This window comes from Haloechinothrix alba (genome assembly GCF_900188115.1).
Classification (GTDB): Bacteria; Actinomycetota; Actinomycetes; order Mycobacteriales; family Pseudonocardiaceae; genus Haloechinothrix; species Haloechinothrix alba.
Map to the genome: position 1 here is coordinate 1 of NZ_FZNW01000015.1, position 57,671 is coordinate 57,671.

The 57,671-nt window shown below is 69.2% G+C and carries 45 protein-coding genes and 4 pseudogenes (1 of these 49 running past the window's edge); 35 read left to right on the forward strand and 14 right to left on the reverse strand.

Going from position 1 to position 57,671, the window contains the following annotated elements; genetic code table 11:
* A pseudogene (locus CHB84_RS15015) lies at nucleotides 1–656 on the reverse strand (transposase); the annotation flags it as partial.
* 161 nt (nucleotides 657–817) lie between these two features.
* On the opposite strand from CHB84_RS15015, the pseudogene CHB84_RS15020 reads away from it, so the two are divergent.
* Nucleotides 818–1,257: pseudogene (locus CHB84_RS15020) on the forward strand (transposase); the annotation flags it as partial.
* A 40-nt stretch (nucleotides 1,258–1,297) separates the two neighbouring features.
* On the opposite strand, the pseudogene CHB84_RS15025 reads toward CHB84_RS15020, so the two are convergent.
* Nucleotides 1,298–2,050 (reverse strand): annotated as a pseudogene (locus tag CHB84_RS15025) (IS256 family transposase); the annotation flags it as partial.
* Nucleotides 2,051–2,119: 69 nt separating this feature from the next.
* Here CHB84_RS15025 and CHB84_RS15030 point away from each other — a divergent pair.
* A complete protein-coding gene (locus CHB84_RS15030) occupies nucleotides 2,120–3,283 on the forward strand; it encodes an IS30 family transposase (RefSeq protein WP_217898571.1) in 1,164 nt (387 codons plus the stop codon).
* A 12-nt stretch (nucleotides 3,284–3,295) separates the two neighbouring features.
* Here CHB84_RS15030 and CHB84_RS15035 read toward each other — a convergent pair.
* A pseudogene (locus tag CHB84_RS15035) lies at nucleotides 3,296–3,826 on the reverse strand (transposase); the annotation flags it as partial.
* 186 nt (nucleotides 3,827–4,012) lie between these two features.
* Here CHB84_RS15035 and hemL point away from each other — a divergent pair.
* The 7 genes from hemL (at nucleotide 4,013) to CHB84_RS15070 (ending at nucleotide 11,678) form a co-directional block, all read left to right on the forward strand.
* Nucleotides 4,013–5,308 carry a glutamate-1-semialdehyde 2,1-aminomutase gene (hemL, locus tag CHB84_RS15040; protein ID WP_425432308.1) on the forward strand — a complete coding sequence of 432 codons (1,296 nt, stop codon included), beginning with the start codon at nucleotides 4,013–4,015 and terminating at the stop codon, nucleotides 5,306–5,308.
* Nucleotides 5,305–5,955, forward strand: coding sequence for a histidine phosphatase family protein (locus CHB84_RS15045; RefSeq protein ID WP_089302252.1), 651 nt, complete (start codon nucleotides 5,305–5,307; stop codon nucleotides 5,953–5,955). Before hemL ends, CHB84_RS15045 begins: the two co-directional genes overlap by 4 nt.
* A complete protein-coding gene (locus CHB84_RS15050; RefSeq protein WP_089302253.1) occupies nucleotides 5,952–6,536 on the forward strand; it encodes a TlpA family protein disulfide reductase in 585 nt (194 codons plus the stop codon). Before CHB84_RS15045 ends, CHB84_RS15050 begins: the two co-directional genes overlap by 4 nt.
* A gap of 46 nt (nucleotides 6,537–6,582) precedes the next feature.
* Nucleotides 6,583–7,356, forward strand: a complete 774-nt coding sequence (locus CHB84_RS15055; RefSeq protein ID WP_089302254.1) for a cytochrome c biogenesis CcdA family protein — start codon at nucleotides 6,583–6,585, stop codon at nucleotides 7,354–7,356.
* A complete protein-coding gene (gene resB, locus CHB84_RS15060) occupies nucleotides 7,353–8,999 on the forward strand; it encodes a cytochrome c biogenesis protein ResB (protein ID WP_089302255.1) in 1,647 nt (548 codons plus the stop codon). The genes CHB84_RS15055 and resB overlap by 4 nt, the downstream gene beginning before the upstream one ends.
* Nucleotides 8,999–9,997 (forward strand): c-type cytochrome biogenesis protein CcsB, encoded by a 999-nt coding sequence (ccsB, locus tag CHB84_RS15065; protein ID WP_089302256.1) that lies wholly within the window; start codon nucleotides 8,999–9,001, stop codon nucleotides 9,995–9,997. Before resB ends, ccsB begins: the two co-directional genes overlap by 1 nt.
* 301 nt (nucleotides 9,998–10,298) lie before the next feature.
* Entirely contained in the window at nucleotides 10,299–11,678 is a 1,380-nt protein-coding gene (locus CHB84_RS15070; RefSeq protein ID WP_089302257.1) for a MinD/ParA family ATP-binding protein, read from the forward strand.
* Nucleotides 11,679–11,814: 136 nt separating this feature from the next.
* On the opposite strand, the gene CHB84_RS15075 is transcribed toward CHB84_RS15070, so the two are convergent.
* Entirely contained in the window at nucleotides 11,815–12,006 is a 192-nt protein-coding gene (locus CHB84_RS15075; RefSeq protein WP_089302258.1) for a hypothetical protein, read from the reverse strand.
* A 98-nt stretch (nucleotides 12,007–12,104) separates the two neighbouring features.
* Entirely contained in the window at nucleotides 12,105–12,311 is a 207-nt protein-coding gene (locus CHB84_RS15080; protein ID WP_089302259.1) for a BldC family transcriptional regulator, read from the reverse strand.
* Between the two features lie 406 nt (nucleotides 12,312–12,717).
* On the opposite strand from CHB84_RS15080, the gene CHB84_RS15085 reads away from it, so the two are divergent.
* From CHB84_RS15085 to cds1, 3 genes are read left to right on the forward strand one after another with little or no spacing between them, the layout of a single operon-like run.
* The gene (locus CHB84_RS15085) at nucleotides 12,718–13,191 is read left to right on the forward strand and encodes an Lrp/AsnC family transcriptional regulator (protein WP_089302260.1); all 474 of its coding nucleotides are present in this window, start codon (nucleotides 12,718–12,720) and stop codon (nucleotides 13,189–13,191) included.
* Between the two features lie 14 nt (nucleotides 13,192–13,205).
* Nucleotides 13,206–13,640, forward strand: coding sequence for a DUF4229 domain-containing protein (locus CHB84_RS15090; protein WP_245818767.1), 435 nt, complete (start codon nucleotides 13,206–13,208; stop codon nucleotides 13,638–13,640).
* Nucleotides 13,641–13,649: 9 nt separating this feature from the next.
* On the forward strand, nucleotides 13,650–14,744 hold the full coding sequence (gene cds1 / locus CHB84_RS15095) for an L-cysteine desulfhydrase Cds1 (protein WP_089302261.1): 1,095 nt from the start codon (nucleotides 13,650–13,652) through the stop codon (nucleotides 14,742–14,744).
* Between the two features lie 40 nt (nucleotides 14,745–14,784).
* Here cds1 and CHB84_RS15100 read toward each other — a convergent pair whose 3' ends face one another.
* The 3 genes from CHB84_RS15100 to CHB84_RS15110 all read right to left on the reverse strand — a co-directional run bounded on the left by CHB84_RS15100 (nucleotide 14,785) and on the right by CHB84_RS15110 (nucleotide 22,760).
* Nucleotides 14,785–15,657, reverse strand: a complete 873-nt coding sequence (locus CHB84_RS15100) for a 1,4-dihydroxy-2-naphthoate polyprenyltransferase (protein ID WP_089302262.1) — start codon at nucleotides 15,655–15,657, stop codon at nucleotides 14,785–14,787.
* Nucleotides 15,658–15,736: 79 nt separating this feature from the next.
* Nucleotides 15,737–21,274: an ATP-binding protein gene (locus CHB84_RS15105; RefSeq protein ID WP_089302263.1), complete on the reverse strand. Its 5,538-nt coding sequence runs from the start codon at nucleotides 21,272–21,274 to the stop codon at nucleotides 15,737–15,739.
* 229 nt (nucleotides 21,275–21,503) lie between these two features.
* A complete protein-coding gene (locus tag CHB84_RS15110; protein WP_089302264.1) occupies nucleotides 21,504–22,760 on the reverse strand; it encodes an AMP-binding protein in 1,257 nt (418 codons plus the stop codon).
* A gap of 185 nt (nucleotides 22,761–22,945) precedes the next feature.
* On the opposite strand from CHB84_RS15110, the gene glmS reads away from it, so the two are divergent.
* Complete coding sequence (glmS, locus tag CHB84_RS15115) at nucleotides 22,946–24,772, forward strand: glutamine--fructose-6-phosphate transaminase (isomerizing) (RefSeq protein ID WP_089302265.1); 1,827 nt, start codon at nucleotides 22,946–22,948, stop codon at nucleotides 24,770–24,772.
* Nucleotides 24,773–24,786: 14 nt separating this feature from the next.
* Here the strand turns inward: glmS and CHB84_RS15120 are convergent, their stop codons facing one another.
* Complete coding sequence (locus CHB84_RS15120; protein WP_089302266.1) at nucleotides 24,787–25,740, reverse strand: 1,4-dihydroxy-2-naphthoyl-CoA synthase; 954 nt, start codon at nucleotides 25,738–25,740, stop codon at nucleotides 24,787–24,789.
* A gap of 108 nt (nucleotides 25,741–25,848) precedes the next feature.
* On the opposite strand from CHB84_RS15120, the gene menD reads away from it, so the two are divergent.
* From menD to CHB84_RS23580, 20 genes are all read left to right on the forward strand, one after another.
* The gene (menD, locus tag CHB84_RS15125) at nucleotides 25,849–27,540 is read left to right on the forward strand and encodes a 2-succinyl-5-enolpyruvyl-6-hydroxy-3-cyclohexene-1-carboxylic-acid synthase (protein ID WP_089302267.1); all 1,692 of its coding nucleotides are present in this window, start codon (nucleotides 25,849–25,851) and stop codon (nucleotides 27,538–27,540) included.
* A 181-nt stretch (nucleotides 27,541–27,721) separates the two neighbouring features.
* The gene (locus CHB84_RS15130; RefSeq protein ID WP_089302268.1) at nucleotides 27,722–28,882 is read left to right on the forward strand and encodes a glycosyltransferase family 4 protein; all 1,161 of its coding nucleotides are present in this window, start codon (nucleotides 27,722–27,724) and stop codon (nucleotides 28,880–28,882) included.
* An 89-nt stretch (nucleotides 28,883–28,971) separates the two neighbouring features.
* A complete protein-coding gene (locus CHB84_RS15135) occupies nucleotides 28,972–29,667 on the forward strand; it encodes a demethylmenaquinone methyltransferase (RefSeq protein WP_089302269.1) in 696 nt (231 codons plus the stop codon).
* Between the two features lie 58 nt (nucleotides 29,668–29,725).
* On the forward strand, nucleotides 29,726–31,021 hold the full coding sequence (locus CHB84_RS15140; protein ID WP_089302270.1) for a geranylgeranyl reductase family protein: 1,296 nt from the start codon (nucleotides 29,726–29,728) through the stop codon (nucleotides 31,019–31,021).
* A gap of 532 nt (nucleotides 31,022–31,553) precedes the next feature.
* Nucleotides 31,554–31,991 (forward strand): NADH-quinone oxidoreductase subunit A, encoded by a 438-nt coding sequence (locus CHB84_RS15145; protein ID WP_089302271.1) that lies wholly within the window; start codon nucleotides 31,554–31,556, stop codon nucleotides 31,989–31,991.
* An 87-nt stretch (nucleotides 31,992–32,078) separates the two neighbouring features.
* On the forward strand, nucleotides 32,079–32,720 hold the full coding sequence (locus CHB84_RS15150) for a NuoB/complex I 20 kDa subunit family protein (RefSeq protein ID WP_217898575.1): 642 nt from the start codon (nucleotides 32,079–32,081) through the stop codon (nucleotides 32,718–32,720).
* 114 nt (nucleotides 32,721–32,834) lie between these two features.
* Entirely contained in the window at nucleotides 32,835–33,599 is a 765-nt protein-coding gene (locus CHB84_RS15155; protein ID WP_089302374.1) for an NADH-quinone oxidoreductase subunit C, read from the forward strand.
* A complete protein-coding gene (locus CHB84_RS15160; protein ID WP_089302272.1) occupies nucleotides 33,596–35,023 on the forward strand; it encodes an NADH-quinone oxidoreductase subunit D in 1,428 nt (475 codons plus the stop codon). Before CHB84_RS15155 ends, CHB84_RS15160 begins: the two co-directional genes overlap by 4 nt.
* 44 nt (nucleotides 35,024–35,067) lie before the next feature.
* Nucleotides 35,068–35,820 carry an NADH-quinone oxidoreductase subunit NuoE gene (nuoE, locus tag CHB84_RS15165; RefSeq protein ID WP_245818773.1) on the forward strand — a complete coding sequence of 251 codons (753 nt, stop codon included), beginning with the start codon at nucleotides 35,068–35,070 and terminating at the stop codon, nucleotides 35,818–35,820.
* On the forward strand, nucleotides 35,817–37,133 hold the full coding sequence (nuoF, locus tag CHB84_RS15170) for an NADH-quinone oxidoreductase subunit NuoF (RefSeq protein WP_089302274.1): 1,317 nt from the start codon (nucleotides 35,817–35,819) through the stop codon (nucleotides 37,131–37,133). Before nuoE ends, nuoF begins: the two co-directional genes overlap by 4 nt.
* The gene (locus CHB84_RS15175) at nucleotides 37,130–39,631 is read left to right on the forward strand and encodes an NADH-quinone oxidoreductase subunit G (RefSeq protein ID WP_089302275.1); all 2,502 of its coding nucleotides are present in this window, start codon (nucleotides 37,130–37,132) and stop codon (nucleotides 39,629–39,631) included. The genes nuoF and CHB84_RS15175 overlap by 4 nt, the downstream gene beginning before the upstream one ends.
* Complete coding sequence (gene nuoH, locus CHB84_RS15180; protein WP_089302276.1) at nucleotides 39,628–40,974, forward strand: NADH-quinone oxidoreductase subunit NuoH; 1,347 nt, start codon at nucleotides 39,628–39,630, stop codon at nucleotides 40,972–40,974. The genes CHB84_RS15175 and nuoH overlap by 4 nt, the downstream gene beginning before the upstream one ends.
* A complete protein-coding gene (gene nuoI, locus CHB84_RS15185; protein WP_089302277.1) occupies nucleotides 40,961–41,503 on the forward strand; it encodes an NADH-quinone oxidoreductase subunit NuoI in 543 nt (180 codons plus the stop codon). The genes nuoH and nuoI overlap by 14 nt, the downstream gene beginning before the upstream one ends.
* A complete protein-coding gene (locus tag CHB84_RS15190) occupies nucleotides 41,500–42,393 on the forward strand; it encodes an NADH-quinone oxidoreductase subunit J (protein ID WP_089302278.1) in 894 nt (297 codons plus the stop codon). Before nuoI ends, CHB84_RS15190 begins: the two co-directional genes overlap by 4 nt.
* A complete protein-coding gene (gene nuoK, locus CHB84_RS15195; RefSeq protein WP_089302279.1) occupies nucleotides 42,390–42,689 on the forward strand; it encodes an NADH-quinone oxidoreductase subunit NuoK in 300 nt (99 codons plus the stop codon). The genes CHB84_RS15190 and nuoK overlap by 4 nt, the downstream gene beginning before the upstream one ends.
* A gap of 56 nt (nucleotides 42,690–42,745) precedes the next feature.
* On the forward strand, nucleotides 42,746–44,656 hold the full coding sequence (gene nuoL, locus CHB84_RS15200) for an NADH-quinone oxidoreductase subunit L (protein WP_089302280.1): 1,911 nt from the start codon (nucleotides 42,746–42,748) through the stop codon (nucleotides 44,654–44,656).
* Nucleotides 44,653–46,209 carry an NADH-quinone oxidoreductase subunit M gene (locus CHB84_RS15205; RefSeq protein ID WP_089302281.1) on the forward strand — a complete coding sequence of 519 codons (1,557 nt, stop codon included), beginning with the start codon at nucleotides 44,653–44,655 and terminating at the stop codon, nucleotides 46,207–46,209. The genes nuoL and CHB84_RS15205 overlap by 4 nt, the downstream gene beginning before the upstream one ends.
* An 8-nt stretch (nucleotides 46,210–46,217) precedes the next feature.
* Nucleotides 46,218–47,825, forward strand: a complete 1,608-nt coding sequence (gene nuoN / locus CHB84_RS15210) for an NADH-quinone oxidoreductase subunit NuoN (RefSeq protein ID WP_089302375.1) — start codon at nucleotides 46,218–46,220, stop codon at nucleotides 47,823–47,825.
* A gap of 130 nt (nucleotides 47,826–47,955) precedes the next feature.
* Nucleotides 47,956–48,984 carry a polyprenyl synthetase family protein gene (locus tag CHB84_RS15215; protein WP_176439986.1) on the forward strand — a complete coding sequence of 343 codons (1,029 nt, stop codon included), beginning with the start codon at nucleotides 47,956–47,958 and terminating at the stop codon, nucleotides 48,982–48,984.
* Between the two features lie 188 nt (nucleotides 48,985–49,172).
* Nucleotides 49,173–50,891, forward strand: coding sequence for a sunset domain-containing protein (locus tag CHB84_RS23580; protein ID WP_245818769.1), 1,719 nt, complete (start codon nucleotides 49,173–49,175; stop codon nucleotides 50,889–50,891).
* A 132-nt stretch (nucleotides 50,892–51,023) separates the two neighbouring features.
* On the opposite strand, the gene CHB84_RS15225 is transcribed toward CHB84_RS23580, so the two are convergent.
* From CHB84_RS15225 to CHB84_RS15240, 4 genes are all read right to left on the reverse strand, one after another.
* A complete protein-coding gene (locus tag CHB84_RS15225) occupies nucleotides 51,024–52,088 on the reverse strand; it encodes a 2-oxoacid:ferredoxin oxidoreductase subunit beta (protein ID WP_089302282.1) in 1,065 nt (354 codons plus the stop codon).
* Nucleotides 52,085–53,992: a 2-oxoacid:acceptor oxidoreductase subunit alpha gene (locus CHB84_RS15230; RefSeq protein ID WP_089302283.1), complete on the reverse strand. Its 1,908-nt coding sequence runs from the start codon at nucleotides 53,990–53,992 to the stop codon at nucleotides 52,085–52,087. Before CHB84_RS15230 ends, CHB84_RS15225 begins: the two co-directional genes overlap by 4 nt.
* A gap of 368 nt (nucleotides 53,993–54,360) precedes the next feature.
* A complete protein-coding gene (locus CHB84_RS15235) occupies nucleotides 54,361–55,122 on the reverse strand; it encodes an enoyl-CoA hydratase (protein ID WP_089302284.1) in 762 nt (253 codons plus the stop codon).
* The gene (locus CHB84_RS15240) at nucleotides 55,119–55,598 is read right to left on the reverse strand and encodes an Lrp/AsnC family transcriptional regulator (RefSeq protein WP_089302285.1); all 480 of its coding nucleotides are present in this window, start codon (nucleotides 55,596–55,598) and stop codon (nucleotides 55,119–55,121) included. Before CHB84_RS15240 ends, CHB84_RS15235 begins: the two co-directional genes overlap by 4 nt.
* A gap of 74 nt (nucleotides 55,599–55,672) precedes the next feature.
* On the opposite strand from CHB84_RS15240, the gene ddaH reads away from it, so the two are divergent.
* Together ddaH and htpX are read left to right on the forward strand one after the other, a co-directional pair.
* Entirely contained in the window at nucleotides 55,673–56,536 is an 864-nt protein-coding gene (gene ddaH, locus CHB84_RS15245; protein ID WP_245818770.1) for a dimethylargininase, read from the forward strand.
* A gap of 140 nt (nucleotides 56,537–56,676) precedes the next feature.
* Nucleotides 56,677–57,531: a zinc metalloprotease HtpX gene (htpX, locus tag CHB84_RS15250; protein ID WP_089302286.1), complete on the forward strand. Its 855-nt coding sequence runs from the start codon at nucleotides 56,677–56,679 to the stop codon at nucleotides 57,529–57,531.
* A gap of 41 nt (nucleotides 57,532–57,572) precedes the next feature.
* On the opposite strand, the gene rfbA is transcribed toward htpX, so the two are convergent.
* Nucleotides 57,573–57,671, reverse strand: the final stretch of a protein-coding gene (gene rfbA / locus CHB84_RS15255) for a glucose-1-phosphate thymidylyltransferase RfbA (RefSeq protein ID WP_089302287.1). The gene runs 783 nt beyond the window's last position; only the last 99 of its 882 coding nucleotides appear in the window; the start codon falls outside the window, past its right edge — the gene reads right to left on this strand; the stop codon is at nucleotides 57,573–57,575.

Genomic DNA, 57,671 nt, shown 5'->3' on the forward strand with positions numbered 1-57,671 from the left:
CGATCAGCGACCTGCACCGCGGTGGGCAGCGCAGGTCGGATGGCTTCGGCATATGCGCCGGAGCCATCCCGGCAGACCACCTGCACGCCGGGATGCTTGCGCAGCCAGGCCTCGAGCGTGTCAGCCGTGCGGTCGGCAAGGACATCGACGCGCTCGCCGGTCTCCGCGTTGATGGTCACGGTCACGTAGCGCTGTCACTTACACAGGGCGACATCGTCCACCCCGATCACGGCGGGCACCGGCCGGACCGGAACCGGTAGCCGCAGCAGCGCCCGCAGTGCGGTGTGCCGTGACATCCCGACACTGAACCCGGCCAGCTCGGCCACGACACGGCCCACCTGCGCAGCCAGCCGGGCGGTGCGGCGCTGATACCGCTCAACTACACAGGCCAGCTGCTCACGGAAAGTCTGTCGTCGACAACCAAGTCGTGGACAACGCATCCGTCGCGCTCGCACCCGCAGCATGACCCACCGCCCGTCCACCGGCACGTCGGCGACCTGCCGCACGATATAGCCGTGCACCCGCCCCGTCGGGACGGCACATCCCGGGCAGGCCACCGGCCCACACGGCGTCGAGGGCCGCACCACGATAGCCCCGGCACTATCGTCGACACCCTCAATGACCACCGAAGACAGCCCCGATAACACTATGTTCAGAAGTTGATCAACGTCACACCGGACTCACCCTGGCACCACCCAGAACCGACACACACCGTCACCACCGAATGTGAGCCAGAGCCAGCTAATGGTGTAAGTGGTCCTGACACGCCGAGCTTGCTTGGCGGGAAGGATCGCTCATGACCGAGATGATCGAGTCGATGGACTCGTTGACGACTGAGCAGCAGGAACTGGCCGCGGAGCTGGTGGCCAAGGCGCGTGCCGAGGGTGTGGAGCTGACCCGGCCGAATGGGCTGCTGACCGGGCTGACGAAGCAGGTGCTGGAGACCGCGTTGGAGACGGAGCTGGCCGAGCATGTCGGCTATGACAAGCACGACCCGGCCGGGCGCAACGGCGCCAACTCGCGCAACGGCACCCGCACCAAGACGGTGACCACCGATATCGGCCCGGTCGCCATCGAGGTACCCCGCGACCGGGACGGCTCGGTCGACCCGCAGATCGTGCGTAAGCGCCAGCGCCGGCTGCAGGGGGTCAACGAGATGGTGCTGTCGCTGACTGCCCGCGGGTTGACCACCGGGGAGGTCTCGGCGCATTTCGCCGAGACCTCCCCGGTGCCCGGATCAGCAAGGACACCATCTCGAGCGGGTCTGTAACAAGTTCGGTGTTTTCGGCGTTTGCGGTTAGTACTTCTGTGCGCTCGGCCAGCGGTCACCGAACGTGGTCGCGAACGCGTTCAATGCCGGTTTCCACCGCATCGTCCATCGTGCTTGTCCCTTGCCGGTCGGGTCGAGTGACCGGGTGGCCAGGTACAGGCACTTTAGCGCAGCCTGCTCGGTCGGGAAATGTCCTCATGCCCGCACGGCCTTACGATACCGCGCATTCAACGATTCGATGGCGTTTGTGGAACACAGCACGCGCCTAATTTCCGGATCGTAATCCAAGAACGGTGTGAATTCCTCCCATGCGGTACGCCACAGTCTGATCATCGCCGAATACTGGCCACCCCACTTGTCTTCCAGCTCGTCCAACGCCACCTCCGCGGCACCCACGGTAGGGGCCGCATAGATCGGCTTCAGGTCCTTCTTCAACGCGTCCCAATCACGCTTGGACGCGATCCGGAACGAGTTCCGGATCAGATGGATCACACACGTCTGCACCCGCGCCTGCGGCCACACGTCAGCGACCACCTCCGGCAGGCCCGTCAACCCGTCGCAGACCACGAAGAACACATCCCGCATCCCACGATTGCGCATGTCCTGCAACATCTGCAGCCAGAACTTCGCGCCCTCACCACCGGTGCCGGCCCACAAGCCGAGCACGTCCTTACGCCCCTCGAGTGTCACCTCGATCGCCGCGTAAAACGCGCGATTCGACACCTGCCCATCCCGCACCTTCACGACAATCGCGTCGATAAACACCGCCGCGTACACCTGGCGGTTTCCATCGGTCGTTGCGAATCCTGATGGGAAGGGGTTCGTATGCCGCGTGGTGGGCAGAACAGGATGCCGGTGGCGGTCAAGCGCCGCTACTTCGAGCTGATTCGGGCTGGATGGTCAGGCTCGGCAGCTGCCCAGGCAGTGGGTGTGTCGTTGAGCTGCGGGTCGGTGTGGTTCGTTGATGCTGGCCGGGTGGACGCCATCGACAAACCGATTAGCTCGCGGTATCTGAACCAGGACGATCGGATTGAGATCGCCGATGGGCTCGCCCGCGGAGAGCGGGTTACAGACATCGCCGCTCGGATCGGCAAGAGCTACCAAACCGTGTATCGGGAGATCGCCCGCAACCGCAAGCCGGACGGGCGCTATCAACCGTGGTATGCGCACAACCAGGCGTACCTGCGCCGCCAACGCCCCAAGCCTCGCCGCTTCGCGATCGATGCCGCGTTGCGCGCGGTGGTGGCGGGCACGTTGGCCACGAGGTGGTCGCCGGCGCAGATCAGCCGGTGGTTGCGACGGCGCTGGCCGCGTCGGACCTCGTGGCATGTCTGCGCTGAGACGATCTATGAAGCCGTCTATCGCGGTGTGATCGTCCCAGCGGATCCGGCAGTTCTGCGCACGGGTCGCACCTATCGGCACCGCCGTGGCCGGGGCCGTTCCCGCGACGGCGCGCTGAAACAGTCCACGACGATGCGGTCGATCCATACCAGGCCGGCCAGCGTCGAAACCCGCCGACAGGTCGGCCACTGGGAAGGTGACCTGATCGTCGGCGCTGCCCAGCGCTCCGCGATCGCCACGCTGGTGGAACGCAAAACGCGGCTGACACTGCTGGTCAAGCTCGACCGCGACCACTCCGCCCCGTCGGTCGGTGACGCGCTCATCGGTGCGTTCACCCAGCTTCCAACCGGCCTGCGCCGCAGTTTGACCTGGGATCAGGGCAACGAGATGTTCCACCACGAACGGATCGAACACGCCACCGGCGTCACGATCTACTTCGCCGACCCGCACTCACCCTGGCAGCGCGGCAGCAACGAGAACGTCAACGGCCTGCTGCGCCAGTACCTACCGAAGGGAACCGACCTACGTGCGTGGACGGCCCAACAACTCGACGAGATCGCCACCGAGCTCAACCACCGACCACGCCAATGCCTAGGCGACCGGAGCCCGCACCAACTGATGCAACAATGGCACCGTCGACACACCACAACAACGATTCGCAACGTTCACTAGAAACCGCCCCTCATCGAGCGGACGCGACTGCCATTCAGCCATCTCCGACACCACAGTATCGGTAATCCGCGACACAGTCTCCTTCGACACCGACGCACCATAAATCTCGTCGAAATGCGCAGAAATCTCGCCCGTCGTCAAACCCTTCGCATGCAACGACAACACGATCTCATCCACACTGCCCAACCGCCGCTGCCGCTTCTTCACGATCACCGGCTCGACACTGCCCTCACGATCCCGCGGCACAGCCACCGCGACCTCGCCGACAGCGTCGGAGACCACGGTCTTCGTGCGGGCACCGTTACGCACGTTCGAGCCCTCCCTGCCGGGCTGATCAGCGTGTTTGGCATGCCCGAGGTGCTCGGTCATCTCCGCGTCCAGCGCGGTCTCCAGCACCGTCTTCGTCAGCCGCCCCAGCAGCCCGTCCGGCCCGGTCAGGGCCAGACCCTGCTCCTGCGCCTGCTTGATCATCTCGGCGGCCAGCCGCTCCTGCGCGTCCGCCTCGGCCTCACCAGCCGGCCTCTTCGAAGTCCCAGTCGTCATGGCATCTACAGTCATCACACTCCGTGCCCATCCCGCCGAACCTCAGCCCGGCGTGTCGGGCCGAACCCACCGATCTTGAAACAGTCCCTCGCGCAGGCCCCGCGCAACAGGTAGGTGGGACGGACAGGCACGACCTGACCCCTGCTCGTTCCCGACAGGCCACGTGCCAGACTGGCTGCTGTGAGTGTGCGGATCCAGCAGTCGCAGGAATTGTTCGAGCGAGCGACCTCGGTCATCCCCGGAGGGGTCAACTCGCCGGTGCGGGCGTTCAGCTCGGTCGGTGGGACACCACGCTTCATGGTCTCCGGCGAGGGCGCGTACCTGTCCGACGAGGACGGCAACCGCTACGTCGATCTGGTCTCGTCCTGGGGGCCGATGATCCTGGGGCACTCCCATCCGGCCGTCGTCGAGGCCGTCCGGTCCGCCGCCGCCTCGGGGCTGTCCTTCGGCACGCCCGTGCGGGGCGAGGTGGACCTGGCCGCTGAGATCATCAGGCGGGTCGATCCGGTCGAGCAGGTACGGCTGGTCAACTCCGGAACCGAGGCGACGATGACCGCGATCCGTCTGGCGCGCGCCTTCACCGGCCGCGACAAGATCGTCAAGTTCGCGGGCTGTTACCACGGTCACGTGGACGCGCTGCTCGTGCAGGCGGGCTCCGGGGTGGCGACGCTCGGCCTGCCGACCTCGCCAGGGGTCAGCGACGCGCAGGCCGCAGACACCATCGTGCTGCCGTACAACGACATCGAGGCCGTGCGTGCCTGCTTCGCCGAGCATGCGGGCCGGATCGCCGCGGTGATCACCGAGGCCGCCGCCGGCAACATGGGTGCGGTCGCTCCCGTGCCCGGGTTCAACGCAGAGCTGCGTCGGCTGACGGCGGAGGACGGCGCCCTACTGATCATGGACGAGGTCATGACCGGGTTCCGGGTGTCGGCGGCAGGCTGGTACGGCCTCGACTGGGTGGCCGGCGACCTGTACACCTTCGGCAAGGTCATGTCGGGAGGCCTGCCTGCCGCTGCGTTCGGCGGCCGGGCCGACGTGCTCGCCATGCTCGCGCCGAGCGGCTCGGTGTACCAGGCGGGCACGCTTGCCGGTAACCCGGTGGCCGCCGCGGCCGGGCTGGCGACGCTGCGGGCCGCGGATGAGGCGACGTACCACGTGTTGGACGCCAACGCGCAGCGGCTGAGCACGATGCTGACGGAGGCGCTGTCGGCGGCAGGGGTGGCCCACACCATCGGACAGGCCGGCAACCTGGTGTCGGTGTTCTTCAGCGAGGAGCCGGTGCACGACTACGACGGAGCTCGCAAGGCCGAGTCGTTCCGCTACAGGCCGTTCTTCCACGCCCTGCTCGAGCAGGGCGTGTTCGCGCCACCGAGCGCGTTCGAGGCATGGTTCGTCAACACCGCGATGGACGACAACGCGTTCGAGGCCATCGAGGCGGCATTGCCTGCGGCGGCGCGGGCCGCGGCGGAAGCGACGGCATGAGCCGCCCCGGTTCGGACAGCGCGCGTTCCGTCGTGCACCTCGTGCGGCACGGCGAGGTGCACAACCCCGAGGGCATCCTCTACGGCAGGATGCCCGGCTACCGGCTGTCCGAGCGTGGCGTGAAGCAGGCGGTCACGGTAGCCGAGACGCTCGCGCGGCACGACATCGTGCACGTGGTCTCGTCGCCGTTGGAACGCGCGCAGCAGACCGCGGAGCCGATCGCCGACGCGCACCGCCTGGAGACCGGCACCGATGAGCGGCTGATCGAGTCGGACAACCAGTTCGAGGGATACCGCGTGTCGGTCGGCAACGGCGTGCTGCGGGAGCCACGGCACTGGTGGAAGCTGCGTGACCCGTTCACACCGTCCTGGGGTGAGCCCTACACCGAGATCGCACGGCGCATGCTGGCCGCGGTGTACTCCGCCAGGGAGGCGGCCGAGGGAAGTGAGGCGGTGTGCGTGTCGCACCAGCTGCCGATCTGGACCCTGCGACGGTTCCTGGAGATGCGCAGGCTGTGGCACGACCCGCGGAACCGGCAGTGCTCGCTCGCGTCGGTGACGAGCCTGGTTTTCCGTGGTGAGATGCTGGGCGAGGTCGTGTACAGCGAACCGGTGGGACGTACCGACCCGAAGGTGACCGGCGCATGACCCGGTGGACGGCGTACGCGGCGCTGGCAGCGGTGGCGCTGCTGGCCGTGACCGGTTGCGAGGCAGGCGCCGATGGCGCCCCCGCGGGTGGCGACTTCAGCTTCGTCGCACCGGGAGGCGATACGGACATCCGGTACCCGGTCGAGGAACGGCAGGACATGCCTCCCGTGGCCGGGGAGGACCTGTTCGACGAGGACGAGGAGATCTCCACGGAGGAGTTCGCAGGCGAGGTCATCGTGATCAATATCTGGGGCCAGTGGTGTGGTCCGTGCCGCAGGGAGGCCCCCGTGATGCAGCGGATCCACGAGGAGTACTCCGACGAGGGAGTTCAGGTCCTGGGTATCGATGTGCGCGACCCGTCGCGCAAGGCCCCGCAGGACTTCATGGCCGACCGCGGGCTGGACTACCCGTCGATCTACGACCCGCCTGGCAAGTCGCTGCTCGCGCTGTCCGGCTACCCGCGCAACATCGTGCCGTCCACCATCATCGTGGACCGCCAGCAGCGTGTGGCGGCCGTGTTCCTGCGGGAGCTGCTGTACGAGGACCTGCGCCCCGAGGTCGAGCGTCTGGCTGCCGAGTAGTGCCCCGGAAGGGCTGAGACGCACGCCACTGCCTACGCTGGGTTGCGTGGACGGCGTGACTGAGCTGGCGGTATCGGGGCCCCTGCTGTTCGCGGCCGCCGTCGCGCTGCTCGCAGGGCTCGTGTCGTTCGCGTCGCCGTGCATCGTTCCCCTGGTGCCGGGTTACCTCGCGTACATGTCCGCCATGGTCGGCGCGGACGCTCCCGCCGTCTCGGAACACGAGGAGCGGGGTGCGGGCCGGTACCGGGTCGTACTCGCCGCCGTCCTGTTCGTGCTCGGATTCACCGCGGTGTTCGCCGCCGGGATCGGCGGAGTGGTGTGGCTCGCCGATGCGCTGCTGATCAATCAGGGGTTGCTCGAACGCGTCGGCGGGGTACTCACGATCGCGATGGCGCTGGTGTTCCTCGGCCTGGTCCCGTTCATGCAACGGGAGGTGCGGGTACACGCCGTCCCGCGCGCCGGCATGGTCTCAGCTCCCATGCTGGGCGGGGTCTTCGCGCTCGGCTGGACTCCGTGTGTCGGTCCCACCCTGGCGGGGGTGCTGGCCATCGCCAGCTCGACGGGGGAGACGGCGGCCAGGGGGTTCCTGCTCGTCGTGGTGTACTGCCTCGGACTCGGCCTGCCGTTCGTGCTGATCGCGTTCGGGACCCGCTGGGCTATGCGGGCGACCGGCTGGCTGCGCAGGAACAGCCGCCGCGTGCAGATCTTCGGCGGCGTGCTGATGCTCGGGGTGGGGATCATGCTCGTCTCCGGCTTCTGGGGCTGGCTCATGGCGTGGATGCGGGACGCGTTCATCACCGACGTGGTGCTGCCCATATGACCACTGGAGGAGACGGCGATCCCGCAGGGCGGGAGCGGACCTACCGCGACACCCCGGCGCGGCGGGCGCTGGCGTTCGCGCGCAACACCTGGCGTGGCCTGACGTCGATGCGGGTCGCGCTGATCCTGCTCTTCCTGCTCGCGCTCGCCGCCTTCCCCGGCGCCGTGCTGCCGCAGCGGATGGTCGACGCCTCGGCCGTGTCCCGCTACATCGAGGACTACGGCTGGTGGGGCAGGTTGCTCGACCGGCTGCAGTTCTTCGACGTCTACGGCAGCGTGTGGTTCTCCGCGATCTACCTGCTGCTGCTGGTGTCCCTTGTGGGGTGCCTGGTGCCGCGCAGCGTCGAGTACGTCAGGTCGATGCGCGCCCGACCCGTCCTGACGCCACGCAACCTCGCGCGGATGCCGCATCACCGCGAGGGGCAGCTGCGCGCGGATCCGGACACGGTGGTCGCCAGGGCGCACGACCGGCTGTCGAGGTGGCGCCGCGTCGAACGCACCGAGCAGGACGGCGCACGCACCATCAGCGCCGAGCGCGGTTACCTGAGGGAGACCGGCAACCTCGTGTTCCATTTCGCGTTGCTCGGATTGATCATCGCTTTCGCCGTCGGGCACATGTACAAGTACGAGGGTCAGGTGATCGTGCACGCCGACGGCTCGGAGTTCTGCAACTCCGGGATCTATGCCTACGACACGTTCAACGCGGGGTTGAACGTCGACGGGACCGGGTTGACGCCGTTCTGCGTGCGGGTGAACGACTTCGAGGCCGACTACCTGCCGAACGGCCAGCCGGAGAACTACCGCGCCGACATCGAGTACCAGTCCGGCGACGACCTGCGCGACGACACGTGGCGGCCGTACGACCTGCAGGTCAATCACCCGCTGCGCACCGAAGGGGACCGGGTATACCTCCTCGGTCACGGGTTCGCGCCGGAGTTCACGGTGACCTTCCCGGACGGGCAGCAGCGTACGAAGGCCACCCAGTGGCGCCCGAACGACCAGATCACCCTGCTGTCCGACGGGGCGACCAAGTTCGACCCGCCAGGGGTCACCGACGAGGCCCGGCGGCGCTCCAACCAGATCGCGATCACTGGCCTGTTCGCGCCGACGGCGCATTTCAACGGCAAGATCCTCACCTCGTCCGCTCCCGGCCTCGACGACCCGGCCGTCGCCGTCGACGTGATGCGTGGCGACCTCGGCATCGACTCCGGCTACGGGCAGTCCATCTTCGAGATCGACGAGAAGATGGTCGAGCAGGACAGGCTGGAGCGGGTCGCAAGGGAGAACCTCCGGCCCGGTGAGGAGATCCAGCTCGACGACGGCACCCGCATCTCCTTCGACGGGGTCCACCGATGGGCGTCGCTGCAGGTCTCGCACGATCCCACGCAGGGCTGGGTGCTCGCGTTCGCGATCGTGATGCTGGTCGGGCTGGCGGCCTCGCTGATCGTCAAACGCCGCAGGTTGTGGATCCGGGTGAGCCCGTCCGGCGACGGGGGCGCGGGTAGCCTCGTGCACGTCGGTGGTCTGGCGAGAACCGACCAGGCCGGGTACGGCGAGGAGTTCACCCGGCTGGCCGCGGACCTGCTCGACGATACGGGCGGCGAGTGGGACGCCCGGAACGGTTCGGAAAGGAATCGCAGCTGATGCCGGTCAACGCAACTCTGTCGCAGCTGTCCGACTGGTCGTACAGCTCGGCGGCGGCCATCTACCTGCTGGCCATGATCCTGTTCCTCGTCGAGCAGGCGTTCGGCAGGAAAGGGCAGGAGGCGGCCGAGCGCGCAGGGACGCGCGCCGTGGCAGGCCAGGACGAGTCCGCCGTGGCGACGGCCGGCGGCGGGGAGCCTCCGGAGAGCCCGGCCGTGGGCCCCGCCGAACGCCGCCACAGGGGGCGGGCCGAGCGGTTCGGCAGCATGGGTGTGGCCGTCATGGTGCTCGGCATGCTGCTGCACCTGGCCGCGCTGGTGTTCCGTGGCTGGTCCACGGGCCGCGCACCGTGGGGGAACATGTACGAGTTCCTCATGGTGCTGTGCTTCGCGGCCGTCGTGACCTGGCTTGTCGTGATCAGCAGGCACGCTGTGCGGCACCTGTCGGCGTTCGTGCTGCTGCCCGTCGTCCTCCTGCTGTTCCTCGGCGGCACGCTGCTGTACAGCACGGCGGTCCCTGTCCAGCCCGCGCTGCAGTCCTACTGGCTGGTCATCCACGTATCCGCCGCTGCGGCGTCCTCCGGGATCTTCCTGGTGCCCGGCGTCGCCAGCGTGCTGTACCTGTTCCACTCGGCGCACCAGCGCGACCCGGCCCGGTTCTCCTCCCTGGTGCGGCGGTTGCCGTCGAAGGAGCTGCTCGACCGGGTTGCCTACCGCGTCACGGTCTTCGCGTTCCCGCTGTTCACCTTCGGGGTGATCGCGGGGGCGATCTGGGCGGAGTCGGCCTGGGGCCGCTTCTGGGGATGGGACCCCAAGGAGACGGTCGCGTTCATCACCTGGGTGATCTACGCCGCGTACCTGCATGCGCGCGCGACAGCCGGCTGGCGCGGGGACCGTGCCGCGATGATCAACATAGCGGGCTTCGCGGTCGTGGTGTTCAACCTGTTCTTCATCAACCTCGTCGTGGCGGGCCTGCACTCGTACGCTCAGGTGGACTAGCGGCCTGCCCGCGTGAGAGCGGGCCGAGGGGCCTCCCGGTGCATATGTGGTGCCCGAGGAGCCCTTCGGCTCGAGCCCGCCGTCGGGTGGGCGGGGACGGCCACTCTGCGCGGGGTGGCCTGGTGCGACTACCGTCGGGGTGGGTGCGGCGACCACGTGTCGTCGGCACCGCAGACGTTGCGCACGTGGCGGGCCCCAGCAGGAAGTACCAGCAGGAAGTACCAGCAGGGGAGTACCGGCGGCAGGACCCAGCGCGCACGGCGAATGGCCCGACCGGGGCCGGACAGGGAGGACCACACGAGTGAGCGAGCCGGACAACGAGGCAACGACTCGACAGCCCTCGCACGTCGACGGCCTGGAGTCAGCGGAGGAGCGCACGGACTCGCATCCGCACCCGCCCGTGGATGAGCAGCAACAGGCGCAGGCGGGGTGGGCACCGGCGGATTCGGCGACTCGGCAGGAGCTGCCGCCGGTCGTGCCTCCGGGGGACCCCGCGCACGCTGCGGGACCCGGCACCGCGCAGGGTGACCCGCGCGGCGGGTTGCCGTACGACCAGAACCAGCAACCGTTCCCCCCGCTCGGCCCGCCGCAGCCGCCCTGGCAGCAAGCCCAGCAACAAGCCCAGCAGCAGGCCCAGCAACAGGCCCAGCAACAGGCCCAGCAGCAGTACGCCCCCGGGCAGCCGCATCCCGGAGCGCAGCCGCAGGCGGCGCACCCGGTGGACGATATGCGACGCCCGCGCCGGGGCCGGCATTCCGTTGCCGGTCCGGATGAGCTGGCCTCGGCCCAGCTGATCAAACCGGTGAAGCGTCGCCCGCAGAGTGGCTGGCGCAAGGCCGTCTACGTGGCGAGCGGGCATCTCATCAACCCGGGTGAGAGCCCCGCCGACCGCCGGCGCAGGGAGCTCATCGCGCGGGTGAACCAACCCCTGCGCGGCTGTTTCAAGATCGCGATGCTCAGCCTCAAGGGTGGTGTCGGCAAGACGACGACCACGACCACCCTCGGGTCGACCTTCGCGTCGCTGCGCGGGGACAGGGTCGTCGCCATCGACGCCAACCCGGACCGGGGCACGTTGTCACAGAAGATACCCATGGAGACGACGGCGACGGTGCGGCACCTGCTCCGGGACGCCGACCGGATCCACCGCTACAGCGATATACGTGCCTACACGTCCCAGGGGTCGAGCAGGTTGGAGATCCTGGCGAGCGAGCAGGACCCTGCGGTGTCCGAGGCGTTCTCGGAGCAGGACTACCGCCGTGCGGTCGACCTGCTCGAGCACTTCTACAACATCGTGCTGACCGACTGCGGTACCGGGCTGATGCACTCGGCGATGAAGGGTGTCCTCGATGTCGCGGACGCACTCGTACTGGTCTCATCAGGCTCGGTGGACGGTGCGCGCAGTGCCTCGGCGACGCTGGACTGGTTGGACGCGCACGGCTACGGCGGTCTGGTGCAGCGCTCCGTCGTGGTGATCAACTCGGTGAGGCCGAAGATGAGCTCGGTCGACCTGGACAAGCTCGAGGCTCATTTCGGGGCACGTACTCGTGCCGTGTGCCGGATCCCCTTCGACGCGCATCTGGAGGAAGGTGCCGAGATCGAGCTGGACCAGCTCCAGGAAGGGACGCGGCTCAAGCTGCTCGAGCTCGGCGCGACGGTCGCCGACGGCTTCACCAGTCCTTGACGACTCGTACCGGGAGACCTCGCCGAACCCGCACCGGGACCGGGTTGCCGGGAACGGTCACGGGCACGGTGGCCCGGGAGAACTCACAGCCCCCTCGGTTTCCCGAGGGGGCGTGGGGCACTTCTGGCCGGGACGGCTAGTTTTGCTCGTCGTCGCGTCGCTTCCTGCGCTGTTCCTCGCTGAGCTTGCGAAGGAAGTCCGGGTCGTCGTCCGGTGCGACGGGCGCTGCCTTGTGTGTCGGCGTGGTGTCGCCGCGTTCGGAACTCAACACCCGCCACAAGAGCACCGCGATCGTGATTACGCCGACCGCTGCGAGCAGGTAGTGCATGCTCGCTCCTTCCCGCTGTGCCGCGTTGGTGTCCTCTACCCCGAGACTAGCCGCATTCGTGGCGGGGGAGAGGGAAACCGGGGCATTAATGTCGAATTTTACTCGACCGCCTCCGATGTCAACTTGGCGAGAAGCTCGTTGACCTCGGCTTCCCGGAAACGGCGGTGCCCGCCAGGCGTGCGGATGGAGCCGATCCTGCCCGAGGCCGCCCACCTGGTCACGGTCTTCGGATCGACGCGGAACAGCTCTGCGACTTCGCCGGGCGTGAGCAGACGGCCCCCCGACTGAGGCACGGTCGCGGTCATGATCTGACCTCCTTATCGCGATCAGTGCGATACCCGCCGCCAATCGTGCAGGTATACCCTATCTTGGCAGCACTGGCTGCTTGATGCCACAAGCGTCGCATCTCGCCTGGCGGGTACTCGAACGGTTGGCTGAGAGTAAAGAGTAGGTAAGGGGATGAATCGGGCATCGCCTCTGGTCGCTCACCCGGCGAGCGGGCCGAGGAAAGCACAGCCGGTTCACGCGGTGAGCGAGTTGCGGCCGGTACAACCGGCCGGTGTGGCGCCGCCACGTTCGGTCCCGCGCGCCGCGGGGACCCCGGGAAGGTAACCTGCTGGCGAGACATCAGCACATCGGGAGTGCCGCCCGCGTGTCCATCGGAGCTTCCCGGCGCGCGGCCGCGACCCCCATCCTGTTCGATGAGGCACTGTGGACGCGATAGATCGGAAGATCATTGCCGCCCTGCGGGACAACGGCAGGGCGACGTACGCCGAGCTGGGGCGTCATATCGGCCTCTCGGCGTCGTCGGTGCACGAGCGTGTCGCCAAGCTCGAGGCCGCCGGGGTCATCACCGGCTATCACGCCGTCGTCGACCCCCGGGCCGTGGGTCTGGACGTGACCGCGCTCGTCGGCGTGCAACCGTCCGACACCGCATCCGACGACGCGGTGGCCGATGCCCTCGCCGAGCTGGAAGAGGTGGAGAGCTGCTACGCGGTGGCCGGTGACGACGCCTTCGTGGTGAAGGTACGCGTGCCGACCATGGATGACCTGGAGCTGGCACTGGGGCGCTTGCGCCGCATTCCCGGTGTCTCGCGCACGCACACGACGGTCGTGCTGTCCACCCGGTTCGAGGGGCGCCCGAACAACACCGCGCTGGCGGGCGGCGGCACGAACGGCACCTGACCGTGGAGCGTAGCGTGGGCACCGTGAACGAGTGGCGTACCGGGCGGGCCGGTGGCGACTTCGCCGTCGACCTGACGTTGTACCTGCTTGCCAGGCTCGGGCTCGTGGCAGCAGGCACCATCGTGCTGGTGCTCGTCAACGTGCCGCTGCTCGTGGCGATCGCGATCGCCCTCGTGCTCTCGCTGCCGCTGGGCCTGTTGTTGCTGCGCGGGCTGAACGCGCGCGTCACCGCCGGTCTGGCCGAGCGTGGTGAGCGGCGGAAGGCGGAACGCGCGCGGCTACGTGCGCAGTTGCGCGGGGAGCTGCCGGATGAGGCAGGCCCGGTCGCCGGCTCGGCTGCTGCCGCTGGGCACGGCGTGACGGACGGTACCGGTGCCGGGGACGAGGGCGACGAGACCACCGATGCCGCCGAGGACGACCCGGGCCGGTCGCGGCCCGGGTCTGCATAATCGGCCGCCATGGGCCAGTACTCGACTCGTGACTGGGTGGCTGAGGCGATCCGCATCATCGACGCCGACGCCAACCGCAGCGCGGACACGCACCTGCACATGTTCCCGCTTCCCCGGCGATGGGGCATCGATCTTTACCTCAAGGACGAGTCGGTGCACCCGACCGGGTCCCTCAAGCACCGGCTTGCCCGTTCGCTGCTGCTCTACGGGCTGGTCAGCGGGAGGATCGGGCCGCAGACGGTGTTGATCGAGGCATCGAGCGGGTCCACGGCCGTGTCGGAGGCGTACTTCGCGCGCATGCTGGGGCTCGAGTTCGTCACCGTCGTACCTCGCTCGACGAGCAAGGAGAAGATCGAGCTCATCGAGTTCTACGGGGGACGTTGCCACTACGTGGACACCGCGCCGGAGATGTACAGCGAGGCGGAGCGGCTCGCCGCGGAGTGCGGGGGCCACTACCTCGACCAGTTCACCTACGCCGAGCGGGCCACGGACTGGCGGGGTAACAACAACATCGCCGAGTCGATCTTCATGCAGATGCGTGAGGAGCGTTACCCGGTACCGAGTGCCGTGGTCGTGGGCGCGGGTACGGGCGGGACCAGCGCGACCATCGGCAGGTACGTGCGTTACCGCAGGCACCCCACGAGGATCGTCGTCGTCGACCCGGAGAACTCCGCGTTCTGCCACGCGTGGGAGACGGGGGCCATGGACTACACGACGGGGATGCCTTCCAGGATCGAGGGGATCGGGCGGCCGAGAGTGGAGCCCTCGTTCCTGCCCGAGGTGATCGACGAGATGATCCGGGTCCCGGACGCCGGCTCGCTGGCGGCCATGCGGTTGTTGCTGCAGTACACCGGCCACCGTGCGGGCGGCTCCACGGGCACCAACCTGTACGGCGCCTTCCAGGTGATCGCGCGCATGGTGCAGCGGGGGGAGACCGGCAGTGTGGTGACCCTGGTCTGCGACGGCGGCGAACGCTACACGCACACCTACTACGACGACAGCTGGGTCGCCGCGCAAGGCCTTGACCTGCGACCGCATCGCGCGGTGCTCGACGACTTCCTCGTCACCGGCCGCTTCGATCCCCCGGTAGGGAGCCCGATGTGACGTCGGGCTCCCTGGATGGAACCAACGTCACCTTCGGCTCCTATCCGAACGCCAGCGCGGTCGCGGTGACAGCCGCCCACAGCAGCATCGCCAGGCCGGTGTCGCGCAGCACGGGAACGAGCGCGTAGCCGGCGTGCCTGCCGAGCACCGTCCGTAGCGGGGCGATGAGCAGCAGTGCGGACACCACGGCGAAGGTGGCAGGCGGATGCCACGTACCGACGAGCAGGCTCGCGACGAACGGCAGCACCAGCAGTGCCACGTACAGCCTGCGCGTACCCCCGTCGCCCAGCCGTACGGCAAGGGTCCGCTTGCCGACCGCCGAGTCACTCCGGATATCCCGCAGGTTGTTGGCAAGCAGTACCGCTGCCGAGAACGCGCCGATGGCGACCGCGCACGCAACCGCGGTCGGGCTCACCACGTCTGCCTGGACGTACATCGTGCCGAGCACGGCGACGAGCCCGAAGAACACGAACACGGCGGGCTCACCGAAGCCCGCGTAGCCGTACGGCTTGGCACTGCCGGTGTAGAACCACGCACCGGCGACGCAGGCCGCCCCGACCGCGAACAGCCACCAGTGGCCGCTGAGCACGATGAGCGTGGCACCGACGACGCAGGCGACGACCAGGCAGCTCAGCGCGCTCGCGCGAACCGATGCGGGGGTTGCCAGCCCGGTGGCGACCAGCCGCACCGGCCCGACCCTGCGGTCATCGGTACCCCGGATGCCGTCGGAGTAGTCGTTGGCGAAGTTCACGCCGATGATCAGGGCGAGCGCCACGACCAGGGCGAGTGCCGCGTACGCAGGCGACGCGTGCCCGGCGTACGCCGCCGCCCCGGTGCCCGCGAGTACCGGGGCGACGGCGTTCGGCAGCGTGCGGGGGCGTGCCCCTTCGATCCATTCAGCGAGCGTGGCCATGGGATCATTTTTTCCCACCGTACGTGCGCGGCCGCCGGTACCCCGTCCTGACGGCCGCGCACGTGCGGCCGGGCCGCACCTACCCGTCCAAGCCGCGCTCCAGCGCCGCGACGATCCGCGGTCGCAGCTCGTCCGGCTGGATGATCGCGTCCACCGATCCCACGTCGACGGCGCGCCGGATGCTGTGCACACGGTCGAACTCCGTGGCCACCTCGCCGAGCTTCTCCGCGCGCACCGAGGCACGAACCTCGTCCAGCTCGGTGGTCAGCGCGGCACGTTGCGGCCCGGATGCGTTCGTGATCCGCTGCTCCAGCTCGCGTACCCGTTCGTCGGCGGCGGTGCGAGCGTTGACGTCCCCGGCGAACACCACGGCCGCGGCAGGGGCGCCCCCGATCACGGATGCGAACGAGCCGTCCACGGCGAGCACGGTCATGTTCGGGTTGAGCGCCTTGGAGAACACCACGAACGCGCCGCCGTGGTACCGCGAGACGACGCAGAACACGATCGGGCCGTCGAAGTTCACGATCGCCCGGCCGATCTCGGCTCCGTACTCCAGTTGCAGCTTGCGCAGCGACTCCGGGGAGCCGTCGAACCCGGACAGGTTCGCCAGCACGACGAGTGGCCGGTTCCCGCTCGCCGCGTTGATCGCCCGCGCGACCTTCTTCGACGAGCGGGGGAACAGCGTACCCGCGGTGTAGGTGTCGGGACCGTCGGTCGGCGGGAACCCGCGACGTGGAACGGACCGGGACTCCATGCCCACCAGGCACACCGGGATGCCCGCGAGGTGGGCGTCGGCGACCACGGAGGTCTCCGCGTCGGCCATGCCCGCCCAACGCTCCAGCATCTCGTGGTCGGCGTCGGCCAGGGCGCGCATCACTGTGCGGATGTCGAACGCCTTCTTGCGGTCGGGGTTGGTCTCCGCCGAGAAGATCTCACCTACCCGCGTGAAGTCGCTGCCCTCGTGCTCGTGCGGGGAAGAGGATACGTCCCTGTCGACGGGGTCGTCGGTCCGCGCGCGGCGCGGCGCTGACTCGCCCGGCGCGACGTAGCTGTGCTCGTAGTGCCGCATCAGCACGTCGCGCGCCCCCGCGAGGTCGCGGGCCCAGTACTGGGCCTGGCCGTTCGGGCCCATCACCCGGTCGTAGCCGCCGATGCCGAAGTTGTCCTCGGCCGAGACCCCTCCGGAGAAGTCCAGCGACTGCTTGCCCGTGAGCACCATCGCCGAGTCGGGCGTCATCACGAGGATGCCCTTGGTGTGCATGAGCATGGTGGCCTCGGCGTTCCAGTACGGCTGGGCTCCGACGTTGATCCCGGCCACCACGATGTTGATCTCGCGGCCACCCTGCGTGAACTCCACGATCCGCTTGATCACGGCCGCGATCCAGTCCATGTTCTCCGTACCGGAGTCCATGGAGATCTTCGCGCCCGCGGAGACGGCGAACCACTCCACCGGCAGTCGCATACGCTCGGCAAGGTCGAGCGCGGCGATCACCCTGGAGCATTCGGGCTCGGCCAGCGCGCCGAGGGCCTTGGTCGGGTCGCCGAGCAGGGCCACCCTGCGCACCCCCTCCGGGTGCCGCTCCGTCGGGGTGCTCACCACCCCGGTCACGATCGCCGAGCTGTTCTGCCCCTTCGGCCGGTCCACCGGCACCAGCTCGCCGGCGGAGTCGAGGTCGTACTCGGTGAACGTCCCCTCTGAGCCGGCGAGCGTGTCGACCAGCTCGTAGGGGTAGACGGTGCCGCGCCTGCGTGCCCGCAGCACCTTCTGGTCGTAGTCGTCCAGCGGCTTGATCGGCTCGACATCCGGCTCGGTCACGTCCAGCCGGACGCCGGACTCGGGCTCGTACGAGACCCGTACGGCGGCGTCCCGCAGCTCGCCGGTCGCGTGGTCGCGCTGCCTGCCGAGGAACATCACCTCCTCGATGCCTGCACCTGCCGTGCTGGGCACGGCCCGCTGCGCGATCGAGTTGATCTCCTGAGCGGTCAGCTCGCTCGGCGGCCAAGCGTAGATGAGGATCCGGTTGGTGTCGAGCCTGCCCTTGGCCGGCCGTTGCGCCTGTACCTTCCGGATCGCGTCGACACAGGCAGCCAGGGTGCCCTCCACCGCGGGCAGCGCGGCCACCCTGCCGTTCGTGTCGCGCAGCGGGGTCAGGTCGCGTACCTGAGCCATCGCAACCAGCCGCTCGTCGGAGGGGTTGCTCGGCGCCACGCAGGAGAACAGGTAGACGTCCTCGTCGGCCGAAGGCAGGCGGGTGACGTCGAAGTTGCGTAGCCGCTGCAGCTCGAGCCGCTGCGCGATGAGCGGGTGGATACCGCGGATCAGGCGCTCCTCGGCCAGCCCGGTCGCGGCGGGGCGGAACGTGAAGTGGTGATGCATCGCGTCGCCGGTGCGCCCGGCCACCGAGGTCGTCACCCTGCGCACCTTCGCCAGAAGCGGGATCTCGCTGAGCACCCCACGCAACGCGGCGGCCTTGGCGTCGGCGTCGTCCGGCTGGTCGTCCCAATGCAGGTAGATGTCGACGACAAGGCCTGCCAGGTCGGTCTGCCCGGCCAGCTCGGCGACGGCGCGAGCCGCGTCGCCCAGTTCGGCGATATCGGCTGCCGTGCTGATCAGGCGTAGCCGGTGACCATCGAGGTCGTACTCGGCCGAGACCAGTGCCCGCCCGCCGACGTGCTCGCAGCGGACGTTCTCCAGCCCCCGTGTGCGGTAGTAACGGCGAACGAGGACCTCCAGCAGCGGCCCCAGGTCGGTGCCCGGCCGGGTGATGCGCTGCCCGAGCAGCCGCACCAGCGGCTCGGGGCTGGCGACCATCTCGGAGATCCGCTCCTCGCGGTCCGGTGCGTCCGGGTGCTCGTCGAGGTACCGCAGGTGTTTGCGCACCCTCGCGTACACCTCGGCCCGGCCGCGCCGCAGCATCGGCTGGGCGAACCACCGGAAGACCACACCGCGGGCCAGGTCCCCGACGGTCGGGAAGCGCAGCTGGGTGGCGGTGACCAGCCGCTCCAGCGCCTCGCCCGCGAGGTCGCGCAACGAGTTGCCTGGCGGGGCCTCCTCGATCCAGCGCTGCAGCAGCGCCGTCACCACGGCCGCACCCGAGGTGACCTGCTGCTGGGCGAGGAAGATGCGGAAGACCGCTTCCTCGAGTGCGTCGGTACGTTCGAAGTCGGCGACCCCGTAGTGCCCGAGCGCCCTGCCCAGCTTGGCCTGGAATGCCTCGGACAGCCCGGCCCGCTCGACGTCGAGGCTCTGCAGGTAGGTGTGGAAGTACTCGCGCGGGCTGTGTACCCGGGTGTCTGCCTGCTCCTCCTCCCCGGCAGGTTTGTTCCTGCTCAACTCGCACAGGTCGGTGAACACGCCGAGCAGCTCGACCTCCCCGCGTAGCGGGCGCTCGCCGGCGCGGGCCATCTCGTCCCGCGCGGTGAGGTAGTCGGCAAGCGTGCGGTGCTCGTCCACCGGGTCGACGTCGAAGCCGAGCAGCAGGCCACGCAGCTCCTCGAGCCCGCGTGTCACCCGCTCCGCGGCGGCGACATCGCCCGCGACCTCCGGCAAGCCGAGCTGCTCGGTGTCCTGGCAGGCCGCGGGGCCGTCGTCGGTGTCGTCGGTGTCGCCGACCGGCTCCAGGCGCAGCACCGGTACGCCCGCCTCGACCTGGCTACCGACCGAGACGAGGCACTCGCGCAGCCGCGCGGCGAACGGCGCGCGCAGCACCGTCTCCATCTTCATGCTCTCCAGCACGAGCACCGGTGCACCTGCTTCGACCTCGTCGCCCTCGGCGAGCGGGGTGGACACCACCAGCGCGGGTGCGGGGGAGCGCAGCACGCCTCCCTCGTCCCTGCTGATCCGGTGCGTGACGCCGTTGACCTCCACCAGGTGAACCGGCCCGTGTGTGGCGGTCATGAGCCGGTAGGTGTGCCCGTTGACCGAGAACCGGGCCGCAGCGGACTCCTGCTCGCCCCGCCGCCCGGAGTCGAAGCGCTCCAGCTGCGCGTCGACGGTCCGCGGGGCGGTCTCCGCGTCGTCCCGCCCCGCACCGAACGCGACGCGGAAGCGGCGAGGACCGATCCGCGCGACGGTGATGCGGTGGTCGGCGCCGCGCAGCCGGAGGTCGATGGCCCGCCCCACCTCGTGCTGGACCTGTGGCCTGCCGCCGTGCGCCGTGGTGAACAGCCGCTGGCGCTCGGCACGTTCCTCCTCCTGGTACGCCTCGATCGCCGCGGCGGCGAGCGCGATCCCGGAATGGGTGTGCGTGACGAGCCGTCCCGCACCGCGCTCCCGGTCGATCCAACCGGTGTCGGCCGTTGCACCGGTGACCTCGGGGGCGTTGAGCAGGTCGAGCAGGAAGCTCTTGTTGGTGACCCCGCCTTCGATGATCACCGAGGTTCCGGACACCGCGCGGCGTAGCCTGGCGAACGCCTCGTCCCGCGTGCGGCCGTAGGCGATGAGCTTGGCGATCATGGAGTCGAAATCGGCCGGGATGGTGTCCCCCTCGGCGACCCCGGTATCCACCCGGATACCGGGTCCCGCAGGCAGGTGTAGCAGCGTGATCCTGCCGGGGGCCGGGGCGAACTCGCGGTCCGGGTCCTCGGCGTTGAGCCGGGCCTCGACGGCGTGGCCGGACTCGGCGGGCGGGTCTCCCTCGAGCCTGCCGCCCGCCGCGACGTGTAGCTGGGCCTTGACCAGGTCCACTCCCGTGGTGGCTTCCGTGATGGGATGCTCGACCTGCAGGCGCGTGTTGACCTCGAGGAACGCGAGCTGCTTCTCGTCCGGGTCGTACAGGAACTCCACGGTAGCGGCGCCGCGGTAACCGGCGGCCACGATCAGCCGTTCCGCTGCGGCCTTGAGCTCGCCGACCTGCTCGGCGTCCAGCAGCGGAGAGGAGGACTCCTCGATGATCTTCTGGTTGCGCCGCTGTATCGAGCAGTCACGCACCCCGAGCGCCCAGGCCGTCCCCTGGCCGTCCGCGATGACCTGCACTTCCACGTGCCGCCCGCCGGTGACCAGTGACTCGAGGAAGACCACCCCGCTGCCGAACGCGCGCTGTGCCTCCGATCTGGTGTTGTCGAAGGCCGCGGTCAGCTCCTGGTCCGAGCGCACAACGCGGATGCCGCGCCCACCGCCGCCCGCGCTCGCCTTGAGCATCAACGGGTAGCCGATCTCCGCGGCCACCCGCAGTGCGGAGTCGAGGTCGGTGAGGGAGCCGCGGCTCCACGGCGCCACGGGAACGCCCGACTCCTCGGCGATGAGCTTCGCGCCGATCTTGTCGCCGAGGGTGCGCATGGCATCGCCGCTCGGGCCGATGAAGGTGACGCCGATGCGCTCGCAGAGCTCGGCGAACGCGGGATCCTCGGCGACGAATCCCCAGCCGACCCAGGCCGCGTCGGCTCCGGTGTCGGACAGCGCGCGTTCCAGCACGGTGTGGTCGAGGTACGGCCGGTCCGCCGCCGCTCCGATGCAGTAGCCGACATCGGCCTCCCGCACGAATGTGGACGTGCGTTCGGCGTCGGTGTAGAGCGCGATGATCTGCGGCGACGGGCCCTGGGCTCCGAGTTCCCTGACCGCGTGGATGAGCCGCATCGCGGCCTCCCCCCGGTTGACGATCGCGATGCGCTGGAACACGAACTCAGACCTCCTGGAAACAGGCTCGGGGACTTTCTGTGGTGGACGTTTCTCGCGCCGCGCGCAGACGTCCGACTACGTACCAGCATGTCCGTTACCGGGTGGTACGGCGACCGCCGGTGCCGTTACGCGAGCCGGCCAAACTTTGTCGGACGGCGGCCTTGACAGGCTGTGTGCAGGACGTACCCGTTGCGCGGCCGGGCGACGCGGCAGGGCTGCTGGTGTGGCGTCACGCACGTCGTTCACGGCCGGTGCCTGCCGGCCGGGTGAGGGTGCTGCGCAGTGCGGAGCGGTCGACCTTGCCCGGTCCCAGCTCCGGGAACGAGTCGAGCACGTGTATGCGCTTGGGGACAGCCGTGCGACCGCCTGCCGCGCGGGCGAGCTCGGCCAGCGCCTCGCTTGCCGGCGGCCCGGCGGGGTCGGTCGGGACGATCGCCGCGACGACGATCTCCCCCCACTCGGCATCGGGAATCCCGACGGCGCAGGCCTGGTCCACGCCGGGATGGTCGAGCAGGGCCCGCTCCACCAGCGCAGGCGGCACCTTCACGCCGCCGGTGTTGACGACGTCGTCGGCGCGGCCGAGCACGTCCAGGCGACCATCGGCGCGGAACCGCCCCAGATCGCTCGTATGGAACCGGCCGCCCGAGAACGCGGCCGATGTGGCGGTGGGGTCGGCGCGGTAGCCGTGCGCGAGGACGTCGCCGGACAGCGCGATCCGTCCCGGAACCCCTCCTGTATCGCAGGCGGCGTCGCTGCTCGTGTCCCCGTCGCCGCCCTCGCCTGCCCCGTCACCGTAGGGCTCCAGGTGAACGCCCACGCCCTCCAGCGGCGTCCCGTCGTAGACGCATCCGCTCGCGGTCTCGCTCATGCCGTAGGCGCTGACGACGGTCAGGCCGGCGTCGGCAGCACGGCGGCGCAGGGGTGCGGGTGTGGCCGCACCACCCACCACGATCGCGTCGAAAGCCCTCGCGGCCTCGAGGGCCGGGCCGCCCGCGTCGAGGATCCGGGTGAGCTGCGTGGGCACCAGCGAGGTGTAGCGCGGCCCCGTGCCGCGCAGCACGGGTCGTGCGGCGGCGGCGAACTCGTCCGGCCGGAACCCGGCGCTGAGGTCGAGCACCGCGGGACGCGTGCCGGCAAGGAGCGAGCGCACCAGCACCTGTATACCCCCGATGTAGTGCGCCGGGGTGGCCAGCAGCCACCGCCCCGGCCCGCCGAGCCGGGCATGCGTGGCCCGTGCCGAGCTGGTCAGGGCGTGCGCGGACAGTAGCACACCCTTCGCGGGCCCGGTCGAGCCCGAGGTGGGCACGATCGCCGTGGTCGCGTCCTCGACGGGTTCGCCGGGGCGCATGGCCGCACGGACGGATCCGGCCTGCGGGTCGTGCGCGTCGAGTGGGAGCACCGTTCCCGCGCCCGCGAGCGCACCGGCCAGCGCGTCGGCCAGCTCGTGCACCGACGCCTCGCTGCCATCGACCCAGACCTCCCGCACCCCACCATTGTGCGGGTGTGCTGAATGACGCTTTCAGTCCACCCGGCGGACTGAAAGCGTCATTCAGCGTCCTGCCCGATTCCGGGCAGGCCGTTCGGGGCAGCGAGGTCAGCAGGCGCCAGCTCAGGCGGATGGTGTACGGCTGACCGTTCGGGCGCGCCGGTCGACCGGACGGGGAGGTAGGAATGTGCGGAATCGTGGGCTACGTCGGCGCCGAGCAGGCGACACCGATCCTGCTCGAGGGACTGCACCGGCTGGAGTACCGCGGGTACGACTCGGCGGGCCTTGCGGTGACGGCAGGCGACACGCTGCACGTCACCAAGGCAGCGGTGCGCGTGCCGGAGCTGCGGGACCGCGTCGGCGAAGGTCACGCCGCCACGACCGGTATCGCGCACACCCGGTGGGCCACCCACGGCGAGCCGGCCGACGCCAATGCCCACCCGCACACCGACGCGGGCAAGCGGGTAGCCGTCGTGCACAACGGGATGATCGAGAACGCCGATGACCTGCGTAGGGAGCTTCTCGCGGCAGGTGTGGCGCCGGCGTCCGACACCGACACCGAGGTGCTCGCGCACCTGACAGCCGGGCAGCTGGAGGACGGCGCTGCGAGCCTGGAGGAGGCGGTGCGCACGGTGCTGACGCGCGTCGACGGCGCGTACGGCATCGCCGTCGTGGACGTGACCCGGCCGCAGGAGCTCGTGGTGGCCAAGGACGGCAGCCCCATCGTGCTCGGCATCGGCGACGGGGAGATGTTCGTGGCCTCGGACCTGGCCGCGCTGGTCCGGCACACGCAGCGAGTCATCTACCTGGACGACGGCGAGCTGACCACGATCGGCGCGGGTGACTACCGGACAAGCACGCTCGGCGCCAACCGGACCGCGAAGACCGCGACCACGGTCGACCTCACCGAAGAGGACTACCAGCTGGGTGGCTTCGCGAACTACATGCACAAGGAGATCCACGAGCAGCCGGAAGCCGTGCGCCGCGCGGTTCTCGGCCGGCTGGACGAACGGTTCAGCACGGCGCACCTCGGTGGTCTGCACCTGGACGCCCGCGAGCTGCGTTCGATCCACTCGGTGAAGGTCCTCGGCTGCGGGTCTGCCTACTACGCAGGTGAGATCGGCGCCAACCTGATCGAGGAGTGGGCCCGGATTCCCGCCGATGCCGAGCCGGCTTCGGAGTTTCGCTACCGCAACCCGGTCATCGACCCGGACGCGCTGTACATCGCGGTCAGCCAGTCCGGGGAGACCAAGGACACGCTGGCTGCCGTGCAGGAGCTCAAGCGCAAGGGCGGGCGCGTGATCGGATTGGTCAACGCGCCGGGAAGCGCGATCGCGCGGGAGTGCGGCAACGGGGTCTTCCTGCATGCCGGTCCGGAGGTCCCGGTCGCGTCCACGAAGGCCGTGACGAACATGGCTGTGTGCTTCGCGATGCTCGGCCTGCTGCTCGGCCGCGTGCGAGACCTCTCCGTCTCGCGTGGCAGCGGGATCGTCTCCGCGCTGGACGCGTTGCCGCAACGGATCGGCGAGGTCATCGCGGTGGAGGACCGGATCGCCCGCGTCGCCGAGCGGTTCAGCCGGGCCGCGCGGATGTTCTTCGTCGGCAGGGTCTGGTACTGGCCTGCTGCCAGGGAGGGTGCCCAGAAGCTCAAGGAGATCTCGTACATTCACGCGGAGGCCTACCAGGCCGCTGAGCTCAAGCACGGGCCGCTTGCGCTGATCGACGGCGGCATGCCTTCTGTCGTGCTCGTCGCCGACGACGAGCTGCTGGCCAAGAACATCTCGACGCTCGAGCAGATCAAGGCGCGCGGGGGGCCGGTCATCGCGGTGACCAGCGTCGACCTTCCGGAGGGGCTCGCGGACGAGGTGATCCGGCTCCCGCGTACCCATCCCGAGCTCGACCCGATCGTGTTCACGATCGCCTTGCAGCTTTTCGCTTACCACCTCGCCCTGGGGCTGGGCAAGGAGATCGACAAACCCCGCAACCTGGCCAAGAGCGTGACCGTGGAGTAGTCGCTCGCCAGCGCTCAGTAGAAGTAGGGGTAGTCGGTCCAGTCAGGGTCGCGCTTCTCGAGGAAGGCGTCGCGGCCCTCGGCGGCCTCGTCGGTCATGTATGCCAGCCGCGTCGTCTCACCCGCGAAGACCTGCTGGCCGGGCAGGCCGTCGTCGATCAGGTTGAACGCGTACTTGAGCATCCGCTGCGCCGTCGGGGACTTGCCGTTGATCTCCCACGCCCACCGCAGGGCTTCGGCCTCCAGCTCGGCATGCGGGACCACCTCGTTGACCGCCCCCATGTGGTGCATCCGCTCGGCGGTATAGGTCCTGCCGAGCGCGAAGATCTCCCTGGCGAACTTCTGCCCGACCTGGCGCGCGAGGTAGGCCGAGCCGAACCCGGCGTCGAAGGAGCCCACGTCCGCGTCGGTCTGCTTGAACCGGGCGTGCTCGGCCGAGGCGATCGTGAGATCGCACACCACGTGCAGCGAGTGCCCGCCGCCTGCCGCCCACCCCGGCACCGCGGCCAGCACGACCTTGGGCATGAACCGGATCAACCGCTGGACCTCGAGGATGTGCAGCCTGCCTGCCTGCGCAGGGTCGATGGTGTCGGATGTCTCGCCGCCGGCGTACTGATATCCGGAGCGGCCACGAATACGCTGGTCACCACCGGAACAGAACGCCCAGCCGCCGTCGTGCGGGGACGGCCCGTTGCCGGTGAGCACGACCGCGCCGACATCCGAGCACATCCTTGCGTGGTCGAGTGCGCGGTAGAGCTCGTCGACGGTGTGCGGGCGGAAGGCGTTGCGCACCTCGGGGCGGTCGAACGCCACCCGGAGCACGCGTTTGCCGCCCCGGCTCTCGGCGGAACGGTGGTAGGTGATGTCGGTGAAGTCGAAGCCTTCGACCTCGGTCCACGCTCGCGGATCGAAGAGCTCGGAGACGGGCCGGGACGGGTCGGCTGCGGCTGGCGTATCGGGATCGGGCACGTCTGGGAGGATAGTTGGCCGGGAGTGCCGCTGTTGCGACGGGAGATCAACGGGTGTGCTGATGCCGACAGAAGCGCGACGGGGAGCACGGCCGTCGGGGGAGCGCCTATGAACCCTTCCACAGCGCAGGCGCGTGTCCTCGTGGACGAACTGGTGCGCAACACCGTCTCGCACGTCGTGGTCTGTCCCGGCTCCCGCAACGCACCGCTGTCCATGGCCCTCTACGACGCGGCGGAGGCCGGACGCCTCGCGATGCATGTCCGGGTGGACGAGCGCACCGCCGCGTTCCTCGCACTGGGCATCGCCGCCCGCACCGGACGCCCGGCGGCGGTGGTGTGCACCTCCGGTACCGCGGCTGCCAACTTCCACCCCGCGGTGCTGGAGGCCGATCGGGCCGGCGTCCCGCTGATCGTGCTCACCGCGGACCGGCCCGCGGAGCTGCGCGCCGCAGGGGCCAACCAGGTGATCGAGCAGGACCGGCTGTACGGGAGCGCGGTGCGCTACTTCGACGAGCTGGCCGTCGCCGAGAAACGGCCCGGCCAGAACGCGTACTGGCGCAGCCAGGTCTGCCGGGCATGGAACGCGGCCTATGGGGAATGGCGGTCCGGTCCGGTGCACCTCAATGTCCCGTTCCGCGAGCCGCTGGTACCGGACTCCGACGGGCTCGACGAGCCGTGGTGCGAGTCGCTCGACGGGCGGGCGAACGGGCAGCGCTGGACGGAGCTGCCCGACTTCGGTGCATTCCCCGCGTTCGTGGTCCCGTCCGCGCGGTGCGGGCTGGTCATCGCGTGCGACTCCGGAGTGCGGGCCGCCGGCGAGTGGGCCGCCGAGCACGGGTGGCCGATCATCTCCGAGACCGGGGCGGCCGGGTTGTCCGGCGACTGCGCCATGACCAGCGGTGCCTGGCTGCTCGCCGTTCCGGAGTTCGTCGCCGCGCACAAGCCGGATCAGGTGCTGTGTATCGGACGGCCGACGGTGTTCCGGCAGGTGGAGTCGCTGCTGGCCGACGAGGACGTGGAGGTGCTGCTGGTACGCCCGGACACCGACTGGCCCGCTCCGGCGCACAACGTGCGACAGGTCGGCCAGTGGTTCGCCGAGCCGACCAAGCCTGCCGATCCCACGTGGCTGGAGCGCTGGCAGCGGGCCGACGGTGCCGCGCGGCGCGCCGTGTCGGAGACGCTGGCCGCGGCACCGTGGCCGACAGGTCCCGGCGTGGCGGCCGAGCTTGTCGACGCGCTGCCACCGGAGTCGTTGCTCGTGATCGGTTCGTCCAACCCGACACGGGATGTCGCGCTGTCCGCAGGCTCGGCCCGACCGGACATCGTGGTGCACCGCAACAGGGGCGTCGCCGGTATCGACGGCACGGTCTCGACGGCGCTCGGTGCGGCCACGGCGCACCGCGGGCCGTCCTACGCCCTGCTCGGCGACCTGACGTTCCTGCACGACATCAACGGCTTGTTGAGCCCTTCCGGTGAGGAGCTGCCGGATCTGACGATCGTGGTGCTCAACGACGACGGGGGCGGTATCTTCTCGCTGCTCGAGCAGGGAGCCGACGAGCACTCCCGCAGTTTCGAGCGCGTGTTCGGGACGCCGCACGGCTCGGACATCGCGGCACTGTGCGCGGGGTACCGGGTCGCGCACACGCGGGCGCACACGCGCACGGAGCTGCGGGAGGCGTTGCGGCCGGCGCGCGGCCTGCGGGTGGTCGAGGTCGTCGTGGACCGCTCGTCGCGGCGTCAGCTGCACACCGGGCTGGGCGAGGCCGTCGGTGCGGCGGTCGCCGCGGCGTTGCGTTCCTGAGCGGCCGACCGGGGCCAGTTCTCGCCGAGCGCGGCGGCGGCCACGCCTGCTCCGTGCGGTCCGGTGCGCGGGCATCGAGCGCGCGGCCCGCGTCGCGGGTCAGCAACACTTCCCCGGGTGTTCGCTCACCGGCCACGTCGGCGCGGTTCGTCCGGTCATTCGCGGTTGTGATGGTTGGGACGTGCGCATCGCGATCGTGACCGAGTCCTTCCTGCCCCAGGTCAACGGCGTAACCAACTCGGTGTTGCGGGTGCTCGAACACCTGCGTGCCGCTGGGCACCGGACCCTCGTGATCGCACCGGGCTCCGGTATGGAGTGGTACGGGGACACGCGGGTCGTCCGGCTGCCCGCTGTGCAGCTACCCGCCGTGAAGTCGTTGCCGGTCGGGTTGCCGACAAGGGCGTTGGACGCGGCACTGGAGGAGTTCGGCCCGGACGTGGTGCACCTCGCGTCCCCGTTCGTGGTGGGGGCGCGTGGCGCGCAGGCGGCGCGCCGTCTCGGCGTGCCGAGCGTGGCCGTCTACCAGACCGATGTCGCGGGTTTCGCCGACTCGTACGGGCTGGGATTCGCGCGCCGGGCGGCGTGGCGATGGATCAGGCGGCTGCACAGCACTGTCGACCGTACGCTCGCCCCCTCCACGGAGTCGGCTCGGCAACTGCACGAGCACGGCGTGCCGCGGGTGCACCTGTGGCGGCGCGGGGTGGACGTCTCGCGGTTCTCTCCCGAGCTCGCCGACCGCGGCCTGCGGGCGGCGCTGGCTCCGCACGGTGAGCTGCTGGTGGGGTTCGTCGGGCGGCTGGCACCGGAGAAGGAGGTGGACAGGCTGGCCGCGCTGGAGAACGTCCCCGGCGTGCGGTTGGTCGTGGTCGGGGACGGTCCGGCGCGGGAGGCTCTGCGCCGGCGCATGCCGGGTGCGGCGTTCCTCGGGGCTCGCTACGGGGACGAGCTGGCTGCCGTGTACGCGAGCCTGGACGTGTTCGTGCACACGGGCCCGCACGAGACGTTCTGCCAGACGGTCCAGGAAGCGATGGCCTCGGGCGTGCCCGTGCTGGCTCCTGCCGCGGGCGGTCCGATGGACCTGGTGCGTGACGGCGTGACCGGCTACCTGCTCCCCGTGGAGCGGGGCGCGTTCCGAGCTGCCCTGCTCGGCCGGATCGATCAGCTCGCAGACGACCGGTCGCGTGCCGGCATGGGTGCGCGCGGGCGAGCCACCGTACGCGCGCGCACCTGGCAGGCGGTCTGCGCCGAGCTGCTCGTGCACTACGGCGACGTCACCGGCTCGCCGGTGAGCCCCGGCGGTGACGCCGTCGAGGACGGGTACGCGGGACGGATGAGCGCGTAGGGCGCGCGGCAGGCTGCGGACGCGGAAGCCGGGGCGCTCGCACTGCCCGCGCGTACCGCCGGTGGGGCAGGGTTACTAGGCTGCTCACTATGTCGCGCGCCAATCTGGACAAGGACCCCCGCGAGGTCGCGGCGATGTTCGATGACGTAGCGAAGGGGTACGACCGCGCGAACTCGGCGATGACCTTCGGGTTCGACCGGCGCTGGCGCAACGTCGCCGCGAACATCCTGGACGCCACCCACGGTGATCGCGTGCTCGACCTTGCCGCGGGAACCGGGGTGTCCACCGCCGAGTTCGCCAGGCACGGCGCGTGGTGCGTCGCGGCCGATTTCTCGGTGGAGATGCTGCGCAACGGCAAGCAGCGCGGCGTGCCGATGGTGGCCGCGGACGCGCTGCGGCTGCCGTTCGCCGACGAGTCGTTCGACGCCGCGGCGATCCTGTTCGGCCTGCGCAACTTCGTGGACACCGCTGCCGCGCTCGCCGAGGTCGCTCGGGTGGTCAAACCGGGTGGCCGGCTGGTGATCTGCGAGGTTTCCACCCCGCCCAACCCGCTGATGCGGTTCCTGCACACCAAGTTCCTCATGCGCGTGCTGACCTGGTTCGGTAAGCGGGTCTCGTCGAACCCGGACGCGTACTCCTACCTCGCCGAGTCGATGGCCGCGTGGCCGCAGCAGCGCGAGCTCGGCGAGATCATCGCCGCTGCCGGCTGGTCCGGTGTCGAATGGCTGAACGTCACCTTCGGGGTGGTCGCGATCCACCGCGCTGTCAAGCCGGAGCAGGAGTGACGGCACGTGTGACCCACGGGCCGGGGGACACCGAGCGTGCCCGGGCTAGGGTGGCGCCATGAGCACGGCGAGTCGGCGTCGTCCCGACGAGGACGCGGAGGTCATTGTTGTCGGTGCGGGCCCTGCGGGGGCGACCGTGGCGACCTACCTCGCCCGCGCGGGTGTCGATGTCCTTGTACTGGAGAAGACCACGTTTCCCAGGGACAAGGTGTGCGGGGACGGCTTGACCCCGCGCGGGGTCAAGCAGCTGATCGACCTCGGGATCGACACGCGCGAGGAAGCGGGCTGGGTGCACAGCAGGGGCCTGCGCATCCTCGCGGGCGAGCACACCATCGAGCTGGACTGGCCGGAGCTGAGCAACTACCCGCCCTACGGGGTCTCGCGCACCCGCCACGACTTCGACGAGCTGCTCGCCCGTACCGCCGAGCGTGCGGGGGCGAGGTTGCAGGAGCGCACGGCGGTGACCGAAGCGATCACCGAGGAGCGCACCGGCAGGGTCGTCGGGGTGCGCGGCAAGTTCGGGCCGGACAAGGAGCCGGTGGCCTACCGCGCGCCGCTGGTGCTGGCCTGTGACGGCGTGTCGGCCCGGCTCGCGCTGTCGGTCGGGATCGACAAGCTCGACAACCGGCCGATGGGCGTGGCGGTCCGGCGTTACTACAAGAGCCCGAAGCACGACGACCCGATGATCGAGGGTCACCTGGAGCTGTGGGACCGGCGTGACCCGGACGACCCCAGGTTGCTGCCCGGCTACGGATGGGCGTTCCCGCTCGGCGACGGCACCGTCAACGTGGGGCTGGGTATCCTGTCGACGAGCAAGGCGTTCCGGAACACCGACTACCGGGCCCTGATGCGTTCGTGGCTGGACTCCACCCCTCAGGAGTGGGGGTTCCGGGAGGAGAACGCGATCGGCCGGATCGGTGGCGCGGGCCTGCCGATGGGGTTCAACCGCACCCCGCACTACCGCAACGGCCTGCTGTTACTCGGGGACGCCGGGGGGATGGTCAGCCCGTTCAACGGGGAAGGCATCTCCGCGGCGATGGAGTCGGCCCAGCTGGCCGCCGAGTGCGTCGTACAGGCACTCGCCCGGCCCGAGGGGCCGTCTAGGGAACGTGCCCTGCAGGGCTATCCGCGGGCGCTGTCCGAGGAGATGGGTGGCTACTACCGGCTGGGTAACCTGTTCGCCAAGGCGATCGGCAACCCGAAGGTGATGCGCGCGTCGACGAAGTACGGGCTGCGCATCAAGAGCCTCCTCCCGCTGATCTACAAGGGTATGTCGGGCTGTTACCAGACGCGGGGCGGCGACGCGGTGGATCGCCTGATCACGACGGCGTCCCGGCTGACTCCGAGCGCGTAGGCACCGCTGTCCCGCTCGGCGGCCTCACCCGCGCCGTGCGCGGGACCCGCCCGGTCATCACGGCGGTGCCGTTGGTCACGGCGGCGTCGCGCCGTAAAAGCCGTGTGATCTTTCTCGCGTCTCCGGTTCGGCGCTCGTGACTGCCCGGTGCCGCGCGCCGCCTGCGCGGCGTATCTCCCGGGTGACCACGTCGTTCCCGCTGCGCTCGGCGGCGACGTCACCGATGCGGGGTGAGGACCCTGCGGGAGACGAATCGTGTTCGAAAGGGGGGCCAGGTCACAACCGGCGTAATGTGCGTCCTAGACTACGGCCAGATCTTGTGAACGCGTTCACAACGCTGTGCGCATGCTTGTGAACGGATTCACAAGACGTCCGCCGGTTCGCGGCCCGCCCGGGCGGGTGGTTGACCGGTAACCCGTTGGGGCCGGACGTGATCCGGGTCTCTTAGGGTGCCCCGCAGAGACTGCGGAACAGGACAGGAACGCCCAGCCGGCAAGGGCTGTGTCCGGAGCAGGAAAGGACGACGGTGCCAATGCTCGAGGCCGAGCCAGCCGCAGCAGCCACCGACGTATGGCACTTCGCGCAGGAAGCGGGAGTCACCAGCAGCGTCGAGACCTATCTCCCGCTGGTGCTGCTCCTCGCGCTTTCCACGGGGTTCGCGCTCTTCTCGGTCGTGATCGCCCCGCTGGTCGGGCCGAAGCGCTACAACTCGGCCAAGGTCGAACCGTACGAGTGCGGTATCGAGGCGTCCCCTCAACCGGTGGTCGGTGGTGGCCGGATCCCGGTGAAGTTCTACCTGACCGGGATGCTGTTCATCCTGTTCGACATCGAGATGGTCTTTCTCTACCCGTACGCGGTCGCTGCCGACTCGATCGGCCTGTTCGGTTTCGTCGCCGTCACGATCTTCATCGTCGCGATCACCGTCCCGTACGTGTACGAGTGGGCGCGAGGGGGCTTGGAATGGGATTGATCGCGCGTCACCCGCGCTCGCGTGCGTGGCTCGGTGCGCACGCGGTGTGTACGACCCGCAGTCGAGCCGAGCAGGGAGGGACCCATCATGGGGCTTGAGGAGAAGCTACCGAGCGGGATCATGCTGGCCAGCGTGGAGAAGCTGGCCAACTGGTCGCGACAGTCCTCGTTGTGGCCCGCGACCTTCGGGCTGGCTTGCTGCGCGATCGAGATGATGACCACCGGCGGTCCGCGCTACGACCTGTCCCGCTTCGGCATGGAGGTCTTCCGCGCGTCGCCGCGGCAGGCCGACCTGATGATCGTGGCCGGGCGGGTGAGCCAGAAGATGGCCCCTGTCCTGCGGCAGATCTACGACCAGATGTCCGAGCCCAAGTGGGTGCTGTCCATGGGCGTCTGTGCCTCGTCCGGCGGGATGTTCAACAACTACGCCATCGTGCAGGGTGTCGACCACGTCGTTCCCGTCGACATGTACCTGCCGGGTTGCCCGCCCCGGCCCGAGATGTTGATCGACGCGATCATGAAGCTGCACGCGAAGATCAACGAGGAGCCGATGGGGCCGCGGCGGGCCGAGGAGAAGGCCGAACGCGGTGAGGAGCTCCCGCTTCCGCCGTCGTCGGTGAAACACGCCCCCAAGTCCACCCGCGAAGCGCGGCTGGCAGAGGTCCCCGCCAACGAGGTAGAGGGGCGACGTCGTAGCACCATCCCGCTCGAGCTGCTTGAGGAGCGATGAGGCAGCGTGACCGAACCTGACGAACCCACCACACCCACCACCGACTCGAGCGCCGCCGATGCGGGCTCCGACGGCGGCTCCGGCACGCAGGGGCCGGCCGCGCAGCCCGACGAGGTGGCGGAGAGCAAGCCACAGCCGGGCGGCACCCAGTCCAGTGCCGAGCGCAGCGGCGGTAACGGTGGCGACAGCCTCGAGCCGTATGGCGCGCGCCCGGCCGAGCCGGTGGTCGCCGGCCGCGCGCGCAGGGGGATGTTCGGTGTCTCCGGGACGGGGGACACCTCCGGTTACGGCGGGCTCCGCCTGCCCGCGTACGTCCCGCCCGCTGCCGAACGGCCCTACGGCGGCTGGTTCGACGAGTTCGTCGACGATTTCCTTGCCGCGCTGGACGAGAACGGGATCCCGCGCGATGCGATCCAGCAGATCACGGTCGACCGTGGCGAGATCACCTTCTACGTGCGGCGGGAGCATCTCGTCGGTGTCTGCCGCACGCTGCGTGACGACGGCGCGCTGCGTTTCGAGTTCTGCAGCTCGGTCTCCGGTGTCGACTTCGGGGAGGATGTGCCGCAGCGGCTGCACTCCACCTACCACCTGACCTCGATGACCTACCGCAGGAGGATCCGGCTCGAGGTCTGCGTGGACGTCGACGACCCGCATGTTCCGTCCATCGTGGACGTCTATCCGGCAGCGGACTGGCAGGAGCGAGAGGCCTGGGACATGTTCGGCATCATCTACGACGGCCATCCGGGCCTGACCCGCATCCTGATGCCCGATGACTGGGAAGGGCACCCGCAGCGGAAGGACTACCCGCTCGGCGGTATCCCCGTGGAGTACAAGGGCACCGAGGTTCCTCCCCCCGACCAGCGGAGGGCGTACTCATGAGCAACAACGACAGTGCCAACGGCTCCGGCGACGCGCGCGCACACGACGCCACGCTGCACGACAAGGGGCTGGCGGATGTGACCACGGGCGTGGACACCAGCCCGGAGGGCTCGGAAAGCGACCCCTACGCCCAGTACAGGGACACGACCGAAGGCAGGGTCTTCACCGTCACCGGTGGTGACTGGGACGAGGCCATGGCCGACGTCGGCGGGGACGAGCGGATCGTGATGAACCTCGGCCCGCAACACCCGTCCACGCACGGGGTGCTGCGGCTGGTGGTCGAGATCGAAGGTGAGACCGTCACCAACCTGCGCACGGTCGTGGGGTACCTGCACACCGGTATCGAGAAGAACACCGAGGTCCGCAACTGGACGCAGGGCGTCACCTTCGTGACACGAATGGACTACCTGGCACCCCTGTCCAACGAGGCCGCGTACTGCATGGGTGTCGAGAAGCTGCTCGGCCTGGAGATCCCGCGCCGGGCGCAGGTGATCCGCGTGCTGTTGCTCGAGCTCAACAGGATCAGCTCGCACATGGTCGCGCTGGCTACAGGTGGCATGGAGCTGGGCGCACTCACCGCGATGACCGCCGGGTTCCGGGAACGCGAGGAGGTCCTGCACCTGCTCGAGTACCTCACAGGGCAGCGGATGAACCACTCGTACATCCGGCCGGGCGGTCTGGCCCAGGACGTTCCGGAGGACACGCCGGAGAAGGTCGGCGAGTTCGTCAAGCTGATGAAGAAGCGGCTGCCGGACTACGACAGGATGCTCACCGGCCAGCCGATCTGGCAGAACCGCCTGAAGGGCGTCGGCTACCTGCCGGTCGATGCGTGCCTGGCGCTCGGCGCGAGCGGTCCGATACTGCGCGCTGCCGGGCTCGGATGGGACCTGCGCAAGACCGAGCCCTACCTCGGCTACGAGGAGTACGACTTCGAGGTGCCGGTCTCCAACGACGCCGACGCCTTCGCGCGGTACGTGCTGCGGGTCGAGGAGATCCACCAGTCGTTGCGGATCATCGAGCAGGCCGTGCAGAAGCTGGAGCCGGGACCGGTGATGGTCTCCGACCAGAAGATCGCCTGGCCCGCCCAGCTGTCGGTGGCCTCCGACGGGATCGGCAACTCGCTGGATCACGTGCGCAACATCATGGGCCAGTCGATGGAGGCGTTGATCCACCATTTCAAACTCGTGACCGAAGGCTTCAGCGTGCCGCCCGGCCAGGTCTACACCGCGGTCGAGTCGCCACGCGGCGAGCTCGGGTACCACATGGTTTCGGACGGCGGTACGCGACCGATGCGGGTTCACGTGCGTGACCCCAGTTTCGTGAACCTGCAGTCCATGCCGGCGATGTCGGAAGGGGGGATGGTCGCGGACGTCATCGCGGCCGTCGCCTCGCTTGATCCGGTGATGGGAGGGTGTGATCGGTGACCGAGGCGCACGAACAGGCGCGGTCAGCCGCGCGGGAACCGTCCGTGGACCCCGCGACCGACCCGTCGGCGGGGGAGGTCTTCGACGCGGACATCCATGCCAAGGCACGCGAGGTCATCGCGCGTTACCCGCAGTCCCGGTCGGCCCTGCTCCCCCTGCTGCACCTGGTGCAGTCGGTGCAGGGCTATGTCAGCCGGGAGGGCATCACCTTCTGCGCGCGGCATCTCGACCTGAGTGAAGCCGAGGTCAGCGGGGTCGTCACGTTCTACACGATGTACAAGCGCCGGCCGTGTGGCCAGCACCTGGTCAGCGTGTGCACCAACACCCTGTGTGCCGCCCTCGGCGGCGACGCGGTGTATCGCAGGCTGTGCGAGCACCTCGGCGAGGAGGGCAGGCCGCTCGGGCACGAGGAGACCGCGGGTACGCCGGGGGAGCAGGGCTCGATCACGATCGAGCACGCCGAGTGCCTCGCGGCATGCGACCTCGCACCAGTGCTCCAGGTGAACTACGAGTACTTCGACAACCAGTCACCGGACAGCGCGGTCGAGCTGGTCGACGCGTTGCGTAACGGGGACAAGCCGGCTCCGACGCGGGGGGCGCCGCTGACGGACTTCCGTTCGGCGGAGCTGCAGCTCGCCGGGTTCTTCCCGGATGACTCCGAACAGTCCCGGTCCGATGTTGATGCGCCGACCGCCGCCGAGGAGACGGTGCGCGGCGCGCGGCTGGCGCAGGATCGTGGCTGGACCGCCCCCGCCATGCCGGACGATGTCGCCCTGCCGGAGGTGGAGCAGAAGTGAGCGATCCGATCACGCCAGTGCTGACCAAGCGGTGGCTCTCGCCGAACTCGTGGCGGCTGTCCACCTACGAGCAGCTCGAAGGCTACACCGCGGTGCGCAAGGCGTTGCGCGGTACGCCGGAACAGCTCGTGTCGCTGATCAAGGAAGCGGGCCTGCGCGGACGTGGAGGTGCCGGGTTCCCCGCAGGCGTGAAGTGGGGCTTCATGCCGAAGGATGAGGAGAAGCCGCACTACCTGGTGATCAACGCGGACGAGGGAGAGCCGGGTACCTGCAAGGACATCCCGCTGATGATGGCCGACCCGCACTCGCTGATCGAGGGCTGCATCATCTCCGCCTACGCGATGCGCGCGCACCGCTGCTTCATCTACGTGCGCGGTGAGGTGCTGCACTGTATGCGCAGGCTCAGCGCGGCGGTGTCCGAGGCCTACGAGGCGGGCTACCTCGGTTCCGACATCCTCGGTTCCGGCTTCGACCTGGACATCACCGTGCACGCCGGGGCAGGCGCGTACATCTGCGGCGAGGAGACCGCGCTGCTGGACTCGCTGGAGGGTCGCAGGGGCGAGCCGCGGCTCAAGCCGCCGTTCCCCGCTGCCTCGGGGCTGTACGCGCAGCCGACGACGGTGAACAACGTGGAGACCATCGCGACGGTCCCGTTCATCGTCAACGGGGGCGTGGACTGGTTCCGTGCGATGGGGACGGAGAAGTCGCCCGGCCCGAAGATCTACTCGATCTCCGGCCATGTGGAGCATCCCGGCCAGTACGAGGCGCCGCTGGGCACCACGCTGCGCGAGCTGCTGGATCTGGCAGGCGGGATGAAGGACGGTATCCCGCTGAAGTTCTGGACGCCGGGTGGCTCGTCCACTCCGCTGTTCACCGCCGAGCACCTCGATGTCCCGCTGGACTTCGAGGGTGCGGCCGAGGCAGGTTCGATGCTCGGCACCACAGCCCTGATGATCTTCAACGAGACGGTGTCCGTGCCGTGGGCAGTCATGAAATGGACGCAGTTCTACCGGCACGAGTCCTGCGGAAAGTGCACGCCGTGCAGGGAAGGGACGTACTGGCTCGCGCAGATCCTCGAGCGGATGGTCGACGGCCGCGGCACCGAGGAGGACATCGAGACGCTGCTCGACGTGTGCGACAACGTGCTCGGCCGGTCCTTCTGCGCGCTCGGTGACGGCGCGGTCAGCCCGATCACCAGCGGAATCCAGTACTTCCGATCCGAGTTCCTCGAGCTGTGCAGGCAGAACGCCACCTCGTCTGCGGCCAGTTCAGGGGGAGACGCCCAATCGGCCTTGGTGGGAGCCCAGTCATGACGATCGCACCCGAGGAACAGCAGACGCAGGTGCCGGAAGGGCATGTCAAGCTGACCATCGACGGGCAGGAGGTCATCGCTCCGGAAGGGGAGCTGGTGATCCGCACCGCCGAACGGATCGGCACCGTTATCCCGCGGTTCTGTGACCATCCCCTGCTCGACCCGGCAGGCGCGTGCCGCCAGTGCCTCGTCGAGGTCGAGGTGAACGGGCGTGCGATGCCCAAACCGCAGGCCTCCTGCACGATCGCGGTCGCGGACGGAATGGTCGTGCAGACCCAGAAGTCCTCCGAGGTCGCGAACAAGGCGCAGGAGGGGGTGATGGAGCTACTGCTCATCAACCACCCGCTGGACTGCCCGATCTGCGACAAGGGTGGCGAGTGCCCGCTGCAGAACCAGGCCATGGCGCACGGCAGGGCGACCTCTCGATTTGTCGACACCAAGCGGACCTTCCCCAAGCCGCTGTCGATCTCCTCGCAGGTGCTGCTCGACCGCGAGCGATGCGTGCAGTGCCAGCGCTGCACGCGCTTTTCCGAGCAGATCGCCGGTGACCCGTTCATCGAGATGCTGGAGCGCGGGCCGAGCCAGCAGGTCGGTACGGCGGAGACCAGCGACATCGTCGACTCCGCCTCGCACACCTCGGCGGGCGAGCCGTTCCAGAGCTACTTCTCTGGCAACACCATCCAGATCTGCCCGGTCGGCGCGCTGACCTCAGCGGAGTACCGCTTCCGCTCCCGCCCGTTCGACCTGGTCTCCGCGCCGAGCGTCTGCGAACACTGCGCCGCGGGGTGTGCCCAGCGCACCGACTTCCGGCGAGGCAAGGTGATGCGCAGGCTGGCCGGGGAGGACCCGGAGGTCAACGAGGAGTGGGACTGCGACAAGGGTCGCTTCGCCTTCCGCTACGCCGCCGCGCGGGACCGGATCCGTAAGCCGCTCGTGCGCGACTCCGGCGACGGCGTGCTGCGGGAGGCGTCGTGGACGGAGGCGCTCCGGGTCACGTCCGAGGCGCTGCTCGGCGCGCGCGCCGGCGCGGGGGTCGGCGTGCTCAGCGGCGGTCGGCTCACCGTCGAGGACGCCTACGCCTATGCCAAGTTCGCGCGTGTGGCACTGGGTACCAATGACATCGACTTCCGCGCCCGCGCCCACTCGGACGAGGAGCTGGAGTTCCTGACCGGCCGCGTGCTCGGGACCTCACCGGGCTCGGCGGTCAGCTACGCCGACATCGAGAAGGCTCCCGCCGTTCTGTGCGTGGCCTTCGAGCCGGAAGAGGAGTCGCCGATCGTGTTCCTGCGGCTGCGCAAGTCGGCGCGGGACCGCGGAACCAGGGTGTTCCACATCGGGCAGTGGGCGACGCCCGCTGTGCGTAAGACCTTCGGTGAGCTGCTCACCTGCGCGCCCGGTGCGGAGGCGGCCGTGCTCGACGGGATCGCCGAGCACGCCAGTGACCTCGACGAGGCACTGCGCACGGACGGCGCGCTCGTGCTGGTCGGCGAGCGGGCCGCTGAGGTCCCCGGACTGTTCGCCGCCGTGGACAGCCTGGTGCGGCGTACCGGGGCGAGGGCGGCGTGGGTGCCCCGGCGTGCCGGGGAGCGTGGCTCGCTCGACGCGGGGGCCGCACCCACGTTGCTGCCGGGTGGCATCCGGTACGACGACGAGCGCGCCAGGAACGAGCTCGAGTCGCTGTGGGGGCTCGAGGGCGGGGCGCTGCCCGCGCGGCGCGGGCGCGACACCGCGGGGATGCTCGCCGCGGCCGCGCGAGGCGAGCTGGACGCTCTCGTCGTGGGCGGGGTGGACCCCGATGACCTGCCGGACCCCGAGGGTGCGCTGCGGGCCCTCCGCGCCGCCGGATTCGTGCTCAGCATCGAGATGCGGCCGAGCCCTGTCACCGAGCTCGCCGACGTGGTCCTGCCGATCGCCCCTGCCGACGAGAAGTCCGGCAGCTACCTCAACTGGGAGGGACGTTCCCGCGGTTTCGAGGTCACCCTCGCCGGTACGGGTGCGCTCCCGGACTGCCGGTTGCTGGACACGCTGGCCGTCGAGATGGACGTCGACCTGTTCACCCAGACGCCTGCCGCGGCCGCCGCGGATCTCGCGAAGGTCTGTGAACTGCGCGGCAGCACGGCCACCGGGCAACCGGTGGAAGCGGGCTCGTCGGCGCGGCGCGAGCTCGGTACGGGGCAGGTGTGGCTCGCGACCTGGCGTGAGCTGATCGACAACGCATCCCTGCAGGTGGACGAGCCCTACCTGGCCGGAACCGCGCGGCGCGCCGTGCTGCGCCTGTCGCCTGCCACGGCGCAGCGTTTCGGTATCGAGCGGGGGAAGCCTGCGAGCGTGCACACCGAGCTCGGTACGTTGACCCTGCCCGCCGAGCTCACGGACATGCCCGATGACGTCGTCTGGGTGCCCGCACGGTCCCCGGTCTCGGTGCGTAGCGCTCTCGGGGCCGGGCACGGTGCCGCGGTCGGGCTCGCGGCGGCGAGTACAGAGGGAGACCGAGGATGAACGCGCTTCTCGCCCAGGCCCCCGAGGAGATGACCCGGGGTGAGGTGCTGGCCAATGACCCGTTGTGGCTGGTGCTGCTGAAGGTCGTCCTGCTGTTCGGTTTCGGCGTGCTCATGACGCTGTTCATGATCGTCTGGGAGCGCAAGGTCGTGGCGCGGATGCAGCACCGTAGCGGGCCGAACCGGGTGGGCCCCGGTGGCTGGCTGCAGTCGCTGGCCGACGGCATCAAGCTCGCGTTCGCCGAGGAGATCATCCCGGCCAACGCCGACAAGAAGGTGTACTTCATCGCGCCGGTGATCTCCGCGGCTACGGCGTTCGCCACCTTCTCGGTGATCCCCTTCGCGCCGCAGGTGGAGATCTTCGGGCACACCACCTACCTGCAACTGATCGACATCCCGGTCGGCGTGCTCGTGGTCCTGGCAGCCTCGGCCATCGGGGTGTACGGCATCGTGCTCGGCGGCTGGGCCTCGGGCTCGCCGTACCCGCTGCTCGGGTCGTTACGGTCGGCGGCGCAGGTGATCTCCTACGAGATCGCGATGGGCCTGTCGCTGGTCGCGGTGATCCTGTACGCCCAGTCGCTGTCCACAGGCGATATCGTCGACGCCCAGGTGGACGGCTGGTTCGCGTTCCTCCTGCTGCCGAGCTTCGTGATCTTCTTGATCTCGATCGTCGGTGAGACCAACAGGGCGCCGTTCGACCTGCCCGAGGCCGAGTCGGAGCTGGTCGGCGGGTTCCACACCGAGTACAGCTCGCTGAAGTTCGCGCTGTTCTTCCTCGCCGAGTACGTGATGATCGTGTCGTTGTCGGCGTTCACCGTGACGCTGTTCCTCGGTGGCTACATGGCGCCGTGGCCGCTGTCGATGATCGGTGACGGGATGCTGAACGAGGGCTGGTGGCCGTTCCTGTGGTTCGTGCTCAAGTGCCTGGTCATCATGTTCCTGTTCATCTGGCTGCGCGGCACCCTGCCGCGGTTCCGCTACGACCAGTTCATGCGGCTCGGCTGGAAGGTGCTCATCCCCGTCAACCTGGCGTGGATCGTGCTGATCGCAGGCATCCGGGCGATCCGGACCGACGCCGAGGTGACCACGAACCAGATCCTGATCTTCGGTGGCGCGGTTATCGCCGTCATCGTGCTGCTGAGCCTGCTGATCCCGGAGAAGCCGGCCCCTGCCGATGACGACCGGGTGCCGGTGACCGGTGGCGACTACCCGGTTCCGCCGCTGGACCTCGAGGTGCCGAAGAAGCCCAAGCGGCGGACCGTGACCGGCTCCGGTGGGCGCAGCAGCAACTCCGAGATCGGCACCGAAGGCCGGAAGGAGGCCGACGACAATGGGAATGTTTGATCCGATCAAGGGCTTCGGGGTCACCTTCTCGACCATGTTCAAGAAGGTGGTGACCGAGCAGTACCCGGAGGAGTTCCACCCCACGGCCCCGCGTTACCGCGCTCGGCACCAGCTCAACCGCCACCCGGACGGCTTGGAGAAATGCGTCGGGTGCGAGCTCTGCGCGTGGGCATGCCCCGCGGACGCGATCTTCGTGGAGGGTGGCGACAACACCGAGGAGGAGCGCTACTCGCCAGGGGAGCGCTACGGCAAGGACTACCAGATCAACTACCTGCGGTGCATCGGCTGCGGGCTGTGCGTCGAGGCATGCCCGACGCGCTCGCTGACGATGATCAACTTCTACGAGCTCGCCGACGACGACCGGCGGAAGCTCATCTACACCAAGGAAGACCTGATGGCTCCGCTGTTGCCGGGTATGGAGGAGCCGCCTCACCCCATGCGGCTCGGCGACGACGAGCAGGACTACTACACCTACGGTCCGGAGCTCGAGCGTGACCGGTCCGGCAAGGACGAGGAGGCACTGCAGTGACGTCGTTCGTCGAGGCGGGCCTCGTGCTGGCCCAGACTCCCGGCCAGGAAGCGGTGACGGCCGGCGAGGCCGCCGCGTTCTGGGTACTCGGTCCGCTGGCCGTCGCGGGCGCGCTCGGCATGGTCTTCGTGCGCAACGCGGTGCACTCCGCGCTGTGGCTCGTGGTCACCATGCTGACGCTCGGCGTGTTCTACCTGATCCAGAACGCCTCGTTCCTCGGCTTCACCCAGATCATCGTCTACACCGGCGCGGTCATGATGCTGTTCCTGTTCGTGCTGATGATGGCCGGAAAGGACAGTTCGGACGCGCTGGTCGAGGCATTGCGTGGTCAACGGCTGGCAGCCGCGGTTTTCGGTGTCGGCTTCGCGGTCTTGCTGTCGGCCGCGCTGGTCCGGTCGCTGCGCGACACGCAGTTCGCCCCGCCGCTGGACCCCACGAGCCCCGAAGGCGGTGGCGCAGGCGGGCTCGGTGAGTTGATCTTCACCGACTACCTGTTCCCGTTCGAGCTCACCGCCGCCCTGTTGATCGTCGCCGGCCTCGCGGGCATCGTGCTCGCCCAGCGTGACAAGCGTGACGAGGGAGTCAAGCGCTCGCAGCGCGAGCTGGTCGAGGCGCGCTTCCGCGGCGAGTACGAGCGGCCTTCCGGCAGGCCGGGGCCCGGCGTGTTCGCCACCGGCAACTCGGTGGCCACGCCTGCGTTACTGCCGGACGGCAGCATCGCGGAGGACTCGCTGTCCGACCTGATCGAGTCGACGCCGACTGCGCGTCGCGTCTCGCCGCCCGGGTGGATGCGTGCGCTGGACAGCGCCGAGCAGGCCGAGGGCGTCCACGGCGACGAGGGCGACGGCGCGGGGCCGAGCACGACCGACGATGAGGGGAGCGAGCGGTGACCCCGGAGTACTACCTGCTGCTGTCGGCGCTGCTTTTCTCCATCGGGGCCGTCGGTGTCCTGGTGCGGCGCAACGCGATCGTGGTGTTCATGTGCATCGAGCTGATGCTGAACTCGGTCAATCTCAGCCTGGTCACCTTCGCCCGGATCGAGGGCACCCTCGACGGTCAGGTCATGGCGTTCTTCGTCATGGTGGTCGCGGCCGCGGAAGTGGTCGTCGGGCTCGCCATCATCATGTCCATCTTCCGTACTCGCAGGTCGGCGTCCATCGACGACACCAACCTGCTGAAGTATTGACCCCGGGGAGTGGGAGTGCTGCCGGAAACGAACGGGAAGACTGTAGGGGTTAGACAGTGATCGCATCATCGTGGCTGCTGGTGGCCTTGCCCGCCCTTGGCGCACTCGTCCTGCTCGCCGGTGGCAAGCGGACGGACGGGTGGGGGCACCTGCTGGGGTGCGCGACGGTCATCGCATCCTTCGCCTACGCACTGGCACTGTTCACCACATTGCTCGGCAGGCAGGCCGCGGACCGCTCGGCCGAGGCGCACCTGTTCTCGTGGATCCCCGTCGGCGAGCTGCAGGTGGACATCGCGCTGCTGATCGATCCGCTGTCGGTGACGTTCGCCCTGCTGATCACCGGTGTGGGCGCGGTGATCCACGTGTACTCGCTCGGCTACATGGGAGACGACCCGGAGCGCAGGAAGTTCTTCGCCTACATGAACCTGTTCGTGGCGGCGATGCTGGTGCTCGTGCTCGGCAACGGGTTCGTCAGCCTGTACCTCGGCTGGGAAGGCGTCGGGCTGGCCTCCTACCTGCTCATCGGTTTCTGGCAGTACAAACCGAGCGCGGCGACCGCTGCGAAGAAGGCCTTCGTCATGAACCGGGTCGGCGACATCGGTCTCGCCGTTGCGATCTTCCTGATGTGGAAACACATCGGCGGAACCTCGTACGCGGAGGTCTTCGCAGGGATCGGCGACGTACCCACCGACGTCGCTCTGGTGATCGCGCTGCTGTTGCTGCTCGGCGCGTGCGGCAAGTCCGGCCAGGTACCGCTGCAGGCGTGGCTGCCGGACGCGATGGAAGGTCCCACGCCGGTCTCCGCGCTGATCCACGCGGCGACGATGGTGACCGCGGGTGTCTACCTCATCGCACGGGCCAACCCGATCTACAACGTGACCCCGACCGGGCAGCTGGTCGTGACCATCATCGGTGCGGTCACCCTGCTGGTCGGAGCGATCATCGGCTGCGCGTACGACGACATCAAGAAGGTGCTCGCCTACTCCACGGTGAGCCAGATCGGGTACATGATGCTCGCTGTCGGGCTCGGCCCGTTCGGCTACGCGCTGGCGATCATGCACCTGCTCACGCACGGCTTCTTCAAGGCGGGTCTGTTCCTCGGCGCGGGCTCGGTCATGCACGGCATGAACGACGAAGTCGACATGCGCAAGTTCGGTGGTCTCTACCGGAAGATGCCCATCACCTTCGTCACCTTCGGACTCGGGTACCTGGCTCTGATCGGGTTCCCGTTCCTGTCCGGCTACTACTCCAAGGACGCCATCATCGACGCGGCCTTCGGCCAGGGCGGTTGGCAGGGCTGGGTCTTCGGCGGCGCCGCGCTGCTCGGCGCAGGTATCACCGCCTTCTACATGACCCGTTTGATGGTGTTGACGTTCTTCGGCAAGCAGCGCTGGGCGGAGCTGACCGACAGCGAGGGACGCGAGTTCCACCCCCACGAGTCGGGCCCGGTCATGACGGTGCCGATGATGCTGCTGGCGGTCGGCTCCGTGGGCGCGGGGTACTTCTTCGTGCAGGGCGAGCGCCTTGTGCACTGGCTGACTCCGTCGCTCGGCGAGCTGGAACACGGCGCCGAGCCGGTGCTCGGCCACGGCACCGTGGTCGCCGCCACGATGACCGCCGTAGCCCTCGGGGTGGTCCTGGCCGTGTTGCTGGTCGCAAGGCCAGAGACCCCGGTCGAGCGCCCAGCACGGGTGAGCGCGGTGGTACAGGCGGCCCGCGCGGATCTCTACGGTAATGCGCTCAATGAGGCGCTGTTCGCGCGTCCCGGTATCTGGCTGTCCAGGGCGCTGGTCTACGTGGACAACAGGGGCGTCGACGGGGTCGTCAACGGCCTCGCGGCCGGGCTCGGCGGCGGTTCCGGGCGGCTGCGCAGGTTGCAAACCGGGTTCGTCCGCTCCTATGCGCTGTCCATGCTTGCCGGAGCCGGTGTGCTCCTCGGCCTGTTGTTGATGGTGAGGTTCGTATGACCTGGCTACTCGCGCTGATCCTGCTGCCACTGGTCGGCGCCGCCGTCGTCGCGGGACTACGCGGTAATGACCGGCTCGCCACGCTGACCGCGCTCGGCTTCTCGCTGGCCACCCTGCTGCTGGTGGTGCCGCTGTGGGCGGGCTACGAGCCGGCAGGTGACCGGATGCAGCAGACCAGCTCTATCGAGTGGATCCCGCAGTTCGGGATCCACTTCGCCTTCGGCATCGACGGGATCGCGCTGGTGATGATCGCCGTGATCGCGTTGCTGGTCCCGCTGGTGATCGGTGTCCTCGGTGTCACGGACAAGCTTCCGGAAGGCCGCAGCGCGGGCGGCTACCTGTCGCTGCTGCTCGTTCAGCAGTCGCTGACCATCGGGGTGTTCGCGGCGACCGACGTGTTCCTGTTCTACGTGCTGTTCGAGGTCATGCTGATCCCGATGTACTTCCTCATCGGGGCCTACGGCGGACCGAACAGGCAGTACGCGGCGGTGAAGTTCTTCCTCTACTCGTTCCTCGGTGGCCTGATCATGCTGGCCTCGGTGATCGGTTCGTACGTGCTGGCCGCCGACGAGCTCGGCGAGGGGACCTTCGACTGGGCCACGCTGGTATCGGTCGTCTCCGAGGCACCGCTGAGTACGCAGGTCTGGCTGTTCCTCGGGTTCTTCCTGGCGTTCGCGGTGAAGGCTCCGCTCGTGCCGCTGCACACGTGGCTGCCGGACGCAGCGGGTCAGGCCCCGATCGGCGTGGCCGTCGTGCTCGTCGGCGTACTCGACAAGGTCGGCACGTTCGGCTTCCTGCGCTACTGCTTGCCGATGTTCCCGGCCGCGAGCGTCGAGCTGGCCCCGCTGGTACTCACCCTGGCCGTGGCAGGCGTGCTGTACGGCTCGGTGCTGGCCGCCGGGCAGCAGGACATGAAGCGGTTCATCGCCTACGTCTCGATCGCGCACTTCGGCTTCATCGCGCTCGGCATCTTCGCCTTCACCGCGCAGGCCCAGGTCGGCTCGGTGACGTACATGGTCAACCACAGCCTGGCCACCGGGATGTTGATCCTGGTGGTGGGAATGGTGATCGCGCGGGGTGGCTCGAGCACGATCTCCGACTACGGTGGTATGGCCAAGCTGACGCCACTGCTCGGCGGCATGATGCTGCTGGCGGGGCTCGCGACCCTGGCACTGCCCGGGACCAACGCCTTCATCAGCGAGTTCCTCGTGCTGCTCGGTGCCTTCGAGACCAGGCCGGTGTTCGCCGTGCTCGCCGTGCTGGGCATGGTGCTCGCGGCGGTGTACGTGCTGTGGCTGTATCAGCGGGTGATGCAGGGTCCCGTGCGTGGGGACGCGCTTGTCGGCGCCGGTGGTGGACCGGGTGCAGTGCAGGCACCGGAAACCGGGGCGCGCAAGGCCGTCCGGGACACATCCCGCAGGGAGCTGGCCGTGCTGGCGCCGCTGGTCGTTCTGATCATCGGCTTGGGCCTGTACCCCAAGCCGGTCGTGGACGTGGTCACTCCGTCGGTCGAGGCGACGCTGAGTGCCGTGCAGGAAGGTGACGAGAGGTGAGGCTCGAGATGTTCGGAGCGCAGGTGACGGCCCTTTCTCCTCCGTCCGTCGACTACACGGCCATGCTGCCCGTGCTGATCGTGCTCGGCGCGGCCGCCGTCGGTGTGCTGCTCGAGGCGTTCGTGCCGCGGCACCTGCGCTGGTCGGTACAGGTCACCGTGAGCCTGGTCGCACTCGCGGGAGCGGGCATCGCTCTCGGCGCCTACGTTCCGGGGGCTCCGGCGCAGGGCGTCACGACCATGGTCGACACCCTGGCGATCGACGCGCCCGCGCTGTTCCTCTGGGGAACGTTGCTCGCCCTGTCCTTCGTGGCGCTGCTGTTCATCGCCGAACGCACGGTGGAGCCGGGTGGCGCGTTCGTGTCCCAGGCCGCGCTGCGTGGCGCCGCAGGCGCCGGCGGGTCGGTGAGCACCCGCGAACCGGAGACGACCGGCGGGCGTGATGGCGCCGCGCCCGCTGACGGCGCGCGCGGGATGCAGACGGAGATCTTCCCACTGACCCTGTTCGCGCTCGGCGGGATGATGACGTTCGTCGCGGCCAACGACCTGCTGACGATGTTCATCGCGCTGGAGGTGCTGAGCCTGCCGCTGTACCTGATGTGCGGGCTCGCCCGCAGGCGCAGGCTGCTGTCCCAGGAGTCCGCCGTCAAGTACTTCCTGCTCGGCGCGTTCGCGAGCGCCTTCTTCCTCTACGGCCTCGCCCTGCTGTACGGCTACGCGGGTTCGGTCCGGCTGGGTGATATCGCCACGGCCGCCGCCGGTAGCGACCGCTCGGACACCCTGCTGTTCGCGGGCTTCGGCCTGCTCGTGGTGGGCTTGCTGTTCAAGGGCTCCGTCGGACCGTTCCACGCCTGGACGCCGGACGTCTACCAGGGCGCTCCGACCTCGGTGACCGGGTTCATGGCCGCGTGCACCAAGGTCGCCGCATTCGGTGCGATGCTGCGGGTGCTGTACGTCGGCTTCGAAGGAGTCAGCTGGGAATGGCGCGGCATCCTGTGGGCCGTGGCGATCGTGTCCATGGCGGTGGGGGCTGTCCTCGGGCTGACGCAGCGTGACGTGAAACGAATGATCGCCTACTCGTCGATCGCGCACGCCGGGTTCCTCGTGATCGGGGTGATGACCCTCAGCGACAGCGGGCTCGCCGCGACGATGTTCTACCTGCTCGCTTACGGCTTCACCACCCTCGCGGCATTCGCGGTGGTCAGCCTGGTCCGGGACGCCGACGGAGAGGCAACCGACCTGTCGTCCTGGGCCGGGCTGGCGAAGCGTTCGCCGCTGATCGCCGGGGTGTTCACCTTCCTGCTGCTCGCGCTCGCCGGGATCCCGCTCACCAGCGGGTTCGTCGGCAAGTTCGTGGTGTTCTCCGCAGCGCTCGGCGAGGGCCTCGCTCCGCTGGTCGTGCTTGCCCTGGTGTTCAGTGCGGTGGCCGCGTTCTACTACCTGCGGGTCGTGGTGGTGATGTACTTCTCCGAGCCGGCTGCCGGCGGGGCGAGCGTCACCGTGCCAGGGGCCTTCACCACCGTCACCATCGCTGCCGGCACCATCGTGACGTTGCTGCTGGGCATCTATCCCGGGTTCGCACTCGAATGGGCCGGGGCAGGCGGATTCGCCTTCTGACCTCGCGGGTGTCCACGTGTGAGCCGGCGACGACGCCGCCGAGGCGCCCGACTAGGCTTGGCGGCGATCGTGGTCCGCTGCTGGAGAGGGCTTAGCCGACGTGTCCGAGTTCGAAGACGCCGCGCGCGAGATGTCCGATCCGTCACTGGGCAGCGGCGCTGTCGCGGAGCTGAAGGCAGCCATCGGTCTGCAGGTCGACGATGAGGGCCTGCTCACCGACCTGGCCAAGGGTCTCGGTGCGGTCGAGTCACGCCTGCGTGACGTGGTCCGCAGCGACGTGCGTTTCGTGCACGACGCGGCGCTGTACCTCGTCGATGCGGGCGGCAAGCGGTTCCGCCCGATGTTCACGTTGCTGGCCAGCCAGTTCGGTAGCGAAGGCCGCGACGACGTGGTGACGGCAGGCGCTGCCGTGGAGCTGGTCCACCTGGCCACGCTTCACCACGACGACGTGATGGACGAGGCGGTCATCCGCCGCGGGGCGCCGAGCGCGAACGCGCGGTGGGACAACACCGTGGCCATCCTCACAGGGGACTTCCTGTTCGCCCACGCGTCGCGCCTGGTCGCAGGCCTCGGCTCGGAGGCCTCCCGGATCATCGCCGAGACGTTCGGTGAGCTCGTCACCGGCCAGATGCGCGAGACTGTGGGAGCCAGGGACGGTGAGGATCCGATCGACCACTACTTGACAGCGATCGGGCAGAAGACGGGTTCGTTGATCGCGACCGCGGGACGGTTCGGCGCGATGCTGTCCGGTGCCCCGCCCGAGCAGGTCGCGGCGTTGCGCCGATTCGGAGAGCTGATCGGCGCGGCGTTCCAAATCTCCGATGACATCATCGACATCGCCTCCCCGTCGGACGAGCTCGGTAAGGCACAAGGGACCGACCTGCGCGAGGGCGTGCGTACGTTGCCGATGCTGTACGCGCTCAACGACGACAGGGAGAACGCGCGGCTCGTCGAGCTGCTGTCGGCCCCGCTGTCCGAGGACGCGTTGATCGGCGAGGCCGTTGAGCTGTTGCGGGACTCCCGTGGCCTCGAGCATGCGCGGGTCACGCTGTCCGGTTACGCTCAGCGAGCACGGTCCGAGCTGGAGGCCCTTCCGGACTCGGCTGCGCGGGCGGCTTGCGAGTCCATAGCCGACTACCTTGTCGCGCGCACCCACTAGTCGGAGCATGATGCGTATGTCGGGTTGTCCGTACCAGGGGCAGGGTGCGAGCGGACCGCTTGCCCCGATCCACCTACCGCGAGCCACCCTTAAGGTGGCCACGTCAGCATGTCAACTCCGGTGGCGTGCCAGCGGCCCCCGTCCGCTGGATGGTGCGTGACCCGCCGGGAAGGGAGACTGTCGGGAGCATGTCCGTCTTTGCGCAAGTCTGGTTGTGGGCACTCGTCGCCTTCCTCATCGGTGTCCTGCTCACCTGGGTACTGCTCGTCCGTCCCGCGCATCAGCGGGTGCGGCAGCTCGAGCGTCACCTGGATGAGGAACGCGAGCGGGACCGGTCGTACGGGCAGAGTGCGCCTGCCGCTACAGGGGGCCGCGATGAGCGCGACGACCCGGTCGACGCCGCGTCCGGTGCGGCGTGGCCGCAACGGGAACCGGGGCAGGAACATCCTCCGCCGCCCGGGGTGGACCAGAGTGTCCGGCACGGCCGTACGTCATGGGTGGAGTCGGACAGCTTCTCGGCGGCACCACCCCGGCGGGTGGATCCCGGGCAGCCGCACCGGGAGCAGCACGCGCGCTTCACGGAGCCGGTGACGCGCCAGCAGTCCCCCCAGCAGTCCCCCCAGCAACAACAACCCTCGCAGCAACCGGGTATGCCCTCGCGCGGGACTCCGGCGCACCGGGAGAACCAGGACGCCGAACGGACTCGTTTCATCGAGCCCCCCGGTTACGGGGACTACGGTGCCGCCGCACCTGCCCCCGCAGACGAGAGCGGGCAGCCCAGGGAGATGACGGATCTCCAGGGCACCGCACCCAGCGAAACCGACTACATCTCGGTGGGCGAGCAGCAGTACGGCGCGGCCGAGCATGCCGGCGCCGAGCGCTTCGCGGCAGGCGAGGAGGTGTACGAGGGCGGCGGCGATGCCGCGTACCCGGCCGGCACGTCGTGGCAGCAGGAGGACGCCGCGTACGCGGGTAGCGAGACGGTGCAGCAGCCACAGGAGGCGACCGGCAGCGAGCTCTTCGCCCCGGACGAGCCCCAGCCGGATTACCTGGGTACCACGTTCGAATCAGAAGCCGAGCCACAGCAGCGGTTCTCCGCGCCCGAGCAGGACGCCGGGCGGCAGTGGTCCGCGCCTGAACAGGGTGCCGAGCGTTGGAGCAGCTCGGACGAGCAGCTGTCGTCTGCCCACGCCGGTGCCGGCGTCGACGAGCTGTCGTCCGCCCACGCCGGTGCCGGCGTCGAGCACGGGTTCGAACGGAGCGCGGAGGACGCGACCGGCTACGGCGCAGAGGAGCGGGCGGGCGAAGCCACGGGGAGCCGGGCGGACGTGGACACGGCGACCGGGGCGGAGGACTCGACCGCGCTGTCGGACCCGTTCTCCGAGCCGTTGGAGACCGATGTGACACCGGACGGCCCGCCGCTGCCGAAGCGCACGCGGGGCGCGAACCACAGCATCCGGGGTGGCTTCGAACCGCCGAAGCCGATCCAGCCGTCGATGCGTCCGGTGGCCAGGAGGGCGCCGCATCCGGAGTCGGCGCAGGCGACCAGCGGGTCGCTGTTCGAGCCCGCCGAGGAATCTCGTGGGCCCCAACGGCAGGACGCCACGCCGGGCGGCAATGACCTGTTCGGCTCCGGGGGACAGGACGCGGCGGGCGCTGCGGCGGCCGAGCAGCCTCCGGGGCAGGTCGGGCAGGACAGCTCGAGTTCATCGGGGCCCTTCGGCCCCGGGTCGGCCATGCCGCTGCCCGGCGGGGGACAACCCGCTCCGGAATATCCCGTCAAGGCGAGCGTGACGGCCCTGCGTTACTGCACGGAGGACTCACCGCAGTACCCACGAATGGTGGCCGAGGTGTGGTTCGCGAGCGCGGCGGATGCCGAACGGGTCGGGTTCCGGCCCCTGGCGTGACCGGAGCCTACTGACCGGGGCCGAGCCTGCTCGGCCCCGGCACGGACACGCGGCGCAGGAGATGCCCGTTCGGGGCCTGCCCAGGGCGGGCCGGGCCGAGCAGGCTGTGCCGACCCAGCCGGCCGGGTCGGCCTAGGACACGGTCCATGTGTCGTTGCCGGTGAGTACGGCTTGCAGGTCGGCGGGCTTGTCGTGGCGTGCTTTGCTGACCTGCTCGCGTGCGGCGTCGTCGTAGGTGGGGCGTTGCACCTGGCGGAAGATCCCGGTGGGGGTGTGGGTCAGGGTCTGGTCGTCCAGGCGGGACAGCGCGAAGGCGTAGGCGGGGTCGTCGATGGTGGGGTCGTGGGTGACGATGTCGGCGGTGGCGACCTCGCTGGTTGCGGCGACCTCGAGTCCGCCGAAGCCGGAGCGGACCACCGCGTACTCGCCTTGTGGGCCGAAGGTGACCGGCTCGCCGGAGCGTAGCGGGATCAACCTGCTGGCTGCTTCGTCCTTGTCCTTGAGGACGTCGAACGCGCCGTCGTTGAAGATGGGGCAGTTCTGGTAGATCTCGACCAGCGCCGAGCCGCGGTGGGCGGCAGCGGCGCCCAGTACCTCGGACAGGCCCTTCTTGTCGGAGTCCAGGGCCCTGCCCACGAAGGTGGCCTCGGCGCCCAGGGCCAGCGAGATCGGGTTGAACGGGGTGTCGACCGAGCCCATCGGGGTGGACTTGGTGACCATGCCCTGGTCGCTGGTGGGGGAGTACTGGCCCTTGGTCAGCCCGTAGATGCGGTTGTTGAACAGCAGGATGGTCAGGTTGACGTTGCGGCGCAGCGTGTGGATCAGGTGGTTGCCGCCGATGGACAGGGCGTCGCCGTCCCCGGTGACGACCCACACCGACAGGTCGGGCCTGCTGGTGGCCAGACCGGTGGCGATCGCGGGGGCGCGGCCGTGGATGGAGTGCATGCCGTAGGTGTTCATGTAGTACGGGAAACGGCTCGAGCAGCCGATCCCGGAGACGAACACGATGTTCTCCCGTTTGAGCCCCAAGCTCGGTAAGAACGACTGCACCGTGTTGAGCACGATGTAGTCACCGCAACCGGGGCACCAGCGCACTTCCTGGTCGGACTTGTAGTCCTTGGCCTTGCCCGGCTCCTCGGTCGTGGGCACATCGTCCAAGCCGCCCAGGGCGGGCAGCCCGAGATCGATCGCGGTCACAGGTGACCCTCCTTGCCGTTGGAGCTGGTGATGATGTCGGTGAAGGTGTCTGCGAGTTCTTCTGCTTTGAAGGGCTGGCCGGCGACCTTGGTGTGGCTGATGATGTCGACCAGGTAGCGCGCGCGCAGCAGCTGGGCGAGCTGGCCGAGGTTCATCTCGGGAAGGACCACGCGGTCGTAGGCGGCCAGTATCTCGCCGAGGTTGGCCGGTAGGGGGTTGAGGTGGCGCAGGTGGACCTGGGCGATCGGCAGGCCCGCGGCTCGCACGCGGCGGCAGGCCGCGCCGATCGGGCCGTAGGTCGAGCCCCATCCGAGAGCGAGCACGCTGGCGTCGCCGGTCGGGTCGTCGACGGTGGCCTCCGGCACGGTGATGCCGTCGATCTTGGCTTGCCGTAGCCGCACCATGCGCTCGTGGTTGTCCGGGTCGTAGGAGATGTTGCCTGCGCCGTCCTGCTTCTCCAGGCCGCCGATGCGGTGTTGCAGGTCCGGGGTGCCGGGCAGGGCCCACTCGCGAGCCAGTGTCTCGGTGTCGCGGACGTAGGGCCAGAACTCGCCGGAGCCGTCGGTGGCGTTGGGCTCGGTGGCGAAGTTCACGCGCAGGTCCGGAAGGGTCTCGACGTTCGGGATCAGCCAGGGTTCGGAGCCGTTGGCGATCGCCCCGTCGGAGAGCAGGAACACCGGGGTGCGGTAGGTCAGCGCGATGCGGGCGGCTTCCAGCGCGGCATCGAAACAGTCGCCCGGTGAGGCCGGCGCCACGATCGGCACGGGGGACTCACCGTTGCGCCCGTGCATCGCCTGCAGCAGGTCGGCCTGCTCGGTCTTGGTCGGCAATCCGGTCGAGGGCCCCCCGCGCTGCACGTCGATCACGATCAGCGGCAGCTCGGTCATCACGCCGAAGCCGACCGTCTCGGACTTCAGGGCCACGCCCGGCCCCGACGTCGAGGTCACGCCCAGCGCGCCGCCGTAGGAGGCGCCGAGTGCCGCGCCGATACTGGCGATCTCGTCCTCGGCCTGGAAGGTGGTCACACCGAAGTTCTTGTGCTTGCTGATCTCGTGCAGCACATCCGAGGCCGGGGTGATCGGGTAGGAGCCGAACATCACCGGAAGCTCGGACTGCTGCCCGGCGGCGAGGATGCCGTAGGCCAGCGCGAGGTTACCGGTGATCTGCCGGTACGTGCCGGACGGCAGCGACGCCGGGGCGACCTCGTAGGTCGTGGCGAACGACTCGGTGGTCTCGCCGTAGTTCCACCCGGCCCGGAACGCCAGCACGTTGGCCTCGGCCAGCACCGGCTTACCCGCGAACTTCTCGCGCAGGAACCGCTCGGTGCCCTCGGTCGGGCGGTGGTACATCCACGACAGCAACCCCAGGGCGAACATGTTCTTGGCGCGCTCGGCGTCCTTCTTGCCCAGGCCCGTGGATTCCAGCGCACCCTTGGTCAGCGTGGACATGGCCACGTGGTGCACGGTGTAGGGCTCGAGCGACTCATCGGACAGCGGGTCGCTCTCGTAACCCACCTTGGTCAGGTTCCGGGAGGTGAACTCGTCGGTGTTGACGATCACCGTTCCGCCGCGCGGCACGTCACCGATGTTGGACTTCAACGCGGCCGGGTTCATCGCCACCAGCACATCCGGCCGGTCGCCGGGTGTGAGGATGTCGTAGTCTGCGAAATGCAGCTGGAACGACGACACACCGGGCAGCGTGCCCTGCGGCGCCCGGATCTCCGCCGGGAAGTTCGGCAACGTCGCCAGGTCATTGCCGAACGCGGCGGCCTCCGAGGTGAACCGATCGCCCGTCAACTGCATACCGTCGCCGGAGTCGCCGGCAAACCGCACCACAACCCGCTCCAGGCGAGTCACCTCAGTGGAACGGCTTGCACGCAGTGCCGTGGAATCATCCGTGGTCATCAGTGAAGAGCTCTCGCTTTCCCGATAGGTGCGGCCTCGCTGCCTCGCGTGTCCCTATCTGCAGTCGTGTCGAGTTCACGGGCGATCGCGCGATGCGTCACCGGCGTCCGGGCGCCGGGCGTATGCGTGTCCGTCCATGATTTGAGGCTAGCTCGCACGGCATTGTTCTGACGAACCGAAGTCCTGCTATTCCACTGCGTGGACGGAACAACTTCGGAGCAGGTCATACCCCACAAGGTTACCTATGGTAACGGCTCTGCCGAGGAAGTCGTGAGTGAGCGCACAGAATCGATAAACAGTGCTTACTCACAAGTTGGTAATTCACTCGAGTCACGTCACCCGAGCTGCCCTCGCGCCCCGCGCCGGGGTCACTTGCCGCTGATGCGTCCCTTGCTCGCGGTGAGTCGTTCGGTGAACTCGGGGGAGGAGATCGACTCGATCTGCGGGGCGATCTCGGTGTCCACGGCCGCCTGGTGCTCGCTGAGCGACCTGGTCGTGCGCATGGTCCGCTTGGTGGTGGTGAGCAGCTCCCGCGGTGCGTCCGCCGCGCCGGAGGCGAGCGAGCAGGCCGCTGCCACGAGCTCGTCGTGCTCGCCGTCGACGGTGCGCAGCACCAACCCGGCTTCCCGTGCCGCGTGCGCGTCCAGCACCTCGCCGAGCAGTGTCATCGCGGTCGCTTGCTGGGGGCCGACCGCGCGTTGCAGCATCCAGGTCATCCCGCCACCCGGGTGAATACCCAGGCGCAGGAACCGTGCGTCGAACCGCGCACGCGGGCCTGCGACACGGATATCGGCGGCGAGCGCCAGGTTGAGCCCGGCACCGACGGCTGCCCCGCCCACCGCGGCGACGGTCGGAAGCGAGCAGTGCGCCACGGCGAGGAAGCCCGCGTAGATCGCCCGCAGCCCCTCCTCGCGTGCCTCACCGAGCGCGGAGAGGTCAGCGCCTGCGCAGAACGCGGGCGGTGCCCCGGTGACCACGACCGCGTACACGTTCTCGTCCTGCTCCGCGGCGGCGACGGCCGACTCCAGCTGCGCCGACAGGTCCAGGGTGAGGGCATTGCGCCGGTCGGGGGCGTCCACGGTGATCACGGCGACCGCGTCACGGTGCTCGGTGGTGACCTGTCCGCTCATGCGTGCCCCTGTTCGTGCGGGTTCGATGTCCGTGCCGACGGTACCGGTGCTCGTTCCAGCAAGGTGGACAGCACCACGGTGGAGACGGTGGACTCCACGATCTCCAGCGCGCGGAGACGTTCGAGGGCCGACTCCATGTGGTGGATGCTCGCTGCGCGCAGGTGCACGATCGCGTCCGCCGCTCCGGAGACGGTGTAGGCCGCGGCGACCTCGGGCAGGCACTCGACCGCACCGCGGATGCGCGCGGGGGAGACGTTTCCCGCGCAGCGCATCTCGACGAAGGCCTCGGTCCCCCAGCCGAGCGCTTCCGGGTCGACCACGGCGGTGAAACCGCGCAGCACCCCCTCGTCGAGCAGCCGGTCGACACGACGTTTGACGGCGGGCGCGGACAACCCGACATCGTGGCCGATCTCGGCGTAGCTGGCGCGCGCATCGCGAACCAGATACGAAACGATTCGCTGATCGAGCTCGTTCATACGCAATATTCTGACCGTAGTGGCGCAATACTTGTCAATTGATCGCCGCAAAACACCCCACTAGATTGGGATGTATGACGGCTGCCCCGATGCCTGTGAGCTACGCGCGCGAACCCGTACCCACGACGCGCCGTTTCCTGATGTGCCCGCCGCGGTACTTCGCGGTGCGTTACGTCATCAACCCGTGGATGAACCCGGACCGTCCGGTGGACGCCGACCGCGCGATGGAGCAGTGGTCGCGGATACGCGCGCACTACATCGCACTCGGGCACAAGGTCGAGGAGATCGAACCGCAGCCGGGGCTTCCCGACATGGTGTTCGCTGCCAACGCCGCGACCGTCCTCGGCGGGACCGTGCTCGGTGCCCGGTTCCGTAACGCCGAGCGCGCCCCGGAGGCCGAGCACTACCGGCGGTGGTTTCTCGCCAACGGTTACCGCGACATCGTCATGCCCACCGCGATCAACGAAGCGGAAGGCGACTTCGTCTGGACCGGCAGGGAGCTGCTGGCCGGTACGGGATTCCGCACCGAGCCGGGGGCCCATGCCGAGGCCCAGGAGGTCCTCGGCGCGCCTGTGGTGTCGCTGCAGCTCGTCGACCCGCACTACTATCACCTCGACACGGCACTGTTCGTGCTCTCGCCTGCCGACGAGTCGGGACAGGCCGTGATCGCCTACTACCCGGACGCGTTCTCCGCGGAGTCGCGCGGGACGCTCGAGCGGATGTTCCCGGACGCGGTCCTCGCAGGGCGCGCCGATGCGGAGGCGTTCGGCCTGAACGCGATCTCGGACGGCCGCACCGTGATCCTGCCCCGTGAGGCCGAGGGGCTGGCGGCGTCCGTCGCCGCACGCGGCTACCAACCGCTCGGCGTCGACATCTCCGAGCTGCGCAAGGCAGGCGGTGGCCCGAAATGCTGCACCCTGGAGCTGCGCGAGGGATGACGATCCGGCCGCGGGTCGGTCGTGTGGTGTGACCGGCATCGCTCCGGCGGCCGCGGCGCGGAACTTCTGCACCACACTCGGTCGTTGGCTGGGCGAAACGCATTCGTCGAGTGCAACGAGGCTGAGTGGGAGGCGCGTAGGTGCACACGCATCGGAACGGGCTCAAGACCGCGCTGCTGCTCGGTCTGATGAGTGCGCTGATCGTCGGCATCAGCTGGCTGATCGGTGGTCAGGGAGCGCTGCTGATCGGCATGGTGCTCGCGCTGGCGATGAACGGCTACGCCTACTTCAACTCCGACAAGCTCGCGCTGCGGGCGATGCGTGCACGGCCGGTGTCCGAGGCCGAGCAGCCTGCGATGTACCGCATCGTGCGCGAGCTGTCCAGCGCATCCAGGCAGCCGATGCCACGGCTGTATGTCAGCCCTACGAGGGCGCCGAACGCGTTCGCCACCGGCCGCAACCCGCGGAACTCGGCGGTGTGCTGCACGCAGGGAATCCTGGAGATACTCGACGAGCGGGAGCTGCGTGCCGTTCTCGGGCACGAGCTCTGTCACGTGTACAACAGGGACATCTTGATCTCCAGCGTGGCCGGGGCGCTGGCCAGCGTGGTGACCGTGCTGTCCTACATCGCGATGTTCGCCGGAGGACGCAACGGCGGCAACCCGCTGCTCGGGCTCCTGCTCGTCTTCATCGGGCCGCTGGCAGCCGGCATCGTGAAGATGGCAGTCAGCAGGTCACGGGAGTACCAGGCGGATGCGTCGGGTGCCGAGCTGACCGGTGACCCGCTCGCACTGGCGTCGGCGCTGCGCAAGCTGGAACGTGGCACGCGGGCCGCGCCGTTGAGCCCGGACCCCGGTGTGGTGTCCCAGTCACACCTGATGATCGCCAACCCGTTCCGCGCCGGTGAGTCGTTCTCCCGGCTGTTCGCGTCGCATCCGCCGATGGCGGACCGGGTGCGGCGGTTGGAGGGTATGGCCGGGCGCCGTTCCCGCTGAGCCGCGCGCGCGATCAGCCTGCGGTCCACCGGGCTGCGCGGTCAGCCGGCCACGGCGAACTGCCGCGCCATGCTCATCACGTAGTCACCGTACCCGGAGGTGGCCAGCCCGCGGCCGAGCTCGAGGCACTGGTCGGCGTC

Excerpts from the sequence above, each read along its gene's own strand:
- CHB84_RS15030 (WP_217898571.1), top strand. The coding sequence starts at position 2,120 with ATGCCGGTGGCGGTCAAGCGCCGCTACTTCGAGCTGATTCGGGCTGGA.
- CHB84_RS15045 (WP_089302252.1), top strand. The coding sequence starts at position 5,305 with ATGAGCCGCCCCGGTTCGGACAGCGCGCGTTCCGTCGTGCACCTCGTG.
- CHB84_RS15050 (WP_089302253.1), top strand. The coding sequence starts at position 5,952 with ATGACCCGGTGGACGGCGTACGCGGCGCTGGCAGCGGTGGCGCTGCTG.
- resB (WP_089302255.1), top strand. The coding sequence starts at position 7,353 with ATGACCACTGGAGGAGACGGCGATCCCGCAGGGCGGGAGCGGACCTAC.
- ccsB (WP_089302256.1), top strand. The coding sequence starts at position 8,999 with ATGCCGGTCAACGCAACTCTGTCGCAGCTGTCCGACTGGTCGTACAGC.
- CHB84_RS15075 (WP_089302258.1), bottom strand. The coding sequence starts at position 12,006 with ATGCACTACCTGCTCGCAGCGGTCGGCGTAATCACGATCGCGGTGCTC.
- CHB84_RS15080 (WP_089302259.1), bottom strand. The coding sequence starts at position 12,311 with ATGACCGCGACCGTGCCTCAGTCGGGGGGCCGTCTGCTCACGCCCGGC.
- cds1 (WP_089302261.1), top strand. The coding sequence starts at position 13,650 with ATGGGCCAGTACTCGACTCGTGACTGGGTGGCTGAGGCGATCCGCATC.
- CHB84_RS15100 (WP_089302262.1), bottom strand. The coding sequence starts at position 15,657 with ATGGCCACGCTCGCTGAATGGATCGAAGGGGCACGCCCCCGCACGCTG.
- glmS (WP_089302265.1), top strand. The coding sequence starts at position 22,946 with ATGTGCGGAATCGTGGGCTACGTCGGCGCCGAGCAGGCGACACCGATC.
- menD (WP_089302267.1), top strand. The coding sequence starts at position 25,849 with ATGAACCCTTCCACAGCGCAGGCGCGTGTCCTCGTGGACGAACTGGTG.
- CHB84_RS15135 (WP_089302269.1), top strand. The coding sequence starts at position 28,972 with ATGTCGCGCGCCAATCTGGACAAGGACCCCCGCGAGGTCGCGGCGATG.
- CHB84_RS15140 (WP_089302270.1), top strand. The coding sequence starts at position 29,726 with ATGAGCACGGCGAGTCGGCGTCGTCCCGACGAGGACGCGGAGGTCATT.
- CHB84_RS15145 (WP_089302271.1), top strand. The coding sequence starts at position 31,554 with ATGCTCGAGGCCGAGCCAGCCGCAGCAGCCACCGACGTATGGCACTTC.
- CHB84_RS15150 (WP_217898575.1), top strand. The coding sequence starts at position 32,079 with ATGGGGCTTGAGGAGAAGCTACCGAGCGGGATCATGCTGGCCAGCGTG.
- CHB84_RS15160 (WP_089302272.1), top strand. The coding sequence starts at position 33,596 with ATGAGCAACAACGACAGTGCCAACGGCTCCGGCGACGCGCGCGCACAC.
- CHB84_RS15175 (WP_089302275.1), top strand. The coding sequence starts at position 37,130 with ATGACGATCGCACCCGAGGAACAGCAGACGCAGGTGCCGGAAGGGCAT.
- nuoH (WP_089302276.1), top strand. The coding sequence starts at position 39,628 with ATGAACGCGCTTCTCGCCCAGGCCCCCGAGGAGATGACCCGGGGTGAG.
- nuoI (WP_089302277.1), top strand. The coding sequence starts at position 40,961 with ATGGGAATGTTTGATCCGATCAAGGGCTTCGGGGTCACCTTCTCGACC.
- CHB84_RS15205 (WP_089302281.1), top strand. The coding sequence starts at position 44,653 with ATGACCTGGCTACTCGCGCTGATCCTGCTGCCACTGGTCGGCGCCGCC.
- nuoN (WP_089302375.1), top strand. The coding sequence starts at position 46,218 with ATGTTCGGAGCGCAGGTGACGGCCCTTTCTCCTCCGTCCGTCGACTAC.
- CHB84_RS15215 (WP_176439986.1), top strand. The coding sequence starts at position 47,956 with ATGTCCGATCCGTCACTGGGCAGCGGCGCTGTCGCGGAGCTGAAGGCA.
- CHB84_RS23580 (WP_245818769.1), top strand. The coding sequence starts at position 49,173 with ATGTCCGTCTTTGCGCAAGTCTGGTTGTGGGCACTCGTCGCCTTCCTC.
- CHB84_RS15230 (WP_089302283.1), bottom strand. The coding sequence starts at position 53,992 with ATGACCACGGATGATTCCACGGCACTGCGTGCAAGCCGTTCCACTGAG.
- CHB84_RS15235 (WP_089302284.1), bottom strand. The coding sequence starts at position 55,122 with ATGAGCGGACAGGTCACCACCGAGCACCGTGACGCGGTCGCCGTGATC.
- CHB84_RS15240 (WP_089302285.1), bottom strand. The coding sequence starts at position 55,598 with ATGAACGAGCTCGATCAGCGAATCGTTTCGTATCTGGTTCGCGATGCG.
- ddaH (WP_245818770.1), top strand. The coding sequence starts at position 55,673 with ATGACGGCTGCCCCGATGCCTGTGAGCTACGCGCGCGAACCCGTACCC.